Origin of the sequence: Variovorax sp. J31P207 (genome assembly GCF_030316965.1) — a bacterium.
Classification (GTDB): domain Bacteria; phylum Pseudomonadota; class Gammaproteobacteria; order Burkholderiales; family Burkholderiaceae_C; genus Variovorax; species Variovorax ginsengisoli_B.
This window is the reverse complement of sequence record NZ_JASZYN010000003.1, coordinates 1-55,988: the sequence shown is the minus strand read 5'-3', so window position 1 is coordinate 55,988 and position 55,988 is coordinate 1. Positions and strand designations below refer to the sequence as shown.

General features: G+C 69.2%; 51 protein-coding genes. 35 read left to right on the top strand and 16 right to left on the bottom strand.

Translation table 11 applies throughout. From position 1 onward, the window contains the following. The first annotated feature begins 13 nt into the window (after positions 1–13). Both QTI68_RS11350 and QTI68_RS11345 read left to right on the top strand, forming a co-directional pair. On the top strand, positions 14–769 hold the full coding sequence (locus tag QTI68_RS11350) for a ribonuclease activity regulator RraA (RefSeq protein WP_503011657.1): 756 nt from the start codon (positions 14–16) through the stop codon (positions 767–769). A 94-nt stretch (positions 770–863) separates the two neighbouring features. Next, a complete protein-coding gene (locus QTI68_RS11345; protein WP_286521650.1) occupies positions 864–1,454 on the top strand; it encodes a hypothetical protein in 591 nt (196 codons plus the stop codon). Positions 1,455–1,458: 4 nt separating this feature from the next. Here QTI68_RS11345 and QTI68_RS11340 read toward each other — a convergent pair whose 3' ends face one another. After that, complete coding sequence (locus QTI68_RS11340) at positions 1,459–2,106, bottom strand: hypothetical protein (protein WP_286521649.1); 648 nt, start codon at positions 2,104–2,106, stop codon at positions 1,459–1,461. An 86-nt stretch (positions 2,107–2,192) separates the two neighbouring features. On the opposite strand from QTI68_RS11340, the gene QTI68_RS11335 reads away from it, so the two are divergent. From QTI68_RS11335 to QTI68_RS11315, 5 genes are all read left to right on the top strand, one after another. Then, entirely contained in the window at positions 2,193–3,095 is a 903-nt protein-coding gene (locus QTI68_RS11335; protein ID WP_286521648.1) for a LysR substrate-binding domain-containing protein, read from the top strand. A gap of 132 nt (positions 3,096–3,227) precedes the next feature. Next, the gene (locus QTI68_RS11330) at positions 3,228–4,643 is read left to right on the top strand and encodes a nucleobase:cation symporter-2 family protein (RefSeq protein WP_286521647.1); all 1,416 of its coding nucleotides are present in this window, start codon (positions 3,228–3,230) and stop codon (positions 4,641–4,643) included. 1 nt (position 4,644) lies between these two features. Beyond that, the gene (locus QTI68_RS11325) at positions 4,645–6,063 is read left to right on the top strand and encodes an 8-oxoguanine deaminase (RefSeq protein WP_286521646.1); all 1,419 of its coding nucleotides are present in this window, start codon (positions 4,645–4,647) and stop codon (positions 6,061–6,063) included. Positions 6,064–6,191: 128 nt separating this feature from the next. After that, positions 6,192–6,467 carry a hypothetical protein gene (locus tag QTI68_RS11320; RefSeq protein ID WP_286521645.1) on the top strand — a complete coding sequence of 92 codons (276 nt, stop codon included), beginning with the start codon at positions 6,192–6,194 and terminating at the stop codon, positions 6,465–6,467. Positions 6,468–6,524: 57 nt separating this feature from the next. Next, on the top strand, positions 6,525–6,923 hold the full coding sequence (locus QTI68_RS11315; RefSeq protein WP_286521644.1) for a phage holin family protein: 399 nt from the start codon (positions 6,525–6,527) through the stop codon (positions 6,921–6,923). Here the strand turns inward: QTI68_RS11315 and QTI68_RS11310 are convergent. Then, positions 6,918–8,906 carry an acetoacetate--CoA ligase gene (locus tag QTI68_RS11310; RefSeq protein WP_286521643.1) on the bottom strand — a complete coding sequence of 663 codons (1,989 nt, stop codon included), beginning with the start codon at positions 8,904–8,906 and terminating at the stop codon, positions 6,918–6,920. The genes QTI68_RS11315 and QTI68_RS11310 overlap by 6 nt on opposite strands. 99 nt (positions 8,907–9,005) lie before the next feature. Between QTI68_RS11310 and QTI68_RS11305 the strand changes: the two genes are divergently transcribed. From QTI68_RS11305 to QTI68_RS11265, 9 genes are all read left to right on the top strand, one after another. Further along, positions 9,006–9,725 carry a TetR/AcrR family transcriptional regulator gene (locus QTI68_RS11305; RefSeq protein WP_286521642.1) on the top strand — a complete coding sequence of 240 codons (720 nt, stop codon included), beginning with the start codon at positions 9,006–9,008 and terminating at the stop codon, positions 9,723–9,725. Then, on the top strand, positions 9,722–10,666 hold the full coding sequence (locus tag QTI68_RS11300) for an ABC transporter substrate-binding protein (RefSeq protein ID WP_286521641.1): 945 nt from the start codon (positions 9,722–9,724) through the stop codon (positions 10,664–10,666). Before QTI68_RS11305 ends, QTI68_RS11300 begins: the two co-directional genes overlap by 4 nt. After that, positions 10,663–11,457, top strand: coding sequence for an ABC transporter ATP-binding protein (locus tag QTI68_RS11295; RefSeq protein ID WP_286521640.1), 795 nt, complete (start codon positions 10,663–10,665; stop codon positions 11,455–11,457). Before QTI68_RS11300 ends, QTI68_RS11295 begins: the two co-directional genes overlap by 4 nt. A 103-nt stretch (positions 11,458–11,560) precedes the next feature. Beyond that, positions 11,561–12,307, top strand: coding sequence for an ABC transporter permease (locus QTI68_RS11290; protein WP_286521639.1), 747 nt, complete (start codon positions 11,561–11,563; stop codon positions 12,305–12,307). Continuing rightward, the gene (locus QTI68_RS11285; RefSeq protein ID WP_286521638.1) at positions 12,304–13,059 is read left to right on the top strand and encodes an ABC transporter permease; all 756 of its coding nucleotides are present in this window, start codon (positions 12,304–12,306) and stop codon (positions 13,057–13,059) included. Before QTI68_RS11290 ends, QTI68_RS11285 begins: the two co-directional genes overlap by 4 nt. 82 nt (positions 13,060–13,141) lie before the next feature. Then, entirely contained in the window at positions 13,142–13,948 is an 807-nt protein-coding gene (locus tag QTI68_RS11280) for a cyclase family protein (RefSeq protein WP_286521637.1), read from the top strand. Between the two features lie 5 nt (positions 13,949–13,953). Beyond that, positions 13,954–15,285, top strand: coding sequence for a fumarylacetoacetase (gene fahA / locus QTI68_RS11275; RefSeq protein WP_286521636.1), 1,332 nt, complete (start codon positions 13,954–13,956; stop codon positions 15,283–15,285). A 69-nt stretch (positions 15,286–15,354) separates the two neighbouring features. Further along, on the top strand, positions 15,355–16,977 hold the full coding sequence (locus QTI68_RS11270; protein ID WP_286521635.1) for a mechanosensitive ion channel family protein: 1,623 nt from the start codon (positions 15,355–15,357) through the stop codon (positions 16,975–16,977). Between the two features lie 99 nt (positions 16,978–17,076). Then, entirely contained in the window at positions 17,077–17,892 is an 816-nt protein-coding gene (locus QTI68_RS11265; RefSeq protein ID WP_286521633.1) for a class I SAM-dependent methyltransferase, read from the top strand. Between the two features lie 12 nt (positions 17,893–17,904). On the opposite strand, the gene QTI68_RS11260 is transcribed toward QTI68_RS11265, so the two are convergent. Continuing rightward, positions 17,905–18,342, bottom strand: a complete 438-nt coding sequence (locus QTI68_RS11260) for a MaoC family dehydratase (protein WP_286521632.1) — start codon at positions 18,340–18,342, stop codon at positions 17,905–17,907. A 50-nt stretch (positions 18,343–18,392) separates the two neighbouring features. Beyond that, complete coding sequence (locus tag QTI68_RS11255) at positions 18,393–19,370, bottom strand: LysR substrate-binding domain-containing protein (protein ID WP_286521630.1); 978 nt, start codon at positions 19,368–19,370, stop codon at positions 18,393–18,395. A 74-nt stretch (positions 19,371–19,444) separates the two neighbouring features. Between QTI68_RS11255 and QTI68_RS11250 the strand changes: the two genes are divergently transcribed. Next, a complete protein-coding gene (locus QTI68_RS11250; RefSeq protein ID WP_286521629.1) occupies positions 19,445–19,948 on the top strand; it encodes a phosphate-starvation-inducible PsiE family protein in 504 nt (167 codons plus the stop codon). On the opposite strand, the gene boxA is transcribed toward QTI68_RS11250, so the two are convergent. The 4 genes from boxA to QTI68_RS11230 all read right to left on the bottom strand — a co-directional run bounded on the left by boxA (position 19,945) and on the right by QTI68_RS11230 (position 25,609). Then, positions 19,945–21,222, bottom strand: coding sequence for a benzoyl-CoA 2,3-epoxidase subunit BoxA (boxA, locus tag QTI68_RS11245; RefSeq protein WP_286521628.1), 1,278 nt, complete (start codon positions 21,220–21,222; stop codon positions 19,945–19,947). The genes QTI68_RS11250 and boxA overlap by 4 nt on opposite strands. 187 nt (positions 21,223–21,409) lie before the next feature. Beyond that, positions 21,410–22,837 carry a benzoyl-CoA 2,3-epoxidase subunit BoxB gene (gene boxB / locus QTI68_RS11240; RefSeq protein WP_286521627.1) on the bottom strand — a complete coding sequence of 476 codons (1,428 nt, stop codon included), beginning with the start codon at positions 22,835–22,837 and terminating at the stop codon, positions 21,410–21,412. Positions 22,838–22,871: 34 nt separating this feature from the next. Next, positions 22,872–24,539, bottom strand: coding sequence for a 2,3-epoxybenzoyl-CoA dihydrolase (gene boxC, locus QTI68_RS11235; protein ID WP_286521625.1), 1,668 nt, complete (start codon positions 24,537–24,539; stop codon positions 22,872–22,874). A gap of 137 nt (positions 24,540–24,676) precedes the next feature. Continuing rightward, positions 24,677–25,609, bottom strand: a complete 933-nt coding sequence (locus QTI68_RS11230) for a helix-turn-helix transcriptional regulator (protein WP_286521624.1) — start codon at positions 25,607–25,609, stop codon at positions 24,677–24,679. Between the two features lie 161 nt (positions 25,610–25,770). Here QTI68_RS11230 and QTI68_RS11225 point away from each other — a divergent pair, with 161 nt between their 5' ends. The 9 genes from QTI68_RS11225 to QTI68_RS11185 all read left to right on the top strand — a co-directional run bounded on the left by QTI68_RS11225 (position 25,771) and on the right by QTI68_RS11185 (position 34,903). Then, positions 25,771–26,235, top strand: coding sequence for a 4-hydroxylaminobenzoate lyase (locus tag QTI68_RS11225; RefSeq protein ID WP_286521623.1), 465 nt, complete (start codon positions 25,771–25,773; stop codon positions 26,233–26,235). Continuing rightward, entirely contained in the window at positions 26,232–27,785 is a 1,554-nt protein-coding gene (locus QTI68_RS11220) for a 3,4-dehydroadipyl-CoA semialdehyde dehydrogenase (RefSeq protein WP_286521621.1), read from the top strand. The genes QTI68_RS11225 and QTI68_RS11220 overlap by 4 nt, the downstream gene beginning before the upstream one ends. A 90-nt stretch (positions 27,786–27,875) precedes the next feature. Beyond that, positions 27,876–29,432 carry a benzoate-CoA ligase family protein gene (locus tag QTI68_RS11215; RefSeq protein WP_286521619.1) on the top strand — a complete coding sequence of 519 codons (1,557 nt, stop codon included), beginning with the start codon at positions 27,876–27,878 and terminating at the stop codon, positions 29,430–29,432. Beyond that, a complete protein-coding gene (locus QTI68_RS11210) occupies positions 29,429–30,229 on the top strand; it encodes an alpha/beta fold hydrolase (protein WP_286521617.1) in 801 nt (266 codons plus the stop codon). Before QTI68_RS11215 ends, QTI68_RS11210 begins: the two co-directional genes overlap by 4 nt. A 109-nt stretch (positions 30,230–30,338) precedes the next feature. Beyond that, the gene (locus tag QTI68_RS11205) at positions 30,339–31,505 is read left to right on the top strand and encodes an ABC transporter substrate-binding protein (protein WP_286521616.1); all 1,167 of its coding nucleotides are present in this window, start codon (positions 30,339–30,341) and stop codon (positions 31,503–31,505) included. Positions 31,506–31,524: 19 nt separating this feature from the next. Next, positions 31,525–32,397, top strand: a complete 873-nt coding sequence (locus tag QTI68_RS11200) for a branched-chain amino acid ABC transporter permease (protein WP_286508674.1) — start codon at positions 31,525–31,527, stop codon at positions 32,395–32,397. Position 32,398: 1 nt separating this feature from the next. Next, positions 32,399–33,370, top strand: coding sequence for a branched-chain amino acid ABC transporter permease (locus QTI68_RS11195; protein ID WP_286521615.1), 972 nt, complete (start codon positions 32,399–32,401; stop codon positions 33,368–33,370). Next, positions 33,367–34,113, top strand: a complete 747-nt coding sequence (locus tag QTI68_RS11190; RefSeq protein WP_286521614.1) for an ABC transporter ATP-binding protein — start codon at positions 33,367–33,369, stop codon at positions 34,111–34,113. Before QTI68_RS11195 ends, QTI68_RS11190 begins: the two co-directional genes overlap by 4 nt. 88 nt (positions 34,114–34,201) lie before the next feature. Beyond that, complete coding sequence (locus QTI68_RS11185) at positions 34,202–34,903, top strand: ABC transporter ATP-binding protein (protein ID WP_286521613.1); 702 nt, start codon at positions 34,202–34,204, stop codon at positions 34,901–34,903. 1 nt (position 34,904) lies between these two features. Here the strand turns inward: QTI68_RS11185 and QTI68_RS11180 are convergent, their stop codons facing one another. Further along, positions 34,905–36,203: an aminotransferase class V-fold PLP-dependent enzyme gene (locus QTI68_RS11180; protein ID WP_286521612.1), complete on the bottom strand. Its 1,299-nt coding sequence runs from the start codon at positions 36,201–36,203 to the stop codon at positions 34,905–34,907. 95 nt (positions 36,204–36,298) lie between these two features. On the opposite strand from QTI68_RS11180, the gene QTI68_RS11175 reads away from it, so the two are divergent. After that, complete coding sequence (locus QTI68_RS11175) at positions 36,299–37,198, top strand: LysR family transcriptional regulator (RefSeq protein WP_286522254.1); 900 nt, start codon at positions 36,299–36,301, stop codon at positions 37,196–37,198. A gap of 17 nt (positions 37,199–37,215) precedes the next feature. Here QTI68_RS11175 and QTI68_RS11170 read toward each other — a convergent pair whose 3' ends face one another. After that, positions 37,216–38,115, bottom strand: coding sequence for an amino acid ABC transporter substrate-binding protein (locus QTI68_RS11170; RefSeq protein ID WP_286521611.1), 900 nt, complete (start codon positions 38,113–38,115; stop codon positions 37,216–37,218). Positions 38,116–38,320: 205 nt separating this feature from the next. Next, positions 38,321–39,091, bottom strand: coding sequence for a class II aldolase/adducin family protein (locus QTI68_RS11165; RefSeq protein WP_286521610.1), 771 nt, complete (start codon positions 39,089–39,091; stop codon positions 38,321–38,323). 102 nt (positions 39,092–39,193) lie between these two features. On the opposite strand from QTI68_RS11165, the gene QTI68_RS11160 reads away from it, so the two are divergent. Then, positions 39,194–39,895, top strand: coding sequence for a DUF899 family protein (locus QTI68_RS11160; protein WP_286521609.1), 702 nt, complete (start codon positions 39,194–39,196; stop codon positions 39,893–39,895). A 69-nt stretch (positions 39,896–39,964) separates the two neighbouring features. Next, the gene (locus tag QTI68_RS11155) at positions 39,965–41,143 is read left to right on the top strand and encodes a DUF3095 family protein (RefSeq protein WP_286521608.1); all 1,179 of its coding nucleotides are present in this window, start codon (positions 39,965–39,967) and stop codon (positions 41,141–41,143) included. Here QTI68_RS11155 and QTI68_RS11150 read toward each other — a convergent pair. The 5 genes from QTI68_RS11150 to QTI68_RS11130 all read right to left on the bottom strand — a co-directional run bounded on the left by QTI68_RS11150 (position 41,140) and on the right by QTI68_RS11130 (position 48,587). After that, positions 41,140–41,724: a hypothetical protein gene (locus tag QTI68_RS11150; RefSeq protein ID WP_286521607.1), complete on the bottom strand. Its 585-nt coding sequence runs from the start codon at positions 41,722–41,724 to the stop codon at positions 41,140–41,142. The two genes, QTI68_RS11155 and QTI68_RS11150, sit on opposite strands and share 4 nt — an antisense overlap. 69 nt (positions 41,725–41,793) lie before the next feature. Further along, positions 41,794–44,076: a toll/interleukin-1 receptor domain-containing protein gene (locus QTI68_RS11145; protein ID WP_286521606.1), complete on the bottom strand. Its 2,283-nt coding sequence runs from the start codon at positions 44,074–44,076 to the stop codon at positions 41,794–41,796. Positions 44,077–44,124: 48 nt separating this feature from the next. Beyond that, positions 44,125–45,234 (bottom strand): zinc-binding dehydrogenase, encoded by a 1,110-nt coding sequence (locus tag QTI68_RS11140; RefSeq protein WP_286521605.1) that lies wholly within the window; start codon positions 45,232–45,234, stop codon positions 44,125–44,127. A 41-nt stretch (positions 45,235–45,275) separates the two neighbouring features. Continuing rightward, positions 45,276–46,679: an aldehyde dehydrogenase family protein gene (locus QTI68_RS11135; RefSeq protein WP_286521603.1), complete on the bottom strand. Its 1,404-nt coding sequence runs from the start codon at positions 46,677–46,679 to the stop codon at positions 45,276–45,278. Positions 46,680–46,718: 39 nt separating this feature from the next. Beyond that, positions 46,719–48,587, bottom strand: coding sequence for an alkyl/aryl-sulfatase (locus QTI68_RS11130; RefSeq protein WP_286521601.1), 1,869 nt, complete (start codon positions 48,585–48,587; stop codon positions 46,719–46,721). 264 nt (positions 48,588–48,851) lie between these two features. Here QTI68_RS11130 and QTI68_RS11125 point away from each other — a divergent pair, with 264 nt between their 5' ends. From QTI68_RS11125 to QTI68_RS11100, 6 genes are all read left to right on the top strand, one after another. Further along, positions 48,852–50,558, top strand: a complete 1,707-nt coding sequence (locus QTI68_RS11125) for a hypothetical protein (RefSeq protein WP_286521600.1) — start codon at positions 48,852–48,854, stop codon at positions 50,556–50,558. An 82-nt stretch (positions 50,559–50,640) separates the two neighbouring features. Continuing rightward, positions 50,641–52,056, top strand: coding sequence for an alpha/beta hydrolase (locus QTI68_RS11120; RefSeq protein ID WP_286521598.1), 1,416 nt, complete (start codon positions 50,641–50,643; stop codon positions 52,054–52,056). Further along, positions 52,053–52,397, top strand: coding sequence for a hypothetical protein (locus QTI68_RS11115; RefSeq protein WP_286521597.1), 345 nt, complete (start codon positions 52,053–52,055; stop codon positions 52,395–52,397). Before QTI68_RS11120 ends, QTI68_RS11115 begins: the two co-directional genes overlap by 4 nt. Beyond that, on the top strand, positions 52,394–53,476 hold the full coding sequence (locus QTI68_RS11110; protein ID WP_286521596.1) for an alpha/beta fold hydrolase: 1,083 nt from the start codon (positions 52,394–52,396) through the stop codon (positions 53,474–53,476). Before QTI68_RS11115 ends, QTI68_RS11110 begins: the two co-directional genes overlap by 4 nt. Next, positions 53,473–54,075, top strand: a complete 603-nt coding sequence (locus tag QTI68_RS11105; RefSeq protein ID WP_286521595.1) for a GNAT family N-acetyltransferase — start codon at positions 53,473–53,475, stop codon at positions 54,073–54,075. Before QTI68_RS11110 ends, QTI68_RS11105 begins: the two co-directional genes overlap by 4 nt. 38 nt (positions 54,076–54,113) lie before the next feature. Further along, positions 54,114–55,664 carry a long-chain-fatty-acid--CoA ligase gene (locus QTI68_RS11100; RefSeq protein WP_286521594.1) on the top strand — a complete coding sequence of 517 codons (1,551 nt, stop codon included), beginning with the start codon at positions 54,114–54,116 and terminating at the stop codon, positions 55,662–55,664. The last annotated feature ends 324 nt before the right edge of the window (positions 55,665–55,988 follow it).

Below are 55,988 nucleotides of genomic sequence, written 5' to 3'. Positions count from 1 at the left end.
AAGAAGCATGACCATGACCGACACCCCCCGTACGCCCCTGTCCGACGCCACCCGCGAACTGCTGCGGCACGTGAGCGTCGCCACGCTGTGCACCCAGCTGTTCAAGCGCGGTTTCCGCAATGTCTACCTGCAGGGCGTGGGCCGGCTCACCACACCCAGCGGCGGCAACCTGGTCGGCCCGGCCTTCACGATGCGCAACATCCCGGCGCGCGAAGACCTCGACCAGATCAGCGCCTTCGACGACCCGAACCATCCGCAGCGCAGGGGCATCGAGAGCGTGCCGCCCGGCCACGTGCTGGTGATCGACTGCCGCGGCGAGACCCGCGTGGCCTCGGGCGGCCAGATCCTCACCACCCGGCTCAAGGTGCGCGGCGCGGCCGGGCTGGTGTCGGACGGCCCGGTGCGCGACAGCGGCCCGATCTCGCAGATGGACTTCCCGGTGTACTGCGCCGGCGGCAGCGCGCCGCTGAACCTGATCCACCATCACGCGATCGACCTCGACGTGCCGATCGGCTGCGGCGGCGTGGCGGTCTATCCGGGCGACGTGGTGGTCGGCGACGACGAAGGCGTGGTGGTGGTGCCCCACCATCTCGCCGACGAGGTGGCCCGCGACGCCACCGAGCAGGAAAAGATGGAGGCCTTCATCCTCGCGCGCATCGAGGGCGGCGCGAAGCTCGCGGGCACCTACCCGCCGAACGCCGAGACGCGGGCCGCCTACGAAGCCTCGCGGGCCCAGGTCGCCAAGGATGCCGGCATCCAGCCCGAATGAAAGCCACAGCGCCGGCGGCCTGACGAACGAACTGGGCCGCCAACGCCCCGTTGTTCGTCCGATTCGAACGCCATGCCCCCACCGACAATCGGGCATGAGCATCCACAGCCTGCACTTCACGGGACCGGACCTGGGGCCCTGCGTACTGGGCCAGCCCATGCTCGCGCACTACGGCGAGACCCACATCGGCACCCTGGACCCGGTGCCGGTGAGCCGGGGCGGCACCCAGATGCGCATCGAGCACTTCAAGCCCACCGACACCGAGTCCAGCCGGCACCTTCACAAGGCGAAGATCGGCCGGGTCCTGCTGCCCATGCTGGTGGCCTTCATCGCCGAGCATTTCTCGAGCATCACACTGGTCCAGATCTCGCTGGCGCGCGACATCGAGGGCTATGCCGAAGGCTTCCGCCTGGCGGCCGAGCGCGCCGCGGTGCTGCAGGCCATGGGTGCCGGCCGCATCCTGATCACGCCCATGCCCGACACCCAGCGCATGGGCCATTTCGTGGTCGCCGGCGTCTGGGAATACAAGCAGGCCAACCTGGCCGCGCTGGCGGTGACGCTCCAGAACGAATGGGCCGCATTCGAAGAACGGCAGGCCGCCGCCGCCCGCGGCCCCAGCCGCAAGCGCCGCTGGTTCTTCGCCCGCCGCCCGCTGAACGGCGGGGCCCGCTGGCCGCGGCGTTAGGCCCCTAAGCGGTTTCGAGTTCGCGGAAGCAGGCCAGCATCGCGGTCACGCCGGGGGCGTCGACCGGCCCCTGCCGCCAGTCGGGCGCCTCGTGGTCCATCTGGGCGCAGAGGTCGTCCCACGCCTGCGCAAGCGCCGCCCATTCGGCCACGCCGGGCTCGGCGATGCGCTGGGCCAGCAGCGGCAGCGCATGCCGCAGAGCCGGCACCTGCTCGATCAGCAGCCGGCAGCGCCGGAACGCGCCGGCGTCGCGCGGCAGCACCGGCAACCGGTGCCGATAGTGGCGGGGCCGCACGCAGGTCAGCAGCACGAACAGCGAGAGGCTGGCCGGCCCCTGCTCGCCGGCCGCCAGCCAGCGCAGCGATTGCGGATCGAGCCGCAGCGCGGCGCGGCCCAGCTGGGCCCGCATCCGTTCGATGGCGGCGGGCGTTTCGCGCAGGCGCAGCCGCGCCAGCGCCCCGGGGGTGCCGATGACGGCGGCGGCGTCCAGCATGCGCGCCATGCCGGCGTGCAGCAGCTCGGTGTCGTGGGCCTGCTTCATCAGGGCCAGGAACTCGGGCAACGGCATGTGCCCATAGACCACCCGGCACCCTTCGCGCATCAGGATGCGATAGCCGGGCTCGCCGGATGGGGGAAGGCTCCAAGTGTCCACCCCAAGCTATCGGCAGCGATGGCCGGCCTGAACAGGGGGCGCAGGAAAAAAACTGCGCGCGCGGCTCGTGCAGAATCCGCGCCACCATGCATGCCAAGGTCGTCCGCTATTTCGTCGAGGTGGTCCGCGCCGGCTCGATCCGCAAGGCGGCCGAGCAGCTGCACGTGGTGCCGACTGCGGTCAATCGGCAAATCCTCAATCTCGAAGAGGAACTGGGAGCGCCGCTGTTCGAGCGCATCCACAACACCCTCAAGCTGACGCCGGTCGGGGAGATCGTGCTGGCCCATGCCCGCAGCACGCTGCGCGACTTCGACGCCGTGCGCCAGCGCATCGAGGAGGTGCGCGGCCTGCGGGAGGGCGAAGCCTCGCTGGCGACGATGGCGGGCCTGGCCGGCGCCTTCCTTCCCACCGTGACGCAGCGCTTCCGCGCCGCCCATCCGGGGATCCGGCTGACGCTGCTCGACCTGCCGATCGCCGAGGTGCTGCGCAGCGTGCGCGATGGCGATGCCGACCTCGGGCTGGCCTACGACGTGCCCGACAGCGCCGGCTTCCGGACCCTGTTCACCAGCGAATGGCCGATCGGCGCGGTCGTGCCTCCCGGCCATCCGCTGACCGCGCGGGCGACGACGGTGCTCTCGGAATGCGTCGGCCACCCGCTGATCCTGCCGGCGGCGTCGCTGTCGCTGCGCCCGATCCTCGATGGCGCCTTCCGGCGCTCGGCGATCAGCGTCGCGCCGGTCATCGAGACCACCTCGACCGCACTGATGCGCCGGCTGGTGGTCCAGGGCGTCGGCATCACGCTGCTGAACCGGCTCGACATCGACGAGGAGCGCCGCGCCGGCTCGCTGGTCTTCGTGCCGCTGCGCGACGCCGGCCTGTCGCCGCAGACGCTCAGGCTCGTGATGCGCGCCGGCGGCGAGCCCGAGCCGGCAGCGACCCTGCTGGCGGGGCTGGTGATCCGCTGCCTCGACGATCTGCTGGCGCCCTGAGGGCCGGTCCGCTGCGCGGCCTGTCCACTTTTTGTGGACGTCATGAGCTGAACAATGACTTTGCGCGTGCACACCCTCGCTGCCTAGACTGCGGCCGTCCTTGCCCCTCGACGCCCTCAGAAAGGTCCCCTGATGCCTGCCACGCCATTCACGACCCGAGCCCCCGACAGCGACGCGGTCGACCAGAAGATCCCGCTTCCCCGCTGTGCCGCACTGAGCCTGCAGCACGTGCTGGTGATGTACGCCGGCACCATCGCCGTGCCGCTGATCGTCGGCAGCGCGCTGGGGCTGTCGAAGTCGGACATCGCCTTTCTCGTCAACGCCGACCTGCTCGCCGCCGGCATCGCGACGCTGGTGCAGGCGCTGGGCATCTGGTGCTTCGGCATCCGTCTGCCGGTGATGATGGGCGTCACCTTCGCGGCGGTCGGGCCGATGATCGCGATCGGCGTCGACCCCTCGCTCGGCCTGCCGGCGATCTACGGCGCGACCATCGCGGCCGGCCTCTTCGGCATCGCGGTGGCGCCGCTGATGGGGCGGCTGCTCGGCGTCTTCCCGCCGCTGGTGACCGGCACCGTGATCACACTGATCGGCGTCTCGCTGATGGGCGTGGCGATCCACTGGGCCGCCGGCGGCCAGCCGACGCAGTCGACGGTGATCGACGGCGTCCGCCATTCGGTGGCCAATCCGGCCTACGGCGATCCGGCCAACCTGGCGATCGCCGCCGTGGTGCTGGCGGTGGTGGTCGTCCTGTCGCGCTTCGGCCGCGGACTGGTGGCCAACATCTCGGTGCTGCTCGGCATCGTGGCCGGCGTCGCGCTGTCGCTGGCGCTCGGCCGCATGCGCTTCGACGGCATCGAGGAAGCCGGCTGGCTGGCGATCACGACGCCCTTCCACTTCGGCCTGCCGCGCTTCGAGTTCGGCGCCGTCGTCTCGATGTGCATCGTCATGATGATCACGCTGGTCGAGTCGACCGGGATGTTCCTGGCGCTCGGCGCCATCACCGGGCGCCGCATCAGCCCCGACGCGCTGACGCGCGGCCTGCGCGCCGACGGACTCGGCACCGTGATCGGCGGCATCTTCAACACCTTCCCCTACACCTCCTTCTCGCAGAACGTCGGGCTGGTGACCGTCACCGGTGTGCGCTCGCGCTACGTCGCGGCGCTGGCGGGGCTGTTCCTGATCGCGCTGGCGCTGCTGCCGAAGGTGGCGCACGTCGTGGCCTCGGTGCCCACCTTCGTGCTCGGTGGCGCGGGCATCGTGATGTTCGGCATGGTGGCGGCGACCGGGGTGCGCATCCTCGGCTCGATCGACTACAGCCAGAACCGCCATGCGCTGCACGTGATCGCGATCTCGATCGGCCTCGGCCTGGTGCCGACGCTGTCGCCCAACTTCTTCCAGCATTTCCCGGCCTGGACGCATCCCTTCACGCACAGCGGTATCGTGCTTGGAACTTGCGTGGCCGTGCTGCTGAACCTCTTCTACAACGGCGTGCTGCCGAAGGAGCGCGCCCTCGCGCTGGCCGCCGGCACTTCACATGGAACCGAATGACATGAGCTCTCCCGCAACGCCCCTCCGCCCGCTGATCCTCCGCCACGCCGATGTGCTGGTCACCATGGATGCCGCCCGGCGCGAGATCCCCGACGGCGCGGTCGTGACCGAGGGTCCGGCGATCGCCTGGGTCGGCGCCACGGCCGAGCTGCCGCCGGTCTACGCCGAGGCGCTGGCCGACGGCCGGGCCGAGGCGATCGACCTGCGCGGCCACGTGGCGATGCCCGGGCTGGTCAACACCCACCACCACATGTACCAGAGCCTGACCCGCGCCGTGCCCGAGGCGCAGGACGCCGAGCTGTTCGGCTGGCTCACGAACCTCTACCTGCTGTGGGCCAGGCTCACGCCCGAGATGATCCGGGTCTCGACCCGGACCGCGATGGCCGAGCTGATGCTGTCGGGCTGCACCACGTCGAGCGACCATCTCTACCTGTTCCCGAACGGCTCGCGGCTCGACGACTCGATCGAGGCCGCCGACGCCATGGGCATGCGCTTCCATGCGGCGCGCGGCAGCATGAGCGTGGGCAGGAGCCTCGGCGGCCTGCCGCCCGACGAGGTGGTGGAGAGCGAGGAGGCGATCCTGCGCGACAGCGAGCGGCTGATCGACCGCTGGCACGATCCGTCGCGCCACGCGATGCGCCGCATCGTGCTGGCGCCCTGCTCGCCGTTCTCGGTCTCGCGCGACCTGATGCGGCTGTCGGCCGAGCTGGCGCGCGAGCGCGGCGTCTCGCTCCATACCCACCTGGCCGAGAACGACAACGACATCGCCTACTCGCGCGAGAAATTCGGCATGACGCCGGCCGAGTACGCCGAGGACCTGGGCTGGGTCGGACGCGACGTCTGGCATGCCCACTGCGTCAAGCTCGACGCGGCCGGCATCGCGCTGTTCGGGCGCACCGGCACCGGCGTGGCGCACTGCCCGTGCTCGAACATGCGGCTGGCCTCGGGCATCGCGCCGATCGGCGCCATGCGGCGCGCCGGCGTGCCGGTCGGGCTCGGCGTCGACGGCAGCGCCTCGAACGACGGTGCCCACCTGCTCGGCGAAGCGCGCCAGGCGATGCTGCTGCAGCGCGTGGGCTTCGGCCCGGCCGCGATGACCGCCCGCGAGGCGCTCGAGATCGCCACCCTGGGCGGCGCCCGCGTGCTCGGGCGCGACGACATCGGCGCGCTGGCGCCGGGCATGTCGGCCGACATCGTGGCCTTCGACCTGCGCGGGGTCGGCCATGCGGGCGCCGGCCACGACCCGGTCGCCGCGCTGGTGTTCTGCCAGCCGGGCGCCGCCGCGCTGAGCCTGATCAACGGCCGGGTGCGGATCCGGGACGGCCGCTTCACCGACCTCGACCTCGCGCCGCTGCTGGCGCGGCACCGCGAACTCGCCCGCACCCTGGTCGAACAGGCGCGCCATCCGCACCTGAGTTGACATTGCGGCCGACACCCGCTCACCGTTTTCCGTGATGGCGCGACCGGCGATCTCTTTGTACTCTCGAGGGTTCCGCCCGGTGCGGAGCCCGCATCAACGAAGTCAAACGGAATCTGGAAGAGCGAGTCATGCAGCCTGAGGTCGAGATCACGAAACGCGCGGACGGCAACTTCAAGGCGACCGTCGGGACCGGCGACGGCACCCACCACTACGCGCGCGAAGGCCTGGTCTCGCTCGCCGAGTGCCTGCAGGACGCGGCCTCGGTGCTCGGCGACGAATTCAGCTACGCGACCGTCATCTACGACCGCCTGCGCATCGGCAGCTATCCGGTGGCCGTGATGGAGCACCGGGCCTTCGAACTGGCGGACGAGCTGATGGTGAAGCTGTCGAACCGGCGGGTCTAGGGCAGACCGGCGCCGATATGATGGCCGCACATCTACGAACGAACCGCGAGCCCCGTCATGCTGAATTCCCTGGCGCCCTTTCTCCTGCACTGGGCCATCACGGCCCTCTCGCTCTGGGTCGCCAGCTACATCTTTCGCGGACTCAAGTTCGAGAGCACCGGCTCGCTGGTGATCTCGGCGCTGCTGCTCGGCTTCGCCAACGCGGTGGTCAAGCCGCTGCTGATCATCCTGACCCTGCCGCTGACCTTCCTGACCTTCGGCCTGTTCCTGCTGGTGATCAACGCGCTGATGATCCTGCTGGTGTCGGCGCTGGTGCGCGGCTTCAAGGTTTCGGGCTTCTGGACCGCGCTGTTCGCGAGCATCTTCATCTCGCTGCTGAGCGTGTTCCTGGGTGCGCTGGTGGACACCAGCGGCCCCGATGCGATCCAGATGCCTTCGAGCGGCAACTGGCTATAGCCGGCGTTCGGCGAAAGCCACGTACCAGTCCAGGCTGGCCGGGTTGGCCATCACTTCGCGGTTCACGACCTTGTCGAGCGGCTGCCCGAGCAGCAGCTTCTTGATCGGCAGCTCCTGCTTCTTGCCCGACAGCGTGCGCGGGATCTCCGCCACCTGGAAGATGTCGTCGGGCACGAAACGCGGCGACAGCGAGCTGCGGATCGCCTGGTTGAGCCGGCCGCGCAGCGCGTCGTCTAGCGCGACGCCCGGACGCAGCACCACGAACAAGGGCATGTAGCTCTCGCGGCCGAGGTATTCGAGGTCGACCACCATCGAGTCGAGCACCTCGGGCAGGGCCTCGACCGCGTTGTAGATCTCGCTGGTGCCCATGCGCAGGCCCTGGCGGTTGATGGTCGCGTCGCTGCGGCCGTAGATGATGCAGCCGCCGTCGGCGCCGATCCGGATCCAGTCGCCGTGGCGCCAGACCCCGGGGTAGGTGTCGAAGTAGCTCGACAGGTAGCGCGCGTTGCCCTCGTCGCCCCAGAAGAAGAGCGGCATCGACGGGATCGGCCGGGTGCAGACCAGTTCGCCGACCTCGCCGATGACCGGCCGGCCCTGGTCGTTCCAGGCCTCGACCGCATGGCCGAGCTCGCGGCACTGCATCTGGCCGGGCACCTCGGGCAGCTCGCGGTTGCCGCCGACGAAGGCGCCGCAGAAGTCGGTGCCGCCGGAAATATTGCACCACCACACCGCCTCCGAGCCGGCATCGAGCACCTGCTGCGAGCCCCAGCGCTGCACCTCTTCCGGCAGCGGCGATCCGGTGCTGCCGAGCGCGCGCACGCGCGACAGGTCGCCGCAATCCTTGGCGATCAGGCCGGCCTTCATGCAGTGGGTGAAATAGGCCGCGCCGGCGCCGAAGAAGCTGACCTCGTGCCGCGCGACGAAGCGCCAGAGCACGCTCCAGTCGGGCTTCTCCTTGCTGCCCGCCGGGTTGCCGTCGTAGATGCAGATGGTGGCGCCGAAGGCCAGGCCCGAGAGCTGCGAGTTCCACATCACCCAGCCGGTGGAGCTGTACCAGTGGTAGCGCTCTCCGAAGTTGTTGGTGCCGTAGCTGGCGCCCACGTCGTTGTGCAGGCCGCAGGCATGCATCGTGAGGATGATGCCGCCCTGGCCGTGCACGATCGGCTTGGGCAGTCCGGTGGTGCCGCTCGAATAGACGATCCAGATCGGGTGGTCGAAGGGCAGCCACTCGGGTTCGAACGCCGCCGCCTGGGCATCGTCGCGACCGGCAGCCTGCGTCCATTCGACATCGTGCGCCACCTCGGCGGCGGCGAACGGGGTCTTCACCAGCAGCAGCTTCTGCACGCTCGGCAGCTGGCCGCGCAGCGCCTGCAGCACCGCGCTGCGGTCGAGCGGCTTGCCGCCGTAGTGCACGCCGTCGACCGCGATCAGCAGCTTGGGCTCGATCTGGCCGAAGCGGTCGGCCACGGCCGGCGTGCCCATGTCGGGCGCGCACACGCTCCAGATCGCGCCGATGCTGGAGCAGGCCAGGAACGCGACCATGGTCTCGGGCACGTTGGGCATGTAGGCCGCGACGCGATCGCCGCGGCCCACGCCGAGCGACCGCAGGGTGAGGGCCACCGAGGCGACCTGGCGCCGCAGCTCGGGCCACGACATCTCGCGCACCTCGCCGAGCTCGTTGTCGCTCACGATGGCCGGCATGCCCGCGGCATGGGCGGCGTCGGCGTGGCGCAGCACCTCGCGTGCGTAGTTGACCTGGGCTCCGGGAAACCAGCGCGCGCCGGGCATGCGGGCGTCGGCAAGCACCGCCGTGTGCGGCGTCGGCGAGCGCAGCCCGGCGTAGTCCCAGATGCTCTGCCAGAAGGCATCGAGATCGGTGACGGACCAGCGCCAGAGCGCGTCGTAGCTGTCGAATCGAAGGCCGCGGGTCTGGTTCAGCCAGTCTTGATAGAGGCGGAGCTGGGGAATGTTGGGGGCACGCATGCACCAAGCCTAGCGCCGCGGCCGGCCGCGCTCAATCGGGGTTGACCTCAGGGTTTGTACGTGTGTTCAATAAATTTGTACAACTGTTCAATACAGGCCATGAACACCCGTCCCCAGCCGGTCAAGCGCCGGGCGACCCGAGCGGCCGCCGCCGAGGCGGCGCGGCCCGATCGCAAGCAGGCGATCCTGCTGGCGGCCGAGAAGCTCTTTGCGCGGCACGGCTACCACGTGGTGACGATCCGCCAGATCGCCGAGGAAGCCGGCGTTCCGCTGGCGCTGGTGGGCTACTACTACGGCCAGAAGCACGAGCTCTTCCATGCCATCTTCGCGCACTGGGGCCACTCGATCCAGGAACGCCTCGACGGCCTGCGCGCGGTCGACAACGACCCGGCCGACCCGCGCACCCTGCCGCGCATCATCGAGGCCTTCATCGGCCCGGTGCTGGCCCTGCGCGCGAGCGCCGAAGGCGAGTACTACGCGCTGCTGGTGGCGCGCGAGCTGTACCACGCGACCGAGGAGGCCGACCGCGTGCTGCGCGGCTACTTCGACCCGCTGGCCGAGGCCTATATCGACGCCCTGCACGTCGCGCTGCCGCATGCCACGCGGGGCCAGGTCGCCTGGGGCTACCAGTTCGCACTCGGCGCCCTCTTGCACCACCTGAGCGACAACCGCATCGAACGGCTGTCGCGCGGCGAGAACCGCCGCGGCGATCCGGCGGCGGCGCCGATGCTGGTGCGCTTCATCGTCGGCGGCCTGCGCGCCGCGCTGCCGCGACCCCGGACCCCGAACAAGAAAACCCACCCCAGGAGACAGACATGATGAAACGACGCAAGCTGCTGTCGGCGCTCGGCGCCGCCGGCGTCGCGGCCGCCCTGCCCGCGCACGCCCAACCTGCCAGCCGGATCGTGTTCGGCTACACCGCCGTGACCGATTTCGCCTCGGTTTTCGTGGCCGCCGAGGAGGGCTACTTCAAGAAGCGCAGCCTCGACGTCGAGCTCAAGTTCATCCCGCTGAACTCCACCATCCCGGCGGCGCTGCAGTCCGACTCGCTTCAGATCGGCGGGCCGACGCCGTCGGTGTTCCTGCAGGCGGTCGACGGCGGGCTCGACCTGGTGCTGGTGGCCGGCGGCGGCCTGACCTCCAAGACCATCACCGGCTTCGGCCTGGTGGCGCGCGCCGGCTCGGGCATCAAGACGGCACAGGACTGCGTCGGCAAGAAGATCGGCGTGCCGGGCCTGGGCGCCTTCCTGCACGTGACCTTCCGCGCCTACCTGAAGGACAACGGCGTCGACTACCGCAAGGTGAACTTCGTCGAGGCCGCGTTCCCGCAGCACGGCGACCTGCTGCGCGGCGGCTCGGTCGACGCGGTGGTGTCGGCGGACCCGTTCATGAGCCGCATCACCGACAGCGGCGCCGGCTACGTCGCCTCGTACTACTCGACCTTCCTCCCCGAGGGCAACCAGACCATCGTCCATGCCGCCAAGCGCGAATGGGTCCAGAAGAACGGCGCCGCGGCGCGCGGCTTCCGCGAGGCGGTGCAGGAGGGCGCGGCCTTCATGCAGCAGCCGAAGAACGACGCCCGCGTGCGCGCCAGCATCGGCAAGTACATCAAGCTGCCGCCGGAGGTGCTGGCCAAGGTGCAGATCTCGCCGCCCGGCCCGCTGGTGAGCGAGAAGCAGCTCGCCTACTGGGTCGGCCTGATGAAGGAGCAGGAGATGCTGAAGACACCGGTCGACGTCTCGCAACTGGTCGTGAAGTGAGCGCGCGCGAGATCGAGGCCCCGGAGCTGCTCAGCATCGAGGGCGTCAGCATCCGCTACGACGGCCGCGAGGTGCTGTCGCCGACCTCCTTCGAGGTGGCGCGCGGCGAGTTCGTGTGCATCGTCGGCCCGAGCGGCTGCGGCAAGACCACCCTGCTGCGCGCCGCCAGCGGACTGGTCGCGCCCAGCGGCGGCGCAGTGCGGCGCCACGGCCTGCCGATGACCGGGCCGTCGCGCGAGGTGGCTTTCGTGTTCCAGGACTACGGCCGCGCCCTGCTGCCCTGGCGCACGGTCGAGGGCAACGTGAGCCTGGCGCTGGAAGCCGCCGGCGTGCCCGCCGGCCTGCGCGCGCCGCGCATCGCCGAGGCGCTGGACAAGGTCGGCCTGGGCCGCCATGCGCGCAAGTTCCCGCTGCAGCTGTCGGGCGGCATGCAGCAGCGGGCCCAGATCGCGCGCTGCCTGGCCCAGAAGCCCGAGCTGATGATGATGGACGAGCCCTTCGGCGCGCTCGACGCGCTCACCCGCCAGGGCCTGCAGGACGAACTGGCCCGGCTGGTGCGCGAGGACGGCCTCACGGTGCTCTTCGTCACCCACGACCTCGAGGAGGCGATCTACCTCGGCGACCGCGTGATCGCGCTGCAGGCCGACCCAGGGCCGGGGCGCCCGAGCATGGCGCGGATGATCGCCGTCGACATCCCGCGCCCGCGCGACCAGCTGACGACCAAGGAACACCCCGAGTTCCTGCGGCTGCGGCGCGAGCTGTTCTCTTTCATCGCGCAAGGCCATGACTGACAGGCCCCCACGCTCGTCACTGCGTGTACTCGCTGCCCCCCGAGGGGGCGCAGGCGGGCTTGGGGCGGCCCGGCGCCGGCCTGAGCACCGCCGCATCGTCCCCTTGCTGCGCCCCTGGCTGCTGCCGGCCCTGCTGCTGGCTGCCTTCGAGTGGTATGCGCGCCGCGCCGCCGCCCTGGGCAGCGATGCGCTGGCGCCGCCGAGCGCCGCGGCGCGGGCCTTCGCCGGCGCGGCCCTCGATGGCTCGCTCTGGCAGGCCACCGCCTTCACCCTCGGCACCGCCGCGCTCGGCCTGCTGCTCGGCGCGGTGCTGGGCATCGGCGGCGGTGTCTGGCTCGGCCTCTCGCGGCGCGCCGCCGATCTGGGGCTGCTGTCGATCGAGGTGCTGCGGCCGGTGCCGTCGGTGGCGCTGATCCCGCTGGCGATGCTGATGTTCGGCTTCGGCGTGCGCATGGAGCTCGCGATCGTCGCCTTCGCCACCTTCTGGCCGATGCTGATCCTGGTGCAGGCGGCGGTGCGGCAGGTCGACCCGCGCCTGCTGGAGGTCAGTCGCGTGCTCGGCCTCTCGAAGCGCGACCGGGCCTGGAAGATCGTCCTGCCGGCGATCGTGCCGCGGCTGTTCGTGGCACTGCGCCTGGGCGTGGCGGTGGCGCTGGTGGTCGCGGTGACAGTCGAGATCGCCGCCAATCCGAACGGCATGGGCTACGCGATGATGATCGCGCAACAGAGCTTCGACCCGGCGCTGATGCTGGCCTGGCTGGGCTGGATCGGCATCGTCGGGTATGCGATCAACGCCGCGATGCAGCGGCTGCAGCGGCGCGTGGCGCGGCGCATGGGCGTCACGCCATGAACCGCCGCCTCGGCCCCTGGATCGGCTCGGCCGGCGTGCTTGCGGCGCTGGTCGCGCTGTGGTGGGCCGCCAGCCACGCCGGCTGGGTCAGCCGGGTGTTCCTGCCCACGCCCGAAGCCACGGCGGCGAGCCTGGCCGAGGGCCTGCGCGGCGACCTGCTCGGCTACACGCTGGCGACCGTGGGCCGGATGCTCGAAGGCTGGCTGCTGGCCTCGGTCTTCGGCGTCGTGCTCGGCGCGGCCATCGGCGTCTCGCCGTCGGTGCGCGCCTGGGTCCAGCCGACGCTCGAATTCATCCGCCCGCTGCCGGCCTCGGCCCTGCTGCCGCTGGCGATCTCGATCTTCGGACTCAACCCCGCCATGGTGCTGTTCGTGGTGGCCTTCGGCGCCATGTGGCCGGTGCTGCTGGCGACCGTGCATGGCTTCGCGGCCGTCGAGCCGCGGCTGTCCGAGGTGGCGCGCTGCCTGCAGCTGCCGCGCGCCGCCTTCGTCTGGAAGATCGGCCTGCCGAATGCGCTGCCCGACATCCTGGCCGGCATGCGGCTGTCGATGACCATCTCGCTGATCGTCGCCGTGGTCGGCGAGATGATCGCTTCGCAGAGCGGGCTGGGCCAGGCCATCCTGCTGGCGGCGCGCAGCTTTCGCGCCAGCGAACTGTTCGCCGGCATCGCGCTGCTGGGCCTGATCGGCTTTGCCAGCAATGCGCTGCTGGCCATCGCTGAAAAGAAATTGCTGCGCTGGCAGTACGCGTGAGACCTTGCGGGACAGACCAAGAAATGACGCAGTCATTTTTGCTCTGTCCTCAACTGATTGAAACCTAAAAAGGAGCCCCACCATGACCCGCAAGTTCGTCGACCTGTCCATCTTCCTCGAGAACGACGTGATGTCGGACCCGCCCGCCTTCGCGCCGAAGATCCAGTACTTCACGCACGAGCAGACCTACGAGCAGATCGAGCCCTTCTTCCCCGGCCTGAAAAAGGAGGACCTGCCCGACGGCGAAGGCTGGGCCGTGGAGCTGGTGCAGCTGTCGACCCACAACGGCACCCACCTCGACGCGCCCTACCACTTCCACTCGACCATGGACCGCGCACTGGGCGACAAGAAGCCGGCGATCGCGATCCACGATGTGCCGCTCGAGTGGTGCTTCCAGCCCGCGGTGAAGCTCGACTTCCGCCACTTCGAGGACGGCTACGTGGTGACGGCCGACGACGTCGAGGCCGAGCTCCAGCGCATCCGCCACACGCTCAAGCCGCTGGAGATCGTGGTGATCAACACCCGCGCCGGCTCGCGCTACGGCCACAACGACTACGTGTCGGCCGGCGCCGGGATGGGCTACGAGGCGACGATGTACCTGCTGGAGCGCGGCGTGCGCCTCACCGGCACCGACGCCTGGAGCTGGGATGCGCCCTTCGTCCACACCGCGAAGAAGTACGGCGAGACCCAGGACGCCTCGCTGATCTGGGAGGGCCACAAGGCCGGCCGCGACATCGGCTACTGCCACATCGAGAAGCTGCACAACCTCGAGGTGCTGCCGCCCGACGGCTTCTTCATCAGCTGCTTTCCGCACAAGATCCGCGGCGCCTCGGCCGGCTGGACGCGCGCGGTCGCGATCTTCGACGACGCACTGATGGCCAGCGCCTGAGCCCCATGGCGATCGACCACACGCACGACCCCGCGGCGCGCAGCTGGCTCGCTTCGGCCCAGGCCGCGGGCTGCGACTTTCCGATCCAGAACCTGCCGTTCGCGGTGTTTCGCCTCGCAGGCACGCAGGAGCCCTTTCGCGGCGGGGTGGCGATCGGGGACCAGGTCGTCGACCTGGCCGCGCTGGCCCCGGCCGGGCTGCTCGACGGCGCGGCGCAGCAGGCGGCGCTGGCCGCCGCGCAGCCCGTGCTCAACGACTTCTTCGCCCTCGGCCCGGCCGCCTGGCGGGCGCTGCGCCATGCGCTGTTTGCCGCATTGAACGCAGACGCTGCCGCGACCACCGCCGATGCGGTTCGCGCCTGCCTGCGGCCCCAGTCCGCGGCCGAATTCACGCTGCCGGCGCGCATCGGCGACTACACCGATTTCTACACCTCGATCGACCATGCGCTGAACATCGGCCGCCTGCTCAAGCCCGACGATCCGATCACGCCGAACTTCCAGTGGATCCCGATCGCCTACCACGGACGCGCGTCGACGCTGGGCGTCAGCGGCCAGCAGTTCCACCGGCCGATGGGGCAGATGATGGCCCCGGGCGCCGGCGCGCCGGTCTACGGCCCCTGCGCGCGGCTCGACTACGAGCTCGAACTCGGCATCTACATCGGCCGCGGCAACCCGGCCGGCGAAGCGATTCCGCTCGACCGGGCCGAAGACCACGTCTTCGGCATCTGCCTGCTCAACGACTGGTCGGCGCGCGACATCCAGTTCTGGGAAATGGCGCCGCTCGGGCCCTTCCTGGCGAAGAACTTCGCCACCACGGTGTCGCCGTGGATCGTCACGATGGAGGCACTGGCCCCCTATCGCACCGCCTGGAGCCGGCCGGCCGGCCACCCGCAGCCGCTGGGCTACCTCGAGGGCGAGGCCAACCGCGCGCAGGGCGCGATCGACATCCGGCTCGAGGTCTGGCTCGAGAGCGCGCGCGATCGCGCCGCCGGCAGCGCGCCGACGCGCCTGTCGGGGACCAGCTTCCGCCACCAGTACTGGAGCATCGCCCAGATGGTCGCGCACCACACGGTGGGCGGCTGCAGCCTGAACCCGGGCGACCTGTTCGGCAGCGGAACGATCTCCGGGCCGGGGCCGGGCGAGGCCGGCGCCATGATCGAGTTGACCCGCGGCGGACAGGCGCCGGTGGCGCTCGTCGGCGGCGACACGCGCGCCTTCCTCCAGGACGGCGACGCCGTGATGCTGCGCGGCTGGTGCGAGAAGCCGGGCGCGGCACGGATCGGCTTCGGCGAGAGCCGGGGGATGGTGCTGCCGGCCCGCGGGCCGACGCCTGCCTGACGCCCGCCTTGTCCGGGCCGGCCGATCGTGGTGTACTTTCCGCCAGCCCAGACAAGGACCGATCCCGGGATGGCCATTCCACTCGCCCGCTTCTTCTTGCTTGCCGTGACGCACCTGCGCCGGTGCGCCTGGCTGCTGGCCTTGGCGATGGGTGTGGCGGCGGCTGCCGCATCCGCCCAGGAAGCCCCGCCCACCGGCGCCACGCTGAAGGTCTGGAACCGCACGGTCTTCGTTTTCCGGGTGCCGATGTTCGGCCTGTCGCCGCAGCAACGCGCCGACCGTGCCGCCGAGCGCATCGGCGACCTGCCGCTGGCCAGCCTCGGGGCGCCGGTCGAAGTCGCCAACTTCAGCCACGAAGGCGTGCCCGGCTATGCGGTGATGCTCGACGGCGGCACCCTGTTCGCGGTGTTCGCCAACGACCTGGAGCCCGGCGACCCGGCGCTGGCGCAGGTGGCCACGCAGGCGGCCTCGCGGCTGCACGAGGCGCTGCTGGCGCGCCAGGCGCAGGCCAGCACGCGCCAGTTCTCGATCGCGATCGGGTGGTCCGTGCTCGCGACGCTGGCGCTCGTGGCGGTCGTCCTGGCGCTGCAGTTCCTGGCCCGGCGCATCGAGGCGCGGATACTGGACCTGCGCGAGCGGACGTCGGCACGGCCCTTGTTCCATGCCCACCGAATGGCCGTGTCCTTGCTGGGCTATGCCGTCCAGTGGCTCAAGATCGGCCTGGTCCTGATGGCGGCCTATGTCTGGCTGGCCTACGTGCTGACCCGCTTCCCCTACACCCACCCCTGGGGCGACACGCTCGACACCTCGCTGGTCGGGGTTGCCTCCCGGGTCGCGGTCGCGGTGCTGCATGCGTTGCCCGACCTGGCGATGGTCGCCGCGATCTTCTTCCTCGCGCACCTGGCGGTGCGCGGCCTGCACACACTCTTCAACGCCGCCCATGCGAGCGGCGTGAAGGTCGCCGCGCTGCAGAGCGACACCATCGGCGCCACCCGGCGGCTGACGGTGGTGCTGGTCTGGCTGTTCGCGGCGGTGGTCGCCTACCCCTTCATCCCGGGCTCGGATTCCAACGCTTTCAAGGGGCTCAGCGTCTTCTTCGGCGTGCTGGTCACGCTCGGGTCGTCCGGCGTGGTGTCGCAGATCATGTCGGGCTTCGTGCTGATCTACTCGCGCGCGCTGCGGCCCGGGGACTACGTCCAGATCGGCGAATCCGAGGGCTACGTGATCGAACTCGGCACGCTCTCGACCAAGCTGCGCAACCGGCTCGACCAGGAGGTCACGCTGCCCAACTCGGTGGTGGTCGCCACCCGGATCCTGAACTCGAGCGACACCACCAGGCCCAGCGGCGGCGGGATCGCGCTGGCCACCTCGGTCACGATCGGCTACGACAGCCCCTGGCGCCAGGTGCAGGCGATGCTCCTGGTGGCCGCCGGGCGCACGCCCGATCTGCTGGCCGCGCCGGCGCCGACGGTGCGGCAGGTGGGGCTGCAGGACTTCTACATCGCCTACGAACTGAATGTCTTCATGCGGGTGGGCGCGCCCAAGTACGACGTGCTGGATGCGCTGCATGGCCACATCCAGGACGTCTTCAACGAGTACGGCGTGCAGATCATGTCGCCGCATTTCGCGTTCCAGCCGTCGGACCCGGTGCTGGTGCCCAAGGAAGGCTGGCGGCCGGCGCCGGCGGAGTGAGGGCGGGCACGGCCGCCCCGGCGCTCACTTGCCGCCGGTCCGCAAAAGGATCATCCTCTCTGCGCGACAGGGGCCGAAGCCCCGCCACAGGAGGACTCGATGACCGCGTCGTTCCGTGATTTCGAGCATGCGGGCTGGACCGACCCCGCGGTGTGCGCCAGCTACGAGGACCTCATGGCGGGCCTGACCGCCCAATCGATCGAGGCCCTGCTCGACGGTGCCGGCGTGGCCCCCGGGCAGTCGGTGCTCGACGTGGCGACCGGCGCCGGACATGCAGCCGCCGCGGCCCAGGCGCGCGGCGCCGAGGTCACCGGGGTCGACTTCTCGGCCGAGCAGGTGCGGCTGGCCAGGCGCCGCTACCCGGCCGTGCGTTTCGAGGAAGGCGACGCCGGTCGGCTGCCCTTCGAGGACCGGCGCTTCGACGCCGTCATGGCCAACTACGGCGTGCTGCATTTCCCCGAGCCCGAGCGCTTCTTCGGCGAGGCCTTCCGGGTGCTGAAACCGGGCGGCCGGCTGGCCTTCACGGTCTGGGACCTGCCGCAGAAGACCCGGCTGTTCGGCGCCGTGCTCGACGCCATCCGCCTCCACGGCGCGCTCGACGTCGGGCTGCCGGCGGGGCCCGGCATGTTCATGTTCGCCGACCCGTCTGTCAGCCGCCCCGTGCTGGCCGCGGCCGGCTTCGTGGCGTGCTTCGTGACGCCGGTGCCGCAGACCTTCCGGGCCGCCTCCGGCGAAGCGATCCTGCGCACCCTCAAGACCGCCACGGTGCGCACGCGCGGCACCCTGCAGCGCCAGCAGGACGGCAAGGCGGACGCGATCGACGCCTCGATCCTGAAGGCGCTCGAACCCTACCGCAATGCCGAGGGCTACGCGGTGCCGATGCCGGCGATCCTCACGGTGGCGACGCGGCCCTGAGCGTGGAGACCGTCAGGCCGGCAGCCGGAACAGGCTGGTCGCCTCGAGGTCGAGCACCGGCAGTTCGCGCTGGTTGAAGAGCCGCCAGCGCCAGCGCAGGATGCCCAGGTGCGGCCGCTTCTCGGAGCGCCGCACCTCGATCACGTCCGCCACCAGCCGCAGGCTGTCGCCCGGCCGCACCGGATTCGGCCACTTGAGGAAGGCCAGCCCCGGCGAGGCGAAGGACTCGGAACCCGCCAGCGCGGCATCGGTGACCAGCCGCATCGCGATCGCGCTGGTGTGCCAGCCGCTCGCGATCAGGCCGCCGAACGGGCCCTCGGCGGCAGCCTCGGCATCGGTGTGGAACCACTGCGGGTCGTAGGCGCGGGCGAACTGCAGGACTTCCGCTTCCGTCACCAGGTAGGGGCCGGCCTCGATGGCCTGGCCCGCGTGGAAGTCGGCGAATTTCATGTGGGCTCGATGGAGGACAGGGTCAACACGGCTGCTGCATTGTGGCGCCGTCAACGCAACTCGCGTCCCGTGACGGCGTGCGATGCCGTCTCGATCTGCCTGCGGATGAACAACTGGGCTGGATCCGACGCCCGGCTGGCGGTCCAGAACAACTTGACGGGTATGGTCCTGGCCGTGACCACCACGCGCAGTTCCCGAAGTTGAAAGGTGTCGCGTGCCAGTTTCAACATGCTCCTGGGTATCAGGCCGAGAAGGTCCGACTGACTGGCAATCACCAGCACCTCCAGGAATTCCGACACTTCGAGAACCACATTGAGCTTCAATCGCAGCCACTCCTGGATGCCGGGGGCGCGAGTCTCACCATCGACGCGGGGCCGCAGGGAAACGAAATCCAGCGCATTCAAGTCGCTCTTGGTGCGGACCTTCTGGATCGCGGGGTGATCCTGCCGGGCCACGGCCACCATGGCGTCTTCGAAGAGCGCGATCTCATTGAACCGGCTTCGCCCCGGCGCCAACCAGTCGACCGCGGCATCGAAGCGGCCGTCCAGCAAGGCCTGCTCCTGTTCGACCGGCCTGGACCGGGTACTGAACGAGACCTCGACACCAGGCGCAGCTGTCGCCAGCTGCCTTCGAAGGCGAACGGCCAGCAAGGGCCCCAGCGGGTGCGGCACGCTGACGAAGAACGATCTGGTCGATGACTTCGGGTCGAAGCTTCGGGTGTCGGAGACCGAGTCGCGCACCGTGCTCAGAGCGCCGTGCAGCTTCGCGTAGACGGCGTCCGCAGCCGGGGTCACGAACACGCCCCGCCCATGACGCACGAACAGCTCGTCGTTGAACACCGAGCGCAGGCGCGCCACGGCGTTGCTGACGGCCGGCTGGCTCATGGCCAGGCGGTCGGCCGCACTGGTCAGGTTCCGCTCTTCGTACACCGCTTCGAAGATCGGAAAGAGGTTCAGGTCGACACTTCTGAGATTGACCATGTGAATACCTGTTGTACGAAGTATCAAGTGGACATTATTGCGTCCCACTCTAGACTCACCGCGGTGGCTCAACAGGGGGTCGATTCGATCGACGCCGCACCTCAACGAGAAATTCACCGGAAATGCAGGAAGAAACAAACACCTCCAAAATCACCAAGTGGTTCGAAAGAAGCGTCCTGGTGGCCGCCCAGGTCTTGCTGATGGCGGTCATCCTGGCGATGGTCGTCCAGCTGTGGATCATGTTCTCGTCCGCCATCGTCGACCAGTTTGGCAACATCGATTCGGTCCCGGAACTCATGAAGTCGGTGCAGACGGCCTTCTCCGGCGTGCTGCTCATCATTCTCGGACTCGAGCTCATGGAAACACTGCGGGTGTACTTCAAGTCGCACCGCATCCGGCTGGAAACCATCCTGGCCGTGGCCATCATCGCGGTCGGCCGCCACGTGATCAATCTGGACGTGGAGCACATGGCGGGCAGCTCGCTGGTCGGCGTGGCCGCGATCGTGCTGGCGCTGGCCGGTGGCTACTATCTGGTTCGAACCAGGGGCCGGCACCCCCGGGACATCGCGTCCAGGGACGGTGATCAAGTCCTGCGCGGCGCCCCGCCGGCGCGGACTCGACCCTAGTACGTCTCGAGGTGCAGGCGCCCTTCGCGCTTCAGCCCCATGCCGACCTGGTCCCAATCGAGCCCGGCCTCGGTCGCGACATCGCGCAGCGCCAGCACCACGCCCTCTTCCATGCTCTTCAGGCCGCAGACGTAGAAGTGCGTCTGGCCATCCTTCAGCAGCTCGGCCAGGTCGGCGGCGCGTTCGCGCATCAGGTCCTGGACGTAGCGCTTGGGTTGGCCCTGCGTGCGCGAGAAGGCGAAGTTGATGTCGATGAAGTCCTTCGGCAAGGTCTGCAGCGGGCCGAAGTACGGCAGCTCCTGCTGGGTGCGGGCGCCGAAGAACAGCATCAGCTTGCCGCCCTCGAACTTGCCGCTCTTGCGCAGCCGCCGGCGCCATTCGGTCATCGCGCGCATCGGCGCGCTGCCGGTGCCGGTGCAGATCATCACGATGTGCGACTTCGGGTGGTTCGGCATCAGGAACGACGATCCGAAGGGGCCGATCACCTGCACCTTGTCGCCGACCTTGAGGTCGCACACGTAGTTGCTGGCGACGCCGCGCACCGGCTTGCCCTGGTGGTCTTCCAGCACCCGCTTGACGGTCAGCGAGATGTTGTTGTAGCCGGGCCGCTCGCCGTTGCGCGGGCTGGCGATCGAGTACTGGCGCGCGAAATGCGCCTTGCCGTTGGCATCGGTGCCGGGCGGGATGATGCCGATCGACTGGCCTTCGAGCACCGGGAAGGGCATGGCGCCGAAGTCCAGCACGATGTGGTGGGTCTGGTTCTCGTAGCCGGCCTCGGTGCAGTTGAAGTTGCCGACCACGGTGGCCGTCGTCGGGTTCTTCGGCGGATGCAGGTTGGTGTAGGCGTGGGCCGCCGACCAGGGCGGCACGGTGGCGCCGTACTGGGCCGAATTGAAGGCCGTTTCGCCGGGCGCGGCGGGCGGCTGCGGCGACGCCGCGGGCACCTGCAGCAGCGCCTCCTGGGGCTCGGCCACGCCCTCGGCCTCCAGTTGCTCGGGCGTGAGTTCGGCCGGCAACTCGTCCCAGGTCAGCTGCTCCTCGATCGAATAGGCGCGCGCCACGGGCATGGTGCGCCAGTTGTCGATCGAGCCGGTCGGGCACGGCGAGATGCAGGCCATGCAGCCGTTGCAGACATCGGCGCGGACGACGTAGTTGCGGTCGTCATGCGTGATCGCATTGACCGGGCAGGTGGCTTCGCAGGTGTTGCAGCGAATGCAGATCTCGGGGTCGATCAGGTGCTGCCTGATCACGGAAACGTCGACTGCCATGTCCATCGTGAATCTCCTTTATCGCCCGGACGGTCCACACCGTTCAGGGTATCTGTACTGCCCCGGCCGCGCAACGCGCAGGCCCCTTCGTGAAACACCGCGGAACTGGCTTTGCCAGGCCGCTGGTGTTGCCCCCGGCAGGGGGTGGGCGCCCGGACACGAAGTGCCGGGCAACCTGGGGGCGAGCAACATTTCAACCGAAGCGGACGTACTCGAAATCCACGGGCTGGCGGTTGATGCCCATCACCGGCGGTGCGATCCAGCCGGCGAATTTGCCCGGATCGACCACGCGGCCCATCAACGATGCCACGAAAGCGAAGTCGTCGGGGGTCGGCAGCCATTCGTTCTTCTTGGCGGCCCATTCCTGCTCGTTCACCACCCGGCCGTCGGGCGACATCTTGATGCCGGCCAGGGCACCGATCTGGCGGTTGAAGGCCTTGTGCGGCACGGTCAGGCGGGTCGGGATGCCGGCCTTCTCGAGCACCTTGTTCCAGCGCTGCACGCCGGCCACCGAGTCCTTGATGAAGTCGTCGCGCAGCACCTCGTTGAGCGCGTTGAGCATCGGCACGTCTTTTTCGACCAGCTGGCCGTTGACCACCTCGAGCACCTTGTAGGTCTGGCCCTTGAGCACGTGGTCGTCGGTGCGCTTGCCCTCTTCGTAGCGGCCCTTCAGGCCCGAGCTGTAGAAGATGGCGGCGTTGCTCGACTGGTCGGCGCCGAACAGGTCGATGGTCACGCTGTAGTGGAAGTTCAGGTAGCGCTGGATGGTGCCGAGGTCGATGGCGCCGGCCGCGCGCACCTTCTGCGGATCGTCGGTCTTGAGCTCGTTCATGACCTGTGCGGTGCGCTGCAGCACGCGCGACACGCCGCTTTCGCCCACGAACATGTGGTGCGCTTCCTCGGTCAGCATGAACTTGGTGGTGCGCGCCAGCGGATCGAAGGCGCTCTCGGCCAGGGCCGACAGCTGGAACTTGCCGTCGCGGTCGGTGAAGTAGGTGAACATGAAGAAGGCCAGCCAGTCGGGCGTCTTCTCGTTGAAGGCGCCCAGGATGCGCGGGTTGTTGGCATCGCCCGACTGGCGCTGCAGCAGCGCCTCGGCTTCTTCGCGGCCGTCGCGGCCGAAGTGCTTGTGCAGCAGGTAGACCATCGCCCACAGGTGGCGGCCCTCTTCGACGTTGATCTGGTAGAGGTTGCGCAGGTCGTACATGCTGGGCGCGGTCAGGCCCAGGTGGCGCTGCTGCTCGACCGAGGCCGGCTCGGTGTCGCCCTGCGTCACGATGATGCGGCGCAGGTTGGCACGGTGCTCGCCGGGCACGTCCTGCCAGGCCTTCTCGCCCTTGTGGTCGCCGAAGTGGATCTCGCGGTTGGCGTCGCCCGGGTTCAGGAAGATGCCCCAGCGGTAGTCGCGCATCTTGACGTGGCCGAACTGGGCCCAGCCCTGCGGGTCGACGCTGACCGCCGTCCGTAGGTAGACCTCATAAGCGGTCGAGCCGTCCGGGCCGACGTCGTCCCACCAGTTGACGAAGTTTGGCTGCCAGCCTTCGAGCGCGCGCTGCAAGGTGCGGTCTTCGCCGAGGTTGACGTTGTTGGGGATCTTTTCGCTGTAGTTGACCGTGCTCATTTCGATGTCCTTGGTTCGTTGCGAAGTGGATGGATCAGACGCGGTTGAGGTCGAAGCCGGCCTTCTCGCCGGTGCCGTAGACCTTCAGGGCGCCCTTGGCGCCGACCGCGTTCGGACGGTTGAAGATCCAGTTCTGCCAGGCGGTGAGCCGGCCGAAGATGCGGGTGTTCATGTTCTCCTTGCTGGCGAAGCGCAGGTTGGCCTCCAGGCCAGTGAGCGCGTCGGGCGACATCGCGGCGCGCTCCTCGATCGCCATGCGGATCTCGTCGTCCCAGTCGATGTCGTCGGGCGCCATCGTGACCAGGCCGAGCTGGAGCGCTTCGTCGGCGTCGAGGGCCTTGCCGGCGGCGCCGCGGGCGGCTTCCAGCGGCGCGGTCTCTTCGTAGAAGCGGCGCTGCAGGCGGCTCTGGTCGTTGACCATCGGGAAGAAGCCGAAGTTGAGCGCGTCCAGCGTCAGCTTGGGCGCCTTGTCGGCATCGTCGGGGAGGGCCAGCATATAGGCGCGGTCGGCGGCAAAAGCCAGTTCCGCCAGCAGGCCGGCGAAGCACGAGCCCGATTCGATCAACGCGAACAGGCTGCGCGACGAGACGTCGAGACGCGCCAGCGTGCGGCGCAGCGCGCCCAGCGTTTCGCGCACCAGCCAGTGGTCCTTGTTGGCCAGCATCGTGGCGTCGCTGGCCAGCACGGCCTGGGCATCGCCCTCGGTCTTGAGCAGCCAGGTGCCGATGTCGAGTTCGTTGGTGCGCAGGTTCAGGATCGCGTCGTCGAGCTGGCGCGCCATCGCGAGCGGCCACCAGGCGGCGCCGGCGGCTTCGATCGCGGCGATGTCGGCCGGCTGGGCGCCGGTGGGCGCCTTCACGGTCAGGGTCGCGGTGCGGCGGGCGCGGTCGATCTCGACCGAGACATGCTCGTAGCGCAGGCTGTCGGCGCCGTCCTGGCGCTCCAGGCGGGTCAGGCTCACGCCCTTGCCGTTGGCCGGGCGGTCGCTGGCCTCGGCCAGCTTGGCGGCGCGCTCCTGCACCGCGGCGCCGAACTGGGCCGGCTTGGCGATCGCGTCGACCAGGCGCCAGTCGACCGCGCGCTGCCCGCGCACGCCTTCGACGCTGGTGCAGAAGATGTCGGCCAGGTCATGGCGCACGCGGCGCTTGTCGGTGACGCGGGTCAGGCCGCCGGTGCCGGGCAGCACGCCGAGCAGCGGCACTTCGGGCAGCGAGACGGAAGACGAGCGGTCGTCGACCAGGATGATCTCGTCGCAGGCCAGCGCCAGCTCGTAGCCGCCGCCGGCGCAGGCGCCGTTGACCGCGGCGATGAACTTCAGGCCGGAGTGCTTGGAGGTGTCCTCGATGCCGTTGCGGGTTTCGTTGGTGAACTTGCAGAAGTTCACCTTCCAGGCGTGGCTGGAGACGCCGAGCATGAAGATGTTGGCGCCCGAGCAGAAGATCCGGTCCTTGCCGCTGGTGACGATCACCGAGCGGACTTCGGGATGCTCGAAGCGCACGCGGTTGAGCGCGTCGTTGAGCTCGATGTCGACGCCCAGGTCGTAGCTGTTGAGCTTGAGCTTGTAGCCGGGGCGGATGCCGCCGTCTTCCGCGATGTCGAGCGACAGCCGGGCCACCGGGCCCTCGACGCTGAGTTTCCAGTGGCGGTATTGAGTGGGGTCGGTGCGGTAGTCCACGCGAAGGGCTTGGGTGCTGTCGGTCATGCAGGTCTCCTGGGGTGTCGGGGGGCTGGCTAGGAACAATAGTGCATTTGTCGATCGCCAGAACATGCATCATGCTGCATGTTCTGGCGCGCGTCAACCCTTCGATGACTTTTTTACTTTCTGCGAAGACTCAGCCCTCAGCCGGCTTGGACCATCGCCTCGCGCACCGCAGTTCGTAAACGCGCGAAACTTTGCGCCAGGTCCTGCCCACCGGTGTCGACGCTGAGGTCGGCCTTCGAATAGAACGCGGCCCGCCCGCTGAGGATGCGCCGCAGGTCGTCCATGGCTTCCTTGCTGGCCGCCATGGGCCGGGTGTCGCCCTGGGCCGCCACGCGGCCCATGTGCTCCTCGGGCGCGGCCTGCAGCCAGACCGTGGTGCAGTGCGCCAGCAGCTGATTGAAGGTGGCCGGGTCGGAGACGATCCCGCCCGGCGTGGCGATCACCACCTCGCTGTAGATCTGCACGGCTTCTTCGAGTGCACGGCGCTCGTAGCGGCGGTAGGCGTTGGTGCCGTAGAGGTCGTGGATCTCGCGCACGCTGCAGCCGGCGATCTTCTCGATCTCGCGGCTGAGTTCGATGAAAGGCACGTCGAGGTCGTCGGCCAACATCTGGCCCAGGGTGGACTTGCCGGCGCCGCGCAGGCCGATCAACGCAATCCGCCGGTGCCGCGCCGGGTCGCCGGCCGCGGTGCCGAGCAGCTCGCCGAGCGCGACCCGGGCCCGGCGGAGGTCGGCCTCGCTGCGGTTCTCGAGCAGCTCGCGGATCAGCAGCCACTCGGGCGAAATGGTCGTGACGTCGCCAACCAGTTCGGCCAGCGAGCACTGGAGCGCGGTCGCGACCTGCTGCAGCACCAGGATCGAGGCGTTGCCGATCCCGTATTCGAGATTGGCCAGGTGGCGCTCGGACACGTCGGCCGCCAGCGCCACCGCCTTGCGCGTCAGGCCACGGCGCGCGCGCAGGTTGCGTACGCGCTCGCCGAGCGCCGCCAGCAAGGGGTTCTTGGCTTCCTCGGCCGGCGCCGGGACTTCGGGAGAGACGGACAGCACCGCCTCCTCAGCTCGCTGATTCATGACTCGCTTTCGCTCGGCCGGCGGTTCGGCTCAGGGTTAACACCAGTACATGCATTATATTGCTTGACACCTAAGTGCTCGGTGCTTATGGTTCGCTCACAGGCAAGATACTGCACACAGTCGATTGCCGCAAGTTCAATCCCACGCGTGAGCACACTTCCATGTCCAAAGACAGCTTCCACGAACTCGTTGCCGAGCTGACGGGCCAGATCGCCGGCCGCCCGCTCGACCAGGACCTCGACCGCTGGCTCAACAGCCAGCATGGCGCCGGCAGCCCGAGCTTCGAGGCGCTCAAGCAGGCCTGCATCGATGGCGTCGCCGAGGGCTGGCTGTGCGACCGCGAAGGCGGCGGCATCCGCTACGGGCGGGTCTTCAAGGCCGAGGACGCGCTGAACCGATTCTCGGTCGACGTCGTCGACATGCGCGACCTGGCAGGCCCTCACCACACGCATCCGAACGGCGAGATCGATTTGATCATGCCGCTGGAGGGCGACGCCACCTTCGACGGCCGGCCGGCCGGCTGGTGCGTCTACCCGCCCGGGAGCGCCCATCACCCCACCGTCGCCCAAGGCCGCGCGCTGGTCCTTTATCTACTGCCCGAAGGGCAAATCAAATTCACCCAATGACCGAACTCCTCTCCAACCACGTCGGCGGCCGCTGGCAGGCCGGCAGCGGCGCCGGCACGGCGCTCTTCGACCCGGTGCTCGGCACCGAACTGGCGCGAGTCGATGCCACCGGGCTCGACCTGCCCGAGGCTTTCCGCTTTGCGCGCGACACCGGTGGGGCCGCGCTGCGCGCCCTGACCTACCGCCAACGCGCCGGCCTGCTGGCCGCGATCGTCAAGGTGCTGCAGGCGAATCGCGACGCCTACTACGAGATCGCGACGGCCAATTCGGGCACCGTGAAGAACGACTCGGCGGTCGACATCGACGGCGCGATCTTCACGCTCGGCCAGTACGCCAAGTGGGGCGACGCGCTCGGCGACGTGCGCGCACTGCGCGACGGCGACGCGGTGAAGCTCGGCAAGGAACCGGTCTTCCTGTCGCAGCACCTGCAGGTGCCGACGCACGGCGTGGCGCTGTTCATCAACGCCTTCAACTTCCCGTCCTGGGGCCTCTGGGAAAAGGCCGCCCCGGCGCTGCTTTCGGGCGTGCCGGTGATCGTCAAGCCCGCCACCTCGACCGCCTGGCTCACGCAGCGCATGGTGCACGACGTGGTCGAGGCCGGCGTGCTGCCGGCCGGCGCCCTGTCGGTGATCTGCGGCAGCTCGGCCGGCCTGATGGACCAGCTCCAACCCTTCGACGTGGTCTCGTTCACCGGCTCGGCCGAAACCGGCGCCGTGATCCGCTCGCATCCAGCCGTGTCGCAGCGCTCCGCCCGCGTGAACATCGAGGCCGACAGCCTCAACTCGGCCCTGCTGCTGCCCGACGCAGGCCCCGGCAGCGAGGCTTTCAACCTGCTGGTGCGCGAAGTGGTGCGCGAGATGACCGTGAAGTCGGGCCAGAAGTGCACCGCGATCCGCCGCATTCTCGTGCCCGCCGCGGTCTACGACGCTGCCGCCGAAGCCATCGGCGCCAAGCTGGCCGGGGTCACGGTCGGCAATCCGCGCAACGACAGCGTGCGCATGGGCTCGCTGGTGAGCCGTGCCCAGCTGGTCGCGGTGCGCGAAGGGCTGGCTGCGCTCCAGGCCCAGGCCGAGGTGCTGCACGACGGCAGTGCCAAGGCCTTGGTCGACGCCGACCCGGCCATCGCGGCCTGCATCGGCCCGGTGCTGCTGGGCGCGCGCGACGCCGATGCGGCCGACCGGGTGCACGACATCGAGGTCTTCGGTCCGGTGGCGACGCTGCTGCCCTACCGCGACCTGGCGCATGCGGTGGCCCTCGCCCATCGCGGCCAGGGCTCGCTCGTGACCTCGCTCTACGGCGCCGACGACGCGGCGCTCGGCCAGGCGGCGGTGCAGCTCGCCGCCAGCCACGGCCGCGTGCACGTGATCTCGCCCGAGGTCGCGCAGGCCCAGACCGGCCACGGCAACGTGATGCCGATGTCGATGCACGGCGGCCCGGGCCGCGCCGGCGGCGGCGCCGAACTCGGCGGCCTGCGGGCGCTGGACTTCTATCACCGCAAGAGCGCGGTGCAGGCCAGCCCCGGCGTGCTGGCGCAGCTAGGCATCCAGTAGGCCGGAGCGTACGAATACCTTGCGGGACAGACCAGGAAACTGCGCAGCAGTTTTTGCTCTGTCCTCAACTGATCAGTGAGGACACCCACGATGACCCTGCCCGACACTTTCAACTTCGCCGAGCACCTGTTCGCGCTGAACCGCGGCCGCGCCACGAAGGCGGCCTATGTCGACGACCGCGGCGCGCTCGGCTACGGCCAGCTCGAGGACCGCGCGCGCCGGCTGGCTGCCGCCCTGCTCGCCAGCGGCGTGCGGCGCGAGGACCGCGTGCTGCTGCTGATGCTCGACGGCAGCGACTGGCCGGTCAGCTTCCTGGGCAGCCTCTATGCCGGCGTGGTGCCGGTGGCGGTCAACACGCTGCTCACGGCCGACGACTACACCTACATGCTGGCCCACAGCGGCGCCACAGCGGCGCTGGTGTCGGGCGCGCTGCTGCCGGTGCTGCAGGAGGCGATGGCGAAGGCGCCGAACGCCGTGCGGACACTGTTCGTATCGCAGCCCACGGACGCCCTGCCCGACGGCGCGCAGAACTTCGACTCGGCCATCGCGGCCAGCGAACCGCTGGCGGCGCCGGCCGCCACCACGCCGCAGGACCATGCCTTCTGGCTCTACTCCTCGGGCTCGACCGGCAAGCCCAAGGGCACGGTCCACACCCACGGCAACCCCTGGTGGACCGCGGAGCTGTACGGCAAGCCGGTGCTGGGCCTGACCGAAGACGACGTCTGCTTCTCGGCCGCCAAGATGTACTTCGCCTACGGGCTGGGCAATGCGCTGACCTTCCCGCTGTCGGTCGGCGCCACGGTGCTGCTGATGGGCGAGCGGCCGACGCCCGACGCCACCTTCAAGCGCTGGACCGGCCAGGGCGGCGTCAAGCCGACGGTCTTCTTCGGCGCCCCGACCGGCTTCGCCGGCATGCTGGCCTCGCCCCGGCTGCCGGCGCGCGAGGCGGTCGCGCTGCGGATGTGCTCGTCGGCCGGCGAAGCCTTGCCGGGCGAGATCGCCCAGCGCTTCAAGGCCCATTTCGGCTGCGAGATCGTCGACGGCATCGGCTCCACCGAGATGCTGCACATCTTTCTGTCGAACCGGCCCGGCGACATCCGCTACGGCACCACGGGCAAGCCGGTCGAGGGCTACGAGATCGAGCTGCGCGGCGAGGACGGCCAGCCGGTCGCGGACGGCGAAGTCGGCGATCTCTACATCAAGGGCCCGAGCACGGCGGTGATGTACTGGGGCAACCCGGAAAAAAGCGCCGAGACCTTCCGCGACGGCTGGACCAAGAGCGGCGACAAGTACTCGCGCGACGCCGACGGCTACTACACCTACGCCGGGCGCAGCGACGACATGCTCAAGGTCAGCGGCATCTACGTCTCGCCCTTCGAGGTCGAGGCCACGCTGATGCAGCACCCGGCGGTGCTCGAAGCCGCGGTGATCGGCAAGGAAGACGCCGACGGCCTGACCAAGACCAAGGCCTACGTGGTGCGCAAGGACGGCCAGCCGGTCGGCGAGGACGAGCTCAAGGCCTTCGTCAAGGAGCGCCTGGCGCCCTACAAGTACCCGCGCTTCATCGAGTTCGTCGACGAGCTGCCCAAGACCGCCACCGGCAAGATCCAGCGCTTCCGCCTGCGCGAACGGGAAAACCAGAAGTGACGACCGACTCCGAATTCGCCGCCATCCGCTGGCGGGGCAAGGACCTGCGCGTCGAATACCAGCGCATCGCACCCGAGCGCAGCGAGGCCCCCCTGCTGGTCTTCCTGCACGAAGGCCTGGGCTCGATCTCGATGTGGAAGGATTTCCCCGAACGGCTGTGCACGGCCGGCGGCTTCCGCGGCCTGGTCTTCTCGCGCCCCGGCTACGGCCGCTCGACGCCGCGCGACGCCGACGAGACCTGGGACGTCGACTTCATGCACCGCCAGGCGCACGAGGTGCTGCCGGCCTTCTTCGAGGCGATCGGCCTGCAGGAAAAACCCTGGCTGTTCGGCCACAGCGACGGCGGCTCGATCTCGTTGCTGTACGCGGCGCAATTCCCCGACCGCGTGGCCGGGCTGGTGGTCATGGCGCCGCACATCCTGGTCGAGGACGTGACCGTCGCCAACATCGAGCTGGCGCGCCAGGCCTACCTGGACACCGACCTGCGGCAGAAACTCGGGCGCTACCACGACGACGTCGACTCCGCCTTCTGGGGCTGGAACCGGATCTGGCTGCACCCGCCCTTCCGGCGATGGAACATCGAGGGCGAGCTGGCCACCATCCGTTGCCCGATTCTTGCTATCCAGGGAATCGATGACGAGTACGGCACACTGCGCCAGATCCGCGGCATCGCCGAGCGCGTGCCCCAGACCCGGCTGCTGGAGATTCCCGACTGCGGGCATTCCCCGCATCGCGATCAGCCCGAAACGGCGATAGTGGCGACCGTTTCATTTGTCAAGTCGGAAAGTTCTCCCTGATAACCCCCTCGTCCGCGCGAGCGGAACGGTGGTCCTTGGGGGAAACTCTTACTTGAGTCATGAATAGTTTAGCAGTAAAGTAATTTCATCAACCGAAGGAGACAGTTCAATGAGCCACCGCATCGCTCGCACCACCCTCACCGCCCTGGCGCTCGCATGTGTCGCCACGCTGGGGCACGCCCAGCAGGGCAAGCTGAAGGTGGGCCTGATGCTGCCGTTCAGCGGCACCTACGCCGCGCTGGGCGTCGCCATCGAGAACGGCTTCCGGTTGCGCCTCGAGGAGCAGGGCGGCAAGTTCGCCGGCCGCGAGATCGAATTCGTCAAGGTCGACGACGAATCGGACCCGGCCAAGGCCACCGACAACGTCAACAAGCTGATCAAGCGTGACAACGTCGACGTCATCATCGGCACGGTGCATTCGGGCGTGGCGATGGCGATGGCCAAGGCGGCCAAGGAAAGCGGCACCGTGCTGATCGTGCCGAACGCCGGCGCCGATGCGGTCACCGGCCCGATGTGCGCCCAGAACATCTTCCGCAGCTCGTTCTCGAACTGGCAGCCGGCCTACGCGATGGGCGAGGTCTCCGGCAAGCAGGGCAAAAAGAAGGCGATGACCATCACCTGGAAGTACGCGGCCGGCGACGAGTCGGTGGCCGGCTTCAAGGAAGGCTTCGAGAAGGCCGGCGGCAAGGTCGACAAGCAGCTCACGGTGCCGTTCCCGAACGTCGAGTTCCAGGCCCTCCTGACCGAGATCGCGGCGGCCAAGCCCGACGTGGTGTATGCCTTCTTCGCCGGCGGCGGCGCGGTCAAGTTCGTCAAGGACTATGCGGCGGCCGGCCTCAACAAGACCATCCCGCTGGTCGGCCCCGGCTTCCTGACCGACGGCACGCTCGAGGCGCAGGGCGAATCCGCCCAGGGCATGCAGACCACCCTGCACTATGCCGACGGCCTGAACACGCCGCGCGACACGGCCTTCCGCACCGCCTATGCCAAGAGCTTCAAGCTGCAGCCTGATGTGTACGCGGTGCAGGGCTACGACGCGGCGCAGATCCTCGGCATCGGCCTCGCGGCCGTGAAGGGCGACATCTCGAAGAAGGCCGAGTTCGCGGCCGCGGTCGAGAAGGCCAAGATCGACAGCCCGCGCGGCACGTTCACGATGAACAAGGCGCACAACCCGGTGCAGGACGTCTACCTGCGCAAGGTCGAGGGCAACGAGAACAAGCTGGTGAACATCGCGGTGAAGAATCTCGCCGACCCGGCGCGCGGCTGCAAGCTGTAATCGAGAGCGAAGACACTGCATGGACTTCGGTACCTTTCTCGTTCAGTGCCTGAACTCCGTGCAGTACGGGCTGCTGCTGTTCCTGGTCGCCTCCGGACTGACGCTGATCTTCGGCATCATGGGCGTGATCAACCTGGCGCACGGCAGCTTCTACATGCTCGGGGCCTACATGGCCTTCGCGCTGTCGCCGCTGTTCGGCGACCAGTTCATCGTGATGCTGGCGGCCGGCGTGGTGCTGGCCGCGGTGTTCGGCTACTTGCTCGAGTGGGCCTTCTTCAGCTATCTCTACCAGCGTGACCACCTGCAGCAGGTGCTCATGACCTACGGGCTGATCCTGGTGTTCGAGGAGCTGCGCTCGATCCTGGTGGGCAACGACGTCCACGGCGTCAAGGCGCCGCCCTGGCTCGAGGGCAGCTTCGCGCTCGGCGATCTCATGAGCTACCCCTGGTACCGGCTGTTCGCCTCGGCGGCCTGCGTGGTGCTGGCGGTCGGGCTCTATTACGTGGTCAACCGCACGCGTCTGGGCATGATGATCCGCGCCGGCGCCAGCAACCGCGACATGGTGCGCGGGCTGGGCATCGACATCCGCCGGCTCTACCGCATCGTGTTCGCGGCCGGCGTCGCGCTCGCCGCGCTGGCCGGCATGATCGCCGCGCCGATGTCCTCGGTCTACCCGGGCATGGGCGCCAGCGTGCTGATCATCTGTTTCGTGGTGGTGGTGATCGGCGGCATCGGCTCGATCACCGGCGCACTCGTGGCTTCCCTGCTGGTCGGCTTCGTCGACACCTTCGGCAAGGTCTTCTTCGCCGAGCTGAGCGGCATGGGCGTCTACGTGCTGATGGCGATCGTCTTGATATGGCGCCCAGAAGGCCTGATGGGGCGCAAGGTCTGACATGCAACGCCTCTCCCATTCCATCCCCCTGCTTTGCGCCATCGTCCTGGCCGTGTTCGGCCCGATGCTGAGCCCCTACCTGTCCGACCTCGTGGTCAAGGTGATGATCCTGTCGATCTTCGCGCTGAGCCTCGAGCTGCTGGTCGGCATGACCGGCCTCGTGAGCCTGGGCCACGCGGCCTTCTACGGCATCGGCGCCTACGCGACCGTGCTCGGCTCGGGCAAGGACGGCGGCTCGATCGCACTGCTGCTGCCGCTGGCCATGGGCTCGGCCGCGGCCTATGCGCTGGCGGTCGGGGCGCTGAGCCTGCGCACCCGCGGCGTCTACTTCATCATGGTCACGCTGGCGTTCGCGCAGATGGCCTTCTTCGTCTTCCACGACACCGCACTCGGCGGCGGCAGCGACGGCATCTACATGTACATCCGCCCGACCCTCGGCGCCCTCGACATGGAGAACCGCTACACGCAGTTCTATGTCGTGCTGGCCGCGCTGGTGCTGACCTACGGCCTGCTGGCGCTGATCCGGCGCTCGCGCTTCGGCGCCGCGCTGGCCGGCATCCGGGTCAACGAGCAGCGCATGCGTGCGGCCGGCTTCGCGGTCTACGGCTACAAGCTGGCGGCCTTCGTGATCGCCGGCGCGCTGGCCGGGCTCGCGGGCTTCCTGCTGGCTTCGCGCGACGGCGTCGTCAACCCCGAACTGCTGGCCTGGCACAACTCGGGCGAGGTGCTGCTGATGATCATCCTGGGCGGCCTCGGCCACCTGCGCGGCGCGGTGATCGGCGCGGTCGCCTTCACCTTGCTGAAGGAGCTGCTATCCACCCATGCGCTGGTCGGGCCGCTGGCCGACCACTGGCAGCTCACGCTGGGGCTGGCGATCATCGCCTTCGTGGCGCTGCTGCCCAAGGGGATCATCGGCATCGCGGCGCGCCTGTCGCCCGCTGCGGCCAAACCGGCGAAGGGAGCTGCCGCATGACCACCCTGCTTGCGGTCGAATCGCTGACCCGCCGCTTCGGCGGACTGGTCGCGGTCAATGCGGTGAACCTGGACCTGCGGCGCGGCGAGGTGCACGCGGTGATCGGCACCAACGGCGCCGGCAAGTCGACCTTGATCAACATGCTGTCGGGCGAAATCGATGCGTCGGACGGCCGCATCTCGCTCGACGGCGAGGACATCACGACCCGGGCGCAGTTCCGCCGCGCGCTGGCCGGCGTCGGCCGCAGCTACCAGCGGACCACGATCTTCCCCGAGTTCACGGTGCTGGAGAACTGCCGGCTCGCGGCGCAGGCCGCGAACCCGCGGCCGTGGGCCATCTGGCAATCGTCCAGCCATTGCGCCGAAAGCAATGCGTCGGCCCGCGAGGCGCTGGCCGCGGCCGGCCTCGACAGCGTGGCCGAGCGCATCGCCGGCACGCTGAGCCATGGCGCCAAGCGCCAGCTCGAGGTCGCGATGTGCCTGGCGACCCGGCCGCGCGTGCTGCTGCTCGACGAGCCACTGGCCGGCATGGGCGCCGAGGAAACCGAGCGCATGCTGGCGCTGCTCACGCGCCTGAAGGACTCGCACGCGATCCTGCTGGTGGAGCACGACATGGACGCGGTGTTCCGCATCGCCGACCGCATCACGGTGATGGTCAACGGCACGGTGATCGCGACCGGCGACCCGGATGCGATCCGGACCAATCCCGAGGTGCGCACCGCCTACCTCGGCGAGGACCACTGAATGAACTGCCCCCACGCTCATCACTTCGTGTATCGCTGCCCCCCGAGGGGGCGCTCAACGCCCTTCGGGCGGCCGGACGGGCGTTGACATGCTCCAGATCGAAGCCCTCAACACCTACTACGGCGACAGCCACATCCTGCGCGGCGTCGACGTCGCGATGCCGGCCGCCACCTCGGTCGGCCTGCTCGGGCGCAACGGCATGGGCAAGACCACGCTGATCCGCTCGCTGATGGGCTACGTGCGGCCGGCCTCGGGGCGCGTCCGGCTCGATGACCAGGACGTGACCGGCTGGACGCCCGAGAAGATGGCGCGGCGCGGCATCGGCTACGTGCCCGAAGGGCGCGGCATCTTCCCCAACCTGTCGGTGCGCGAGAACCTCGTCATGAGCGCGCGCCCCGGCATCGATGGCAAGCGCGAGTGGACCTTCGAGCGCGTGATGGCGACCTTTCCGCGGCTCACCGAGCGGCTCTCGCACGGTGGCCAGCAGCTGTCGGGCGGCGAACAGCAGATGCTGTCGATCGGCCGCGCGCTGATGACCAACCCGCGGCTCATGATCCTCGACGAGGCCACCGAAGGCCTGGCGCCGCTGATCGTGGCCGAGATCTGGCGCGTGATCGCCGGCATCCGCTCGACCGGCATCGCGACCCTGATCGTCGACCGCGACTGGCGCCGCGTGCTCGGCCACACCGACCTCGCGGTGGTGATGGAAAAAGGCCGCATCGTGCGGCATGGCGCCTCGGCCGAGCTGCTTGCCGAGCCGGCCGTGCTGGAAGAGCTGCTGGGGGTCTGAGCTAGGGCGCCGGCGCCGCCGCGAAGGCCGCGCAGATCTCGCCCGTGATGCGCAGGAAGCGGTCGATGTCTGCCGCCGAATTGCAATGCAGCGGCGACACCCGCACCGCGCCTTCGAGGCCGAACGAATCGAGCATGCGCTTCGAGTACAGGCTGGAGGCGACCCGCTCGTAGACGATGACGCCACGCTTCTCGTACTCGCGCACCGCCTGGGCATGCTCGAGATTGTCGATGCCGATCGCGAGGATCAGATCTCGCTTGGTCAGGTCTTCGAAGTCGAGGAACACCTGGACGCCGTCCATCGCGCGCAGGCCCGGCGTCTGCGCCGTGCCGTCGAGCAGGCGCGCCAGCAAGGCGCGTTCGTGCAGCTCGATCTTCTCGATGCCCGAGGCGAACCGGGCTCGCCGGTCGTCGCTGTCCACGAACTGGCCGCCCAGCCAGCACACGTAGTCGACGATCGCGCTCACGACCGCGAACTGCCACGGCGCGGCGCTGCCCAGGTCCCAGAAATCCTTCTTCTTGCCCGCGAGCTTGTGGTGCGGCAGCACGGCGGCGCGCTCCGACACCCACGACATGCCGGAGCCCCGGCAGCCGAAGAACTTATAGGGCGCGATGTTGATGCCGTCCACCGGCGTCTGCTGCAGGTCGATCAGCCCGTGCGGCGCGTGCTGCACGGCGTCCACGACGATGTAGAGATCGGGCTTGATCGCCCGCGCGCGCTTGACGATCTCGCTCACATCCAGCTTGGCGCCGGAGATGTTGGACGCGTAGATCACGCTGAGCAAGGATGTTTCCTGGTCGACCAGTCGAACGATGGCGTCGATGTCCACGCCGCCCGTCACGGGGTTCGAAGGCGCGACGCGCAGTTGCTTGCCGGTGCGCCCGGCGTAGAGCGACATGGCGTCGAAGGAGGACGGATGTTCGAGCACGGTGGTCACCATGTTCGTGCCGGGCACGTTCTCGGCGATGGCGCGGACCATGTCGAACATCGCGCCCGACGCCGTCAGCGACGCGTACACGCTTCCGCCCCTGGCGTTGAGGATCGTGCGGAGGTCGTCGCTCCCCTTGGCCTGGACCTGCTGCAAGAAGACTGCAAGCTCGTGGATGCGCTCGGGGCAGTCGGGCAGCGCGTCGATCAGGGCGAACTGTTCGACCGCCGCCTTGAGGCGGAAGGAGCCGCCCGCGTTGTCGAAGAACAGGCGCTCGCGGCCCGACATGTCGTGGTCGACGTAGTGGAACCGGCTCTTGATCTGCGCGATCAATGTGTCGGAGAAAAGCTCGCCTTGCGAGTGAGCGGTCATGGCTGGTTTTTCCTTCATTTCTGGAAGCGATGTGATTCGCTACGATTCGGGGAGCAAAAGCGATCGATCACCACGCCAGGAGCCAGCCCTTCATGATGACCTTCAAGCAGCTCGAGGCGCTCTACTGGATCGGTGAACTCGGCAGCTTCGCGCTCGCGGCCAACAAGCTGCATACCTCGCAGTCGGCCATCTCCAAGCGCGTGCACGAGCTCGAGACGGCCTTCGACACCGCACTCTTCGACCGCAGCCAGCGCTCGGCGCGACTGACGGACAAGGGCGAGGAGATGTTCGTGCTGGCCAGGAAGCTGCTCGAGCAGCGCGATGCCGCGGTCGAGCAGTTCGGCCGGGTCGACGTGATCGAGCGGCGCGTGCGCATCGGCGTCACCGAGCTCACCGCCATGACCTGGCTGCCGCGCTGGGTCGAGCTGATCCAGGTGCACTATCCGAAGGTCACGCTCGAGCCCGACGTCGACAGCAGCGTCAACCTGCGCGAGAAGGTGCTGGCCGACGAACTCGACCTGATCATCGTGCCCGACGCCTTTTCCGACACCCGCATCCCGGCCAAGGCAGTGGGCAGCGTCGAGAGCGCCTGGATGTGCAAGCCGGGCGTGGTGCCGGCCGGCAAGCCGATCCGGCTGCACGAACTCGCGGGCCACCAGATGCTGCTGCAGGGCTCGCGCTCGGGCACCGGGCTGCTCTACGACAGCTGGATGAAGGACCTCGGCGTGCAGCCGGCCAGGCCGATCGTGATCCACAACCTGGTCGCGCTGATCGGCCTGACCATCTCGGGCCTGGGCGTGAGCTACCTGCCGAAGGACGCGGTCGCGCAGATGCTCGACGACGGCCTGCTGGTGCAGCTCGACGTGCTGCCCGCCCTGCCCCCGGTGGCCTACGTCGCGATGTACAAGGGCGAGCATCGGAGTTCGCTCCTGGCCTCCATCATCATGCTGGCGCAGGAGTGCTGCGACTTCACGCGGATGTTCCAGGCCAGCTAGGGTGAACATGCCCTGGCTCAGACACCCTTGTTGTTCGGATGCCGGTAGGCGTCCTTGACGGCATCGGTCATCGGGAAATTGAGGTTTGCATTGGCCGGCGGGATCGGCTTCATGAACCACTTCGTGTAGATCTCGTCGATGGCGCCCGACTTCATCAGCTCGGTCACGGTGCGGTCGACGATCTCCTTGAATTGCGGGTCGTCCTTGCGGTACATGATCCCGTAGGGTTCCTGGCGCAGCGACTCCTGCGTCAGGATCCTGAAATCGCCGGGGTTGGGGGACGTGGCGATCAGGCCAGCCAGTTGCACGTCGTCCAGGATGTAGGCCGCTGTGCGGTCGGAAGCCAGCAGCAGGAAGCCGTCCGCCGTGTCCTTGGCCGCCAGTTCCTCAACCTCGATGTTCCCGCTCTTGCGATAACCGCGCAGCAATTGCACGCCGGTGCTGCCGGCGACGGTCGAGATCTTCTTGCCGTTGAGGTCGGCGAACGAGTGGATGGCCGAGTTCTTCTTCACTGCCGCGGTGATGCTGGTGACGAAATGGCTCGGCGCGAAGTCCACCTGCTGCTGGCGCTGGACCGTGTTGGTCGTGGTCGCGCAGTCGAGGTCGACGGTGCCGTTGGTCAGGAGCGGGATCCGGTTGGTCGAGGTCAGCGTCGTATAGCGCACCTCCAGATTGGGCATGCCGAGCCTGGCCTTGACGGCATCGACGATCTTCAGGCAGACGTCGTTGGTGAAGCCGACCGGGTCGGCGCTGCCGCCCGGCTTGTAGGAAAAGGGGATCTGGCTGTCGCGGCTGCCGATGGTGATGGCACCACTGGCCTTGATCTTGGCCAGCGTGTCGGACTGGGCGAACGCGGTGCCGCCGGCGCACAGGAGCAGGGCGGCAAGGCCGAGCGACGAAGAACGAAGGAATCTCATTTCAAGGCCTTTCAGAGGTGGGCTCGCGGCGGGGGGCCGTCGAGGCGACGGCGAAGCCCGCATCACGCTTGGAAAGTCGATTCTGAAAGGATGTCAGCGCGTCAAAAAGCGATTTAATTTCACGACGATGCAGTCGAAAAAGTGATTTGTTCGGTGCCGAGCTCGAAAGCCGCCGCCCGGCAAGTAGCGCGAGCCGCTCCGGCCGTCAATCCACGAGATCGGGGTCGCTGCGGATGATCTCGTCCCAGAGCGTCTGGAACGACAGCCAGCCGAAGGTCGGCGACCCGAGCACCGACGCCAGCCAGCGGGCGTCCTCGGGCGCCCACTGCGTCGGCGTGCCCGCGGCCTCGGCCAGCAACTGGGCTTCGCAGCATCGGTTCATGAGCACGAACCACCAGGCGGCTTCGTCGATGGTCTGGCCGGTCGTGAAGATGCCGTGGCCGCCATGGATGGCCATGCGGTGCTGGCCGAATCCGTCGGCGAAGCGGCGCGCCGTCTCGGCGTCCCGCACGACGCGCGGCGCCAGGATGAGCGCCTGGTTCTCGAAGAAGATGCAGGCGTCCTGGGTGATGGGGTCCAGCCGGCGCTCGAAGGACGACCAGGTCGACGCATGCAGCGCATGGGCGTGGCAGACCGCGTTGACCTCGGGGCGCGCCCGGTGCACCGCGGTGTGCAGCAGCAGGCCGACCGGGTTGACCATGCCGCTGCCGCGCACCACCAGGCCCTGCGGATCGACCTGGACCAGGTGCGAGACCTTGATCTGGTGCATGGCGATCCCCACCGGGTTGACCCAGAAATGGTCGGGGAGCTCGGGGTCGCGCAAGGTGACGTGGCCCAGCAGCCCGTCGGAGAAGCCGCGCCGGCCGAAGATGCGGCAGGTGGCCGCGAGGCGCTGCAGCGCATGCGCGCGCTCGGCCTCCCTGGATTCGAAACGCGGCGGGGCACGGGTCGCGAAGTTCTGTACGCCGATCTGCACGGTGGCGCTCCTTGGGATGGCCGAGGCGAGGACCTTACTCCCAAGCCAGCGCCGGGCCAAGCGATGCACAATCCGCTGCGCGCACCACCGAGGAGCCCTGCCATGACAGTCCCACTGACCCCGGCCGCAGAACTCGCCAAGCAGGCAAAGACGCCCTTCCCCGGCGCGTCGGCCGACTACGAGACGGCCCGCCAGGCGCTGCTGGCGCAGGAGATCGAGTTCCGTCGCCACATGACGCGACTGACCGAGCAGCGCCGCGCGCTGCCGCCTGGGCCGGTGATCGAGAAGGACTACCGCTTCAAGGACGAGCAGGCCTTCGAGGTCGGCCTGATCGACCTCTTCGGCGACAAGGACACGCTGGTCACCTATTTCTGGATGTACGGGCCGCAGCGCGAACGGCCGTGTCCGATGTGCACCAACTGGCTCGGCGCGGTGAACGGCAATGCGGCCGACATCAAGCAGCGGGTGGCGCTCAAGATCCTGGGGCGCTCATCGGTCGAGCGGCAGTTCGCCTTCGCGCAGGAGCGCGGCTGGCGCGACCTGAACTTCGTCCAGACCGTCGGCGACGACTACGCCAGGGACATCGGGGTGCTGTTGCCGGACGGCAGCGAATATCCGGCGCTGATCGTGTTCCGGCGCGATGGCGACCGGGTGCGGCTGTTCTGGGCCAGCGAGATGACGCGCGAGATGGCCGACCCGGGCCAGGATCCGCGCGACGCGCCCGACATCGCCTCGCTCTGGTCGGTGCTGGACCTGACGCCGGGCGGGCGCGGCACCGATTGGTATCCGAAGCTCAACTACTGACGGGGCATCGATGCAAGCCTTGCAACATCTCTTCGCAGCCGGACCGGGCTGAAGGGCGGCGCCCTGTCCATGCCCTCCGACGCAGCCGAACCATCGCCCCCTGCCGCCGGCTTCTTCGCGGAGCTGCCGCTGCTCGCCACCGAACGCGACACCTTCGAGCCGGACGGCTGGCGGCCGGCCCCGGGCGACTGGGCGCTGGCGGTGACCGACATCGTCGACTCGACGGGTGCGATCGCCAGAGGGCTCCACAAGACGGTCAATTTCGTGGCGGCCATGGGCATCGCGGGCCTGCGCAATCTTTGCGCGCCCGTCCGCATCCCCTTCCTGTTCGGCGGCGACGGGGCGGTCGTGCTGGTGCCGCCGGCATGCATCGAGCGGGCCCGCATCGAGCTCGCGCGGGCCCGTGGGCAGGCGGCGCGCGATTTCGGCCTCACGCTGCGCGCGGGCCTGGTCCCGGTCGACACCCTGCGCCGCTTCGGCTGCGACGTGCTGGTGGGCCGGTTCGAGCCGACGCCGGGCAACAGCTTCGGTGTTTTCCTCGGCGGCGGTGTCGGTGTTCTCGAGGCCGCGGTCAGAGGGCACGGCAATGCCGAGCTGGGCCGCCTCGCCGCCATCCCCGAATCGCTGGACGACGGCGAGCCGGTCAACCTGGAGGGCCTGTCGTGCCGGTGGGACACGCTGCATTCGACCCGCGGCACGATGCTGACCATGATCGTGCGCGGCCGGGCCGGGCTGCGCGAGGTCTATGCCGACATCCTCCGACTCGCCGGCCCGGACGACCAGGCGCGCCCGGTCAGCCTGAACACCCTGCGGGCGCGCTGGCCGCCGAAGGGCTTCATGCTCGAGGCGCGCGCGCGGCGACGCAAAGGGTCGCTGCTGGCCTGGACCGCGCGCGTGCTGGCAGAGACCCTGCTGGCGCGGATCGTCCTGGCGCGCGGCAAGCCCATCGGCGGCTTCGATCCTGAGCGCTATCGGCGCGAGATCGTCACCAATACCGACTTCTGCAGGCACGACGAAACGCTGTGCTTCGTCATCGACTGTCCCCTGGCGGCGGTCGACCCGATCAGGAAGTACATGGCCGAGAAAGCACTGTCGGACGGCATTCGCTACGGCATTCATCTGTCGGACACCGCGCTCATGACCTGCCTTGTGACCTCGCCGGCCGACAGCCTTCACGTGCACTTCGTCGACGGCGGCGGCGGCGGCTATACGAGCGCGTCCAGGAGCCTCAAGGGTGTGCAGCCCTAGCGCGCCGCGCCCAGCGCCAGCGGGATCTCGGTGCGGTCGTCGCCATAGCTGATCTCGAGCTTGCCGTCGGGGCTCCCACGCGGAATCACGAAATTCACGCGGCCCTCCTTGGCCGACCGCGCGGGCACCAGTTCGTTCAGGCCGCCATCGGGCGCCATGGGCACGCCGCCGACGATCCATCGGAACGAGCGGTCCCAGAAGTTCGTGTCGTAGTTGCCGTGGTTCGTCAGGCGCAGCCGGATGGTCAGCGCCTCCTGCTCGGCGGTCTGGGGCGACAGCTCGGCCTGCAGCAGCGTGAAGGTCACGTTGCCCGAGCCCGGGCCGAGCGTGTAGTCGCGCAGGGCGGGGAGCTCGACGGCGCGGGCGGCCGCGCCGGAGGTCGGCGGCGCGCTCGGCACGGGCGGGGGTGCTGGCAGCTGCGCCGAAGGCTGGGTGGCGGCTGGCGGACTCGGGGGCCCGATCCAGCCCGCCTGCCTGACCGCGACGATCAGCCCGGCCACTGCGGTCACGGCCGCGGTCAGGCTCGTGATGACACCGGGCAGGGTCTGCCACCAGCGCCTGGGCTTCTCTTCGTCGCTCATGGATCCTCCTGAAAGGCCGACAGGCATCGAATTCTGAGACGCGAAGGGGCGGCTGTCACTCGCCGCGGTTCAGCCGCACGGGGGCGCGTACGGCCGCTCGGCGCCGACGTAGCGTCGCCACTCCTCGACCGTCAACCTGCGTCCGGCGAGTCGGCAAGCCACTTGCGCCCATCGGCCGACGTCGGCCTCGAACAAGAAGCGTTGCTCCGCCTGCGAACCGGTGCCGGCGATCCAGCCCGCGCCATCCGGTGCTGCGCCGAGCAGCCCGGCGCCCGGCGGCAGTGCGACCGCGGTATCCAACGGCGCGGCGGCGGGCAGGTCCCAGAACAGCAGCCGGCCGCCGACCTGCACCGCGACCCGCGTGCTGTCGGTCGCGAACACGGGGTTGCCGGCGATCGATTCGCCCATCTCGCCCGGCAGCTCCGCGCCGTCCACGACCGGCTGGCGATCGCTGGTGCGGACCAGGGTCAATCGCGGCACCTCGACGCTGGAGAGGCCGCTGGTGTCGACATTGAAGGGCGACGGCGCCGGCGCAGTGGTGCCTGGCCAGGCGATCCAGCGTCCGTCGGGGCTGCGCACGCCACGGGCCTCGGACCGCGGCGGCGCGGGCTCCGGCCCGGTCCATGGCTGCCAGCGGCCGCGGTCGACCGGCAGCGTCACGAACAGCCTGCCGTCCTGGCCGGCCGACACCAGCGTGCGTCCGTCGGCCGCGAACGCCAGGCCGCGCACGGCGCCCGCATGGCGCAGCAGCACCTGCCCCGGCCATGGCTGCGCGTCGGCGGCCCATGACCAGCGCATCACCGCGCCGTTGCCGTGGCCGGTCGCGACGAAGCGGCCGTCCGGGGACACCGCCATCCGCTCCAGCGCGCCTTGCCCCGGCACGTCCTGCGTCGCGACGCGCTCGCCGCTCCGGGCATCGAAGACCTCGATGCGTCCGCCGCGCGAGGCGGCGAACAACCAGCGGCCGGAGGCGTCGAACGCCAGCGCCGCCACCGTGCCGATGGCCGAAGTCGCAAACCTGGGAACGGCGGCGCCGGGCGCGACGGCGGCAGCCTGCATGAAGCCCTGGTCGCCGCCCGCGACGACCCAGCGGCCATCGGGGCTGAACGCCACGGCCGCGAGGTCGACCGCCGGGTTCAGCAGCAGCCGGGCGGTGCGGCTGGCGAGGTCGTGCAGCCGCAGCGACCTGCCGCTGGACACGGCGGCCAGCGTCGTGCCGTCCGGACTGAACGCCAGGCCGAAGACGAAGCTCGGTGTAGCCTCGCCGATCTTGTCGCCATCCGGCATGGTGCTGCTGCCCGTGCCCGTGTGCACGCTGATCTCGCGGCTGGACCCGGCATGCGCCCAGCTCCGGCCATCGGGCGCGAAGGCGATGGCCGTGACGGCACCGTAGAGGTTGATGCCGACCTTCGGCGCCACGACGGTCTCGACCGTGGGCCGGTCCAGCGCGCCCCGCAGCACCGCGCCATGCGCGTCGGCCAGCGCCAGCGCATCGCCCTGGGGGCTCACTGCCAGGGCGGCGAAGGCCGCCGGGTGCTGCTGCAGGCGCGTGACGGGCAACGACGACATCGCCCCCAGCAGGGCGGCGTCCGATGCGGGCGTGCGCGTGATCGCCTGCGACTGCACCGCCAGCAGCAGCGCGCGCACCGGATCGCGCACCAGCGACGCCGTCGACTGGGCCGCGAGTTGACGCGAGAGCGCCTGGTCGCGCAGTGCGTTGGCCCGGTCGCGCTCGCGCACGGCGACCAGCGCCTGCCAGGCCGCCAGGGCCGCCAGCACGGCCAGCCCCAGCCCCACCGCGCCCACGAGGGCACGCCACAGCCGGTTCGCCGTCAGCCTGCGTGGCGCCGTGAGCAGCCGGGCCACGAGCGGGTCGGTCGCAAGGCCCCGGGTCGCTGAATCGGACTGTTCATCGAGCCAGATGCTCCCGGCGTGCTGCAGCCATGGCTGCACGGCATCGGACAGCGCAGGGTCGCGGAAGCTGCCGTCGAGGCAGACCGGGATCACCGGCCGGCCCGGCCGCTGCGCCCGGAAGGTCTCGACCTCGGTACGCACCCAGTTCGGCCGCTCCAGCGTGCCGCGGTTGACGACCACCACCAGCAGCTTCGAGCGCAGCAGCGCCCGCCTCAGGGTGTCGGACAGCGGTTCGCCGGGCGGCGCCTCGTCTTCGCTGAAGAACACGCTCAGGTCCCGCTCGCGCAGCCTCCGGGCAAGGTCCGATGCGTAGCTCTGCGTGCCGCGCGGCGGTCCGCCGAGAGCGAAGGAGACGAACACGTCGTAGCCGAAAAGACGCGAGGCGAACGAGGCCTTCGGGGCTTGCGGGGAAGGCGATGGGGCCGGCGTGTCCTTCACGGCGCCATTCTGGCGGATGGCGCCGGCTGGCGCACGCGTCGCCCGGCCTCACTCGAAAACGATCACCCCTCGCGCATTGCGTCCTTGCGCCAGGTCCTCGAAGGCCTGCGGCGCTTCGTCGATGCGATAGCGGTGCGTGATCAACTCGTCGAGCTTCAGCTTGCCCGCCTGGTAGAGCGCCAGCAGGCGCGGGAAGTCGTGCCGCGGCCGGGTCGAGCCGTAGTAGCTGCCCTTGATGCCCTTCTCTTCCAGCGCGAAGCTGGCGGTCTTGAGCGTGGTCGTATTGGTCGGCCCGGCCAGGCCCACCACGATCGCCATGCCGCCCTTGCGCAGGCAGCCATAGGCCTGGGCGACGATCTCGCCGTGGCCGACGCATTCGAAGGCGTAGTCCGCGCCGCCGCCGGTCAGCTTGCGAAGTTCCTTGACGACGTTCTCCGACTTCGAGGCGTCGATCACGTGGGTGGCACCGAAGACCTTGGCCAGCTCCAGCTTGCTGGCCAGCATGTCGACCGCGACGATCATGGTCGCGCCGGCGATCTGGCAGCCCTGCAGCGTGCTCAGGCCGACGCCGCCGGCGCCGAACACGACGCAGATCGAGCCCGGCTCCACCTTGGCCGTGTTGCAGGCCGCGCCCCAGCCCGTCATGACGCCGCAGCCGACCAGCGCGCAGCGGTCGAGCGGCACGTCGGCCGTGACCTTGACCACGTTGTTCTCGTGCAGGGTCGCGTATTCGGCCATCACGCCGCAGCCGCCCATCACGTTGAGCGGCTGACCGTTGGCATCGCGGGTGCGCGGCTGGCCGCCCGGCAGCGTGTAGGGCGTGGTGTTGCCCATGTCGCAGAGGTTGGGCTTGCCGCTGGTGCAGTAGCGGCAGCGGCCGCAGGTGTTGACGAAGCTGCTGATGACATGGTCGCCGACCTTCAGGTCGGTCACGCCCTCGCCCGCCTGGAACACGACCCCCGCGCCCTCGTGGCCGAGGATCACCGGTGCGGGCAGCGGCAGCGTGCCGTTGGTCACCGACAGGTCGCTGTGGCAGACACCGCAGGCGCCGACCTTGATCATCACTTCGCGCGGACCGGGCGGATCGACCAGGATGTCCTCGACATGGACCGTCACGCCGTCGGCGCGGAAGACGACGGCTTTGGAGCGCATTTGCATGGTTTGAATCTCGTGGTTCTGGAACATGGAGGGGGCCGGCTTCAGCCGACCATGGTCTGAGGAGTCGTGAATTCGAGCAAGCCCTCGATGCCGTTCTCGACACCGACGCCCGACTGCTTGCGGCCCGCGAAAGGCGATTGCGGGTCCAGCAGGTGCACGCTGTTGATCCACACCGTGCCGACCTCCAGGCGCGCACCGATGGCCCGCGCCTGCGCCAGGTCGTTCGACCAGACCGAGCCGCCGAGGCCGAACTCGGAGTCGTTCGCTCGGCGCACCACCTCGTCGACATCTGAAAAGCGCAGCAGCGGGACGATGGGGCCGAAGGGCTCCTCGACGACGACGCGCGCATCGTCCGGTGGGTTGTCCACCACGGCCGGCGGGATGAAGTAGCCCGGCCCGTCCGGCACCTCGCCACCGGCGAGGAAGCGGTGGCCGGCCGCGTGCGTGGCGGCGATCAGTTCCTTCACCCGCTCGTACTGCGGGCGGTTCTGCACCGGCCCGAGCATCACGCCCTCCTGCGTTCCGGGACCCATCGGCGCCGCCCTGGCCGCTGCGGCGAAGGCCTGCGAGAAGGCGTCGTAGATGGCATCGTGCACATAGATCCGCTTGGCCGCGATGCAGACCTGCCCCGAGTTGAGGAAGGCGCCCATGAAGAGCTTGCGCGCCACCTTCGGCACGTCGACATCGGGCATCACGATCGCGGCGTCGTTGCCGCCGAGCTCCAGCGTGAGGTGCTTGAGCGTCGGCGCGGCAGAGGCCATCACGCGCCGGCCGGTGGCGGTCGAGCCGGTGAAGGCCACCTTCGCGATGCCGGGGTGCGCGGTCATCCAGGGCCCGAGCGCGTCGCCGCCGCAGAGCACGTTGAGCACGCCGGCCGGAAACAGATCGGCCGCGAGCTCGCCCACCCGCAGCGTCGCGAGCGGCGTGAAGGGCGACGGCTTGAGGATCACCGTGTTGCCCGCCAGCAGCGCCGGCGCGAGCTTCCACACCGCGAGCGTGAGCGGGAAGTTCCACGGCGCGATGGCTGCGACCACGCCGAGCGGCACCCGGCGGGTCGACCAGTTGACCCCGGCCTGATCGGTGCGCTCGGCGACGGGCAGCGACATCTTCGCGACGCTGCGCAGCCAGTGCACGCAGCCCAGCAACTCGGCCTTGGCCATCGCGAGCGGCCTGCCCTGCTCGCGCGTCAGCAGCAGCGCGAGTTCATCGGCGTGTTCCTTGATGCGCGCGCCCAGCGCTTCGAGCCGTTCGCGCCGCAGCTCGATGGGCGTGCGGCTCCAGGGCTCGAAGGCCGCGCGCGCGGCCTGCACGGTGGTGTCGAGCAGTTCCCGGGTGCAGTCGGGCACCTGGGCGATGACCTCTTCTGTCGCCGGGTCGCGCACCGGCAAGGTCGCGGGCAGGTCGAGGAGCTGGCCGTTCGAAAGCGGCCTGAAAGTCGATGTCATGGTTTCCTTGGTTTTCTGTGATGCAACTCGTTGGGCGCCTTACGGTTCGACGACGTTGAACATCGAATCGAACTCTTCCAGCATGCGCAGCAGGCGCAGCACGCTGGCGGCATCGCCATCGACCTCGATCCGGCCTTCGGCCACCAGCCGCTCGAAGGCGGCCGGCAAGCCGGCGCTGTCGGACTGCAGCGCGGCCAGCGCAGCACGCTTCAGGCTCACGCGCGCCGTCGCCGTGCCCTGCACGGTGCCGGGCAGATAGGTCAACGTCGCGTTCTCCAGCCGCATGGCCCAGCATTCGCCGGTCTCGGGGTTCGCCCATTCGATGGTCAATTCCGCGCCTTCGGCCTGTTCGGCATCCAGGCGCACCGCCATGTGGTCGAGCAGCAGTTCGATCGGCAGCACCGACACCAGGTCGCGGCTCACGTTGCGGCGCCGCACCTTCGGCACGCCGTGGCGCAGCTCCTGCGCGCCCAGCAGGAAGGCATTGCGCCAGGTGGCGGACTCGGCCGCGAAGCCGAGTTGCTCCAGCGCATCGGCGCACAGCGCGCGCGCCTCGACGTTGTGCGGCTCGGCGAAGACCAGATGGTTCGTGACCTCGGCCACCCAGCGGTACTCCCCACGCTCGAAGTCCTTGCGCGCGCGCGCCAGCAGCGCTTTCGCGCCGCCCATGTACTCGACATAGAGCGGCCCCGACTGTTCGGGCGGCAGCGCATGCAGGTGCGCCGGGTTGCCGTCGTACCAGCCCAGGTAGTGCTGCACGATCGACTTCACGTTGTGCGAGATGGTCCCGTAGAAGCCGTGGTTCGCCCAGGGCGCGGCGAGCGAGGCCGGCAGCTTCATCGCCTCGGCCACCTCGATGCCGGTGAGGCCGCGGTTCATCAGCCGCACGCTCTGGTCGTGCAGGTGCTTGTAGAGGTCGCGCTGGTGGCGCAGGTAGGCGCGGATCTTCTGGTTGCCCCAGGTCGGCCAGTTGTGCTGTGCGAACACCACGTCGGCGGTCGGTGCGTAGCGGTCGAGCGCCTGGTCGAGGTAGCGCGACCACAGCCGCGCATCGCGCACCTGCGCGCCGCGCAGGGGGCAGAGGTTGTGCATCGCCTGCGTGCCGATCTCGGCCGTGTTGAGCGCGCGCAGTCCCGGGAAGTGCATGAACATCTCCGAGGGCGCCTCGCTCTCGAGTGCCAGGTGGAAGATGATCTCCACGCCGTCGATCACGTGCGTCTCGGTCTCCTGCTCGATGGTGCGGGTCGGCGGGATCAGCGTCGTCGTGCCCATCGGCACCGCCTTGCCCATGCCGCAGTCGACCTGGCCGCAGGCATTGCGCGGCAGCATCACGCCGAACTGGAACATCGCGCGCCGGCCCATCGCATTGCCGGCCAGCACGTTTTCCGAGACCGTGTGCCACATGAAGCCGCGCGGCGCGACGATCGGCACGCGCCGCACGATCGCGTCGGCCTCGTCGAGCACGCCGCGCGCGCCGCCGAAGTGGTCGGCGTGGCTGTGCGTGTAGATGAGGCCGGTCACCGGCCGATCGCCGCGGTGCGCGCGGTAGAGCGCGAGCGCCGCCTCGGCCGTCTCCGACACGGTCAGCGGATCGATCACGATCACGCCGGTGTCGCCCTCGATGAAGCTGACGTTGGAAACGTCGAAGCCGCGCACCTGGTAGATGCGCTCGGTCACCTCGAACAGGCCGTGCACGTTGTTGAGCCGCGCATGCTTCCACAGGTTCGGATGCACCGTCGGCGCCGGCTCTTCGTCTTCGAGGAACTGGTAGTCGCGCAGGCTCCACACCACGCGGCCCCGGCCGTCGACGATGTGCGCGTCCGGAATGGTGGCGATGAAGCCGCGGTGGGCGTTCTCGAAGTTCTCTGCGGCATCCGGAAGCGGGGCCGGCGGATCGGTGATGTTCATGGGAGGGGTCTTTCGCTGCGCGCAGCCGCCGTGGATGGCATGGAGTGAATCAGCCTCCCGCAGCGCGACATCCACCCGGATCGGGGGGGCGGGGAAACCCCGCCGGCGCTGGCCGGCCTTCCACCCGTGCGGGGTGGGGCCATCCGGGCCGCGTCGCCCGACCATTCACCCCTGCGCAGACTTCGCCCGGCTGGAGACAAACGGCATCGAGACGGGGTTGCGTTCCCCCTCCTCGCCCACCCTTCGACGAAACAAGGATTCCACGTGAAGAAGCCCTTCCGCCTCGCATCGGCCGCCCTCGCGGTCGCCCTGCTCGCCGCCGTGCCGGCCCATGCCGCCACGCCGCTCGCCCAGGCCCACAACCCCTATCTCGCGCAGTCGTACAACAACCAGACGCACTGGGACGACGCCGCCTCCGACAGCACCGACATCGCTGTGCCGCGCGGCTTCTTCGAGGTCACGCCCGAGTCGGTGCAGCTGATCCCGAACGAATCGGTCGGCCTGCCCTCGATGAGCGACACCGTCGCCGGGCAGGAGATCCAGTGGTGGTGGTCGGGCTTCGGCCTGCGCAAGGTGAAGGCCGCGGGCGGCAAGCTGGTCGAAATCGCGCGCAGCGACATTCCGGTGAAGCTGCCGAACTTCGCGCCCGTGAGCGCCGAGGAGCGGCGCGCGCAGGCCGCCGCGATCCAGAAATTCATCGAAGCCAGGGACGAGAAGGGCCTGCTCGATTACGTGAAGTCGCAGCCCAACCGCGTGGCGACGGCATCGTCCGACCAGGTCGCCAATGGCGCGGTGTACGCGGTGCTGACGCGTGACGATGCCTTCATCGGCTGCAACGGCCGCCAGGTGTTCCGCATCGACCAGCAGGACCCGAAGAACCCCGCCTCCGGCATGAAGCCGGCGCGCTTCACCACCCTGCCCGCCTCGCTGTTCGACAACGAGCGCGCCCGCGCCAAGACCCGCCTGCCGGGCGACATGTCCTTCGGCATGGGCATGAGCTTCAACGGCTACCTGGTGATCAACACGCTGGGCGGCAAGGTCATCACGCTGAACCGGGAGACGCTCGAGATCATCGACACCTACACCACCGCCGGTGCGGACGAGTCGTTCATGAACAGCTTTGCCACCGGTCCGGAGGCCAACGGCGGCGCGGTGTACGTCGCCTCCAACACGACCATGTACCGCCTGGTGGTCGATGCCAACGGCAAGATCCGCGACGACGAGGCCAGCGGCGCCTGGGCCGCGAAGTACGACCGCGGCATCCAGATGCCCTCGCCGAAGATCGGCGACGGCACCGGCTCGACGCCGACGCTGATGGGCTTCGGCCCGGACGAAGACAAGCTGGTGGTCATCACCGACGGCGCGAAGAAGATGCGGCTGGTGTCGTTCTGGCGCGACGGCATGCCTGCCGGCTGGAAGCAGAAGCCCGGCACGCAGTCGCCGCGCATCGCCGACCAGATCGAGGTCGACATGGGCCCGGGCCTGGACATCGTGCAGTCGGAGCAATCGGTTTCGATCTACGGCGACCAGGCTTTCGTGGTCAACAACATCCTGACCAGGGAAGAGCCCCAGCTCAGCCACGACAGCTACTACGTCAACCTGGTCAACGGCGCCACGCGCCCCGGCCCGGTCGGCGCGGCCGGCTTCAAGTGGGACAACCGCAGGCACGCCTGGACCCAGCAATGGGCGCGCAACGACGTCTCGTCGATCTCGGTGGTGCCGATGATCAGCGGCGGCAGCCGGATGGCCATCATCGACGGCTACTTCGCCGGCCACTGGGGCGACCGCCACCACATCGGCATGGACCTGGACACCGGCAAGACGGTGATGAGCATCCGTACCGGCACCAACCCGATGTTCAACGGCATGTACGCGCCGGTGAAGGTCGATTCCGAAGGACATCTGCTTTACGGCATGGCCTTCGGCATGGTGCGCATGGACACCTCGAAGATGAAGCGCATCGAGCCCTGAGACGGGAAGTCTGTCCAGCCGGATTTGCCCGCCCCCCGCGCCGGGGGGTCGGCGGCGGCGCAACGCTGCGCATCCTGCGCGCATGAAGACCTCTTCCTCCCCCAAGCCCTCCCCATCCATGAACGACGAATCGACTCGCCTCGCCCCGCGCGGCATGCCGCTGACCCTGCGCTCGCCATGCCCGGACCGTGATGTCCGCGCCTTCCTGCGCTGGCTCAACCTGGCGCCGGCACGGATCGAGAACCGGTCCGTGCCCACGCAGCGCAAGCTGTGGCGGCTCATGGCGCTGGCGCTCGGGCGCCGCCCCCGGGTGGCTTCGGTCACGCATCGCACGATCGCCGGGCCCGGTGGCCCGATCGAGCTGCGGATCTTTTCCGCCCACCCGTCGAAAGAACCGCGGCCCGCTTTCCTGTGGTGCCACGGCGGCGGCTTCATCGTCGGCGGCCTGGACTCGGGCGATTCGATCTGCCGCAGCATCGCGCTGGCCACGGATTGCGTGGTCATCGCGGTGCGCTACCGGCTCGCGCCCGAGCATCCCCTGACGGCGGGCCGCGAGGACTTCCTCGAAGCCCTCCACTGGGTGGCCCAGTTCGGCGCCTGTCTGGGCATCGATCCGGACCGGCTCGCGATCGGCGGCGATTCGGCCGGCGGCAACATCTGCGCGGCGGTCGCGCAGCACACCGTGCGTCACAACGGCCCACGCCTGAGCCTGCAGGTGCTGGCCTATCCGGCCACCGACCTGGTGGCGGAGTTTCCCTCGCTCGAGGAGAACGCGAGCGGCTTTCTGATCAGCCAGCGGCTGTTGCGCGGGGTCGTGGCGCACATCGGCGAGATTCCCGATGCGGACGACCCGTGGCTCTCGCCGCGCCGCCAGCCTGACCTGCGGGGCCTCGCGCCCGCGATGGTCATCAGCGCCGGCTTCGATCCGATCCGCGACGACGGCCTCGACTATGCCGCCCGCCTGCGCGCCGCCGAGGTGCCGGTGGACCTGCTGCACTATCCCGGGCAGGTCCACGGCTTTCTCAATTTCGACGCGCTGATCGACGCCGGACGCGACGCGCTGCATCGCATCGCCTGCGCATTGAACAAGGCCTTCAGCGGCGACGCCGCACCGGACCGCACCATCGAGGTCGCCGACGCAGCCCCCGCGCCGAAGGCCTGGCCCCTGCGACCCATCACCGAACTGCTGATGACCTCGCTGACCGGCTGGGCCACAGCCGAGCGTGTCTGGCTGACCTTGTTCGGCCGTCTCTCGCCGACCACCGACCAGGCCGCGCGCCGGCTGCTCGAATCGCGTCTCGTGCCCGGCGACTTCCTGCGCCGCAGCGCGGCGGCGCAATCCCATGCGCTCGAGGCGCGCCAGACCTGGCCGCACGCAACCCGCCTGCCATGCGCGACGTCGCGGCAGCCCCATGCATCTTCTCCGCCATCCGCAGCGGCGAGCGCCTCGCATCGCCTCACCCCACGGAAGCGGTCTCCCAAGGAAAGAACCCCATGATCCCCAAGCAGATCCTCGACCCCCTGGCGATGTGGCGCGACGCCATCGATCGTCTCGAAGGCAGCGTCAACAGCCTCAGCACGCGCAACATGGAGTCGGAGCAGTTCTCGCAGGCGCTCGCGATCATGCTTCGCGCATCGCTCGGCACGCACCACCTGTTCGACAAGAACACGGCCCGGCTCTACGAGCGCCTGGGCTTGCCAAGCCGCAGCGAGGTGCAGGAGATCGCCGCCGGCCTTCGCCGCATCGAGGACAAGCTCGACATGCTGCTGCCGCCGCCCGCGCCGGTGCATCGCCCTGCCCGCACCAGGCGGGCACCGAAACGGAAGGGCGAGCCATGAACACGGCCGTCAAGGCGGACGACGCGTCGCTCACGCAACGCCTTCGGACCGAAGTCGACCGCGCCATCCAGCGCAGCTTCAAGGGCCTCGAATACCTCGGTTCGCCCGCCCCTGCCGTGGGCACCACGCCGCGCAGCCTGCTGCACCGCCGCGGCACGCTGGGCCTGTACCACTACCACCCGCAAAGCGCGGAGGTGTATCGCGTGCCGCTGCTGCTGGTGATGGCGACCACCAACAAGAGCTACATCTTCGACCTGGCGCCCGGCCAGAGCCTGATCGAGTTCCTGCTCCGGCGCGGCTACGACGTCTACGTGATGGACTGGCATGCGCCGACCGCCGACGAGAAGCGCCTGAAGATCGAGGACTACACGCTCGACTTCATCCCCGACTGCATCCGCCGCGTGCAGGCGCACTCGGGCGAGCCGGAGGTCACGCTGGTCGGCTACTGCATGGGCGGCGTGCTGTCGACCATCTACGCCGCGCTGCACCCCGACGGCCCGCTGAAGAACCTGGTGTGCTTCACCACGCCGATCGACATGACGAAGATGACGGTCTTCCAGTCGATGGCCGACAAGCGCCACTTCGATGTCGACCGGCTGGTGGACACGCTCGGCAACGTGCCGTCGCGGGTGGTGATGGGCGCTTTCGAGGCGCATCGCCCCACCAGCCGCATCGCCGCGCAGATCCGCCTCTGGGACAACATGTGGAACGACCAGTACGTCGAGGGCTACCGCAAGATGGACCGCTTCGGCGCCGAGACGCTGCCGCTCGCGGGCGAGTACCTGCGCCAGACGGTCAAGGAGCTGGTCTGGAAGAACCGGCTGCACGACAACACCCTGCGCATCGGCGGGCGCGTGGTCGACATCCACGACATCACCGTGCCGCTGCTGCATGTGGTCGCGCAATACGACCACCTCGTGCCCCCTGAATGCGCCGCCCCCCTGGTGGCCCAGGCCGGCTCGCGCGACAAGGAAGAACTCATGCTGCCGGGCGGACACGTCAGCCTGGTGGCCGGCCCCAATGCGGTCAAGCGCATGTGGCCGGCACTCGATCAATGGCTTGGAAAGAGATCCGAATGAACGACATCCACACTCCCCGCGCCTATCCGCGCAAACACCTGGTCGGCAACGCGACTGTCGAGGTCGAGTTGCTGCAGCCATCGGACGGCGCCGACATCGCCCGCTTCGTGCAGAAGCTGCCCACGCACGACCTGCTTTTCGTGCGGCGCGACGTGAGCCATCCGAAGGTTGTCACCGCGTGGCTCGATGCGCTGGGCGAAGGGCACATCAGCAGCCTCGCGGCCCGCGCCGACGGCGAGATCGTCGGCTGCACCGCGGTGGTGACCGATCCGCGCTCCTGGTCGCGCCACGTGGCCGAGCTGCGCGTGATGGTCTCGCCCGCATGGCGCGGACTCGGCCTCGGGCGCCTGCTGACGCAGGAGTGCTTCGCCCTCGCGCTCGGCCTGGGGCTGGAGAAGCTGTACGTGCAGATGACGGTCGACCAGCGCTCCGCCATCGCCGTGTTCGAAGAGCTCGGCTTCCGCGCCGAGGCGGTGCTGCGCGACCACGTGAAGGACCGCGACGGCACGGCCTGCGACCTGGCCATCCTCAGTCACCACATCGCCGAAGTGCAGTCGCGCTTCGAGGTCTACGGCGTGGCCGACGCGCTGGGCGGCTGATCGCCCCATTTCATTTTTTACAAAGACGGAGACACACCATGCAACTCACACAAACGCTGCGCCGCACCGCGCAGATCTTCCCCCGCCGCACCGCCACGGTGTTCGGCGAACGGCGCCGCAGCTGGTCCGAGACGGCCAACCGCGTCGCACGCCTTGCAGGCGGCATCGGGGCCATGGGCGTCGAGCCCGGCGACCGCGTGATGGTCCTGGCCAGCAACAGCGACCGCTACATCGAGACCGTCTTCGCGGTGCTGTGGGCTGGCGGCGTCGTGGTGCCGGCCAACACGCGCTGGGCACCGGCCGAGCATGCCTACGCGCTGCAGGACTGCGCGCCCGCCCTCTTCATGGTCGACCAGGACTTTGTCGAGATGGCACGCAAGCTGCCCGGCGTCGAGCCGGGACGCACCATCTACATGGGTGACGACGCGCAGGCAGGACTCGCCTCGTACGAGTCCCTGATCGCCGACAACGCGCCGCTGGCCGACCGCGCGGGACAGGGCCAGGACATGGCCTGCATCATGTACACCGGCGGCACCACCGGCTTCCCCAAGGGCGTCATGCTGTCGCACGACAACCTGACGATGGCCACGATGAGCTTCGCGCTCGAATGCCCCTACGAGCAGGACACGGTGTTCCTGCACGTGGCGCCGATGTTCCACCTGGCCGCGATGAGCTCGATGCTGAGCTACACGGCGGCCGGTGCCACGCAGGTGATCGCACCGCGCTTCGACCCCGCGCTGGTCTGCAACCTGATCGCCACCGAGAAGGTGAACATGACCCTGATGGTGCCGACGATGATCGACTTCGTCGACCGCTACCTGCAGGCCGTGCCGACCGACATGCGTTCGCTGCGCAAGATGATCTACGGCGCTGCGCCGATCTCCGAGGCGCTGCTGCAGCGCCTGATGAAGAGCCTGCCCCATGTCCAGCTCTACCAGGGCTACGGCCAGACCGAGATGGCCGGCGGCGTGGTCGTGCTGCGCCCCGAATTCCATGCGCTCGAAGGGCCGAACGCGCGCCTGCTGCGCGCAGCGGGGCGCTCCAGCCCGGCGACGGAAATCCGCATCGTCGACGAGAAGATGAACGAGGTGCCGCGCGGCACGGTCGGCGAGATCGCGGCGCGCGGGCCGACCGTGATGCTGGGCTACTGGAACAAACCGGAGCAGACGCGCGCCGCCATCGTCGACGGCTGGCTGCGCAGCGGCGACGCGGCCCGCATGGACGACGATGGCTTCATCTTCATCGTCGACCGCATGAAGGACATGATCGTCTCGGGGGGCGAGAACGTGTTTTCCGCCGAGGTCGAGAATGCCCTGTCGCGCCATCCGGCGGTGCTGGAGTGCGCGGTGATCGGCATCCCGCACGCGCAGTGGGGCGAGGCCGTGCACGCGGAATTGCGCCTGCGCGACGGTGTCGAGGTCGACGAGGAGGCACTCAATGCGCATTGCGCCGAACTGATCGCCAATTACAAGCGGCCGCGCTCTTACAACTTCCGCAAGGAGCCTATGCCGCTGTCTGCCGCTGGGAAGATTCTCAAAAATGAACTGCGCAAGCCTTATTGGGAAGGGCGGGAGCGGCATATCGCCTGAGCTTGTGCATGTGCTTGGTGGGGGTGCGCGTCGCGGCTGGGGGTCTGGGTCTGGGGCACGGGCTCCTACCAGGGCGGTCGGCGCTTCGCGCCGACTCCGCTGCGGTGCTCGTCCGGGAGCGGTGCCGCAGAACTCGCTACGTGCCCCTTCGGTGCACTGCGCTCAGACAGCTGCGGCAAGCCAGTCAACGATGCGCGTGCTTCGCACGCGCCCGCCCCCGGACTGCGCTCCTCGCCGCCCCGGAAGTCGCCCATGCCCCAGACCCAGACCCCCAGCCGCGAGGTGACGTTGCGCTTGATCGGAGGGGAAACCGCACACCGTTTC

What these genes read in the sequence shown, in the direction of transcription:
- QTI68_RS11250 (WP_286521629.1), top strand. Translation starts at nt 19,445, where the DNA reads ATGCAGGAAGAAACAAACACCTCCAAAATCACCAAGTGGTTCGAAAGA.
- QTI68_RS11305 (WP_286521642.1), top strand. Translation starts at nt 9,006, where the DNA reads ATGAACACCCGTCCCCAGCCGGTCAAGCGCCGGGCGACCCGAGCGGCC.
- QTI68_RS11345 (WP_286521650.1), top strand. Translation starts at nt 864, where the DNA reads ATGAGCATCCACAGCCTGCACTTCACGGGACCGGACCTGGGGCCCTGC.
- QTI68_RS11300 (WP_286521641.1), top strand. Translation starts at nt 9,722, where the DNA reads ATGATGAAACGACGCAAGCTGCTGTCGGCGCTCGGCGCCGCCGGCGTC.
- QTI68_RS11320 (WP_286521645.1), top strand. Translation starts at nt 6,192, where the DNA reads ATGCAGCCTGAGGTCGAGATCACGAAACGCGCGGACGGCAACTTCAAG.
- QTI68_RS11175 (WP_286522254.1), top strand. Translation starts at nt 36,299, where the DNA reads ATGACCTTCAAGCAGCTCGAGGCGCTCTACTGGATCGGTGAACTCGGC.
- QTI68_RS11260 (WP_286521632.1), bottom strand. Translation starts at nt 18,342, where the DNA reads ATGAAATTCGCCGACTTCCACGCGGGCCAGGCCATCGAGGCCGGCCCC.
- QTI68_RS11135 (WP_286521603.1), bottom strand. Translation starts at nt 46,679, where the DNA reads ATGACATCGACTTTCAGGCCGCTTTCGAACGGCCAGCTCCTCGACCTG.
- QTI68_RS11195 (WP_286521615.1), top strand. Translation starts at nt 32,399, where the DNA reads ATGCAACGCCTCTCCCATTCCATCCCCCTGCTTTGCGCCATCGTCCTG.
- QTI68_RS11215 (WP_286521619.1), top strand. Translation starts at nt 27,876, where the DNA reads ATGACCCTGCCCGACACTTTCAACTTCGCCGAGCACCTGTTCGCGCTG.
- QTI68_RS11330 (WP_286521647.1), top strand. Translation starts at nt 3,228, where the DNA reads ATGCCTGCCACGCCATTCACGACCCGAGCCCCCGACAGCGACGCGGTC.
- QTI68_RS11350 (WP_503011657.1), top strand. Translation starts at nt 14, where the DNA reads ATGACCGACACCCCCCGTACGCCCCTGTCCGACGCCACCCGCGAACTG.
- QTI68_RS11220 (WP_286521621.1), top strand. Translation starts at nt 26,232, where the DNA reads ATGACCGAACTCCTCTCCAACCACGTCGGCGGCCGCTGGCAGGCCGGC.
- QTI68_RS11265 (WP_286521633.1), top strand. Translation starts at nt 17,077, where the DNA reads ATGACCGCGTCGTTCCGTGATTTCGAGCATGCGGGCTGGACCGACCCC.
- QTI68_RS11230 (WP_286521624.1), bottom strand. Translation starts at nt 25,609, where the DNA reads ATGAATCAGCGAGCTGAGGAGGCGGTGCTGTCCGTCTCTCCCGAAGTC.
- QTI68_RS11225 (WP_286521623.1), top strand. Translation starts at nt 25,771, where the DNA reads ATGTCCAAAGACAGCTTCCACGAACTCGTTGCCGAGCTGACGGGCCAG.
- QTI68_RS11140 (WP_286521605.1), bottom strand. Translation starts at nt 45,234, where the DNA reads ATGCAAATGCGCTCCAAAGCCGTCGTCTTCCGCGCCGACGGCGTGACG.
- QTI68_RS11150 (WP_286521607.1), bottom strand. Translation starts at nt 41,724, where the DNA reads ATGAGCGACGAAGAGAAGCCCAGGCGCTGGTGGCAGACCCTGCCCGGT.
- QTI68_RS11100 (WP_286521594.1), top strand. Translation starts at nt 54,114, where the DNA reads ATGCAACTCACACAAACGCTGCGCCGCACCGCGCAGATCTTCCCCCGC.
- boxB (WP_286521627.1), bottom strand. Translation starts at nt 22,837, where the DNA reads ATGAGCACGGTCAACTACAGCGAAAAGATCCCCAACAACGTCAACCTC.
- QTI68_RS11335 (WP_286521648.1), top strand. Translation starts at nt 2,193, where the DNA reads ATGCATGCCAAGGTCGTCCGCTATTTCGTCGAGGTGGTCCGCGCCGGC.
- QTI68_RS11155 (WP_286521608.1), top strand. Translation starts at nt 39,965, where the DNA reads ATGCCCTCCGACGCAGCCGAACCATCGCCCCCTGCCGCCGGCTTCTTC.
- QTI68_RS11105 (WP_286521595.1), top strand. Translation starts at nt 53,473, where the DNA reads ATGAACGACATCCACACTCCCCGCGCCTATCCGCGCAAACACCTGGTC.
- boxC (WP_286521625.1), bottom strand. Translation starts at nt 24,539, where the DNA reads ATGACCGACAGCACCCAAGCCCTTCGCGTGGACTACCGCACCGACCCC.
- QTI68_RS11110 (WP_286521596.1), top strand. Translation starts at nt 52,394, where the DNA reads ATGAACACGGCCGTCAAGGCGGACGACGCGTCGCTCACGCAACGCCTT.
- boxA (WP_286521628.1), bottom strand. Translation starts at nt 21,222, where the DNA reads ATGGACATGGCAGTCGACGTTTCCGTGATCAGGCAGCACCTGATCGAC.
- fahA (WP_286521636.1), top strand. Translation starts at nt 13,954, where the DNA reads ATGGCGATCGACCACACGCACGACCCCGCGGCGCGCAGCTGGCTCGCT.
- QTI68_RS11285 (WP_286521638.1), top strand. Translation starts at nt 12,304, where the DNA reads ATGAACCGCCGCCTCGGCCCCTGGATCGGCTCGGCCGGCGTGCTTGCG.
- QTI68_RS11180 (WP_286521612.1), bottom strand. Translation starts at nt 36,203, where the DNA reads ATGACCGCTCACTCGCAAGGCGAGCTTTTCTCCGACACATTGATCGCG.
- QTI68_RS11200 (WP_286508674.1), top strand. Translation starts at nt 31,525, where the DNA reads ATGGACTTCGGTACCTTTCTCGTTCAGTGCCTGAACTCCGTGCAGTAC.
- QTI68_RS11280 (WP_286521637.1), top strand. Translation starts at nt 13,142, where the DNA reads ATGACCCGCAAGTTCGTCGACCTGTCCATCTTCCTCGAGAACGACGTG.
- QTI68_RS11115 (WP_286521597.1), top strand. Translation starts at nt 52,053, where the DNA reads ATGATCCCCAAGCAGATCCTCGACCCCCTGGCGATGTGGCGCGACGCC.
- QTI68_RS11160 (WP_286521609.1), top strand. Translation starts at nt 39,194, where the DNA reads ATGACAGTCCCACTGACCCCGGCCGCAGAACTCGCCAAGCAGGCAAAG.
- QTI68_RS11185 (WP_286521613.1), top strand. Translation starts at nt 34,202, where the DNA reads ATGCTCCAGATCGAAGCCCTCAACACCTACTACGGCGACAGCCACATC.
- QTI68_RS11325 (WP_286521646.1), top strand. Translation starts at nt 4,645, where the DNA reads ATGAGCTCTCCCGCAACGCCCCTCCGCCCGCTGATCCTCCGCCACGCC.
- QTI68_RS11170 (WP_286521611.1), bottom strand. Translation starts at nt 38,115, where the DNA reads ATGAGATTCCTTCGTTCTTCGTCGCTCGGCCTTGCCGCCCTGCTCCTG.
- QTI68_RS11190 (WP_286521614.1), top strand. Translation starts at nt 33,367, where the DNA reads ATGACCACCCTGCTTGCGGTCGAATCGCTGACCCGCCGCTTCGGCGGA.
- QTI68_RS11270 (WP_286521635.1), top strand. Translation starts at nt 15,355, where the DNA reads ATGGCCATTCCACTCGCCCGCTTCTTCTTGCTTGCCGTGACGCACCTG.
- QTI68_RS11205 (WP_286521616.1), top strand. Translation starts at nt 30,339, where the DNA reads ATGAGCCACCGCATCGCTCGCACCACCCTCACCGCCCTGGCGCTCGCA.
- QTI68_RS11120 (WP_286521598.1), top strand. Translation starts at nt 50,641, where the DNA reads ATGAAGACCTCTTCCTCCCCCAAGCCCTCCCCATCCATGAACGACGAA.
- QTI68_RS11130 (WP_286521601.1), bottom strand. Translation starts at nt 48,587, where the DNA reads ATGAACATCACCGATCCGCCGGCCCCGCTTCCGGATGCCGCAGAGAAC.
- QTI68_RS11315 (WP_286521644.1), top strand. Translation starts at nt 6,525, where the DNA reads ATGCTGAATTCCCTGGCGCCCTTTCTCCTGCACTGGGCCATCACGGCC.
- QTI68_RS11310 (WP_286521643.1), bottom strand. Translation starts at nt 8,906, where the DNA reads ATGCGTGCCCCCAACATTCCCCAGCTCCGCCTCTATCAAGACTGGCTG.